Source organism: Streptosporangium sp. NPDC049078 (genome assembly GCF_040648855.1).
Classification (GTDB): Bacteria; Actinomycetota; Actinomycetes; order Streptosporangiales; family Streptosporangiaceae; genus Streptosporangium.
In genome coordinates this window covers 628,185-676,364 of the sequence record NZ_JBEZEL010000001.1, presented here as the reverse complement: position 1 = coordinate 676,364, position 48,180 = coordinate 628,185, and the positions used below count along the sequence as shown (strand labels likewise).

47 protein-coding genes and 1 tRNA gene are annotated in these 48,180 nt (G+C 69.6%); 37 read left to right on the top strand and 11 right to left on the bottom strand.

Annotation, left to right across the window (positions count from 1 at the left end; genetic code table 11):
• The first annotated feature begins 180 nt into the window (after positions 1-180).
• Both AB0B90_RS02885 and AB0B90_RS02880 read left to right on the top strand, forming a co-directional pair.
• On the top strand, positions 181-555 hold the full coding sequence (locus tag AB0B90_RS02885) for a pyrophosphatase (protein ID WP_362920387.1): 375 nt from the start codon (positions 181-183) through the stop codon (positions 553-555).
• A gap of 216 nt (positions 556-771) precedes the next feature.
• Positions 772-1,251: a tyrosine-type recombinase/integrase gene (locus tag AB0B90_RS02880; protein ID WP_362920385.1), complete on the top strand. Its 480-nt coding sequence runs from the start codon at positions 772-774 to the stop codon at positions 1,249-1,251.
• Between the two features lie 80 nt (positions 1,252-1,331).
• Here the strand turns inward: AB0B90_RS02880 and AB0B90_RS02875 are convergent.
• Positions 1,332-1,405: transfer RNA gene (locus AB0B90_RS02875), tRNA-Gly, on the bottom strand.
• A 130-nt stretch (positions 1,406-1,535) separates the two neighbouring features.
• Here AB0B90_RS02875 and dcd point away from each other — a divergent pair.
• The 3 genes from dcd (at position 1,536) to AB0B90_RS02860 (ending at position 4,276) form a co-directional block, all read left to right on the top strand.
• Positions 1,536-2,111 carry a dCTP deaminase gene (gene dcd / locus AB0B90_RS02870; RefSeq protein WP_350943058.1) on the top strand — a complete coding sequence of 192 codons (576 nt, stop codon included), beginning with the start codon at positions 1,536-1,538 and terminating at the stop codon, positions 2,109-2,111.
• 542 nt (positions 2,112-2,653) lie between these two features.
• Entirely contained in the window at positions 2,654-3,271 is a 618-nt protein-coding gene (locus AB0B90_RS02865; protein ID WP_030924556.1) for a DUF47 family protein, read from the top strand.
• Positions 3,272-4,276, top strand: coding sequence for an inorganic phosphate transporter (locus AB0B90_RS02860; RefSeq protein WP_350943060.1), 1,005 nt, complete (start codon positions 3,272-3,274; stop codon positions 4,274-4,276).
• 198 nt (positions 4,277-4,474) lie between these two features.
• Here the strand turns inward: AB0B90_RS02860 and mshD are convergent, their stop codons facing one another.
• On the bottom strand, positions 4,475-5,392 hold the full coding sequence (gene mshD, locus AB0B90_RS02855; protein ID WP_362920383.1) for a mycothiol synthase: 918 nt from the start codon (positions 5,390-5,392) through the stop codon (positions 4,475-4,477).
• A 131-nt stretch (positions 5,393-5,523) separates the two neighbouring features.
• Here mshD and AB0B90_RS02850 point away from each other — a divergent pair, with 131 nt between their 5' ends.
• From AB0B90_RS02850 to AB0B90_RS02840, 3 genes are all read left to right on the top strand, one after another.
• The gene (locus AB0B90_RS02850; protein ID WP_362920381.1) at positions 5,524-7,329 is read left to right on the top strand and encodes a bifunctional metallophosphatase/5'-nucleotidase; all 1,806 of its coding nucleotides are present in this window, start codon (positions 5,524-5,526) and stop codon (positions 7,327-7,329) included.
• 405 nt (positions 7,330-7,734) lie between these two features.
• The gene (locus tag AB0B90_RS02845) at positions 7,735-8,868 is read left to right on the top strand and encodes a sensor histidine kinase (protein WP_350943066.1); all 1,134 of its coding nucleotides are present in this window, start codon (positions 7,735-7,737) and stop codon (positions 8,866-8,868) included.
• Positions 8,865-9,551: a response regulator transcription factor gene (locus AB0B90_RS02840; protein ID WP_350943067.1), complete on the top strand. Its 687-nt coding sequence runs from the start codon at positions 8,865-8,867 to the stop codon at positions 9,549-9,551. Before AB0B90_RS02845 ends, AB0B90_RS02840 begins: the two co-directional genes overlap by 4 nt.
• A gap of 99 nt (positions 9,552-9,650) precedes the next feature.
• Here the strand turns inward: AB0B90_RS02840 and AB0B90_RS02835 are convergent, their stop codons facing one another.
• Positions 9,651-10,364, bottom strand: coding sequence for a response regulator transcription factor (locus tag AB0B90_RS02835; RefSeq protein ID WP_350943069.1), 714 nt, complete (start codon positions 10,362-10,364; stop codon positions 9,651-9,653).
• 206 nt (positions 10,365-10,570) lie between these two features.
• Here AB0B90_RS02835 and AB0B90_RS02830 point away from each other — a divergent pair, with 206 nt between their 5' ends.
• From AB0B90_RS02830 to AB0B90_RS02790, 9 genes are all read left to right on the top strand, one after another.
• A complete protein-coding gene (locus AB0B90_RS02830) occupies positions 10,571-10,822 on the top strand; it encodes a MoaD/ThiS family protein (RefSeq protein WP_350943071.1) in 252 nt (83 codons plus the stop codon).
• A gap of 100 nt (positions 10,823-10,922) precedes the next feature.
• A complete protein-coding gene (locus tag AB0B90_RS02825) occupies positions 10,923-11,603 on the top strand; it encodes a DUF2993 domain-containing protein (protein WP_350943072.1) in 681 nt (226 codons plus the stop codon).
• A gap of 48 nt (positions 11,604-11,651) precedes the next feature.
• Positions 11,652-12,164, top strand: a complete 513-nt coding sequence (locus AB0B90_RS02820; RefSeq protein ID WP_350943074.1) for a sigma-70 family RNA polymerase sigma factor — start codon at positions 11,652-11,654, stop codon at positions 12,162-12,164.
• The gene (locus AB0B90_RS02815; protein ID WP_350943076.1) at positions 12,161-13,024 is read left to right on the top strand and encodes a zf-HC2 domain-containing protein; all 864 of its coding nucleotides are present in this window, start codon (positions 12,161-12,163) and stop codon (positions 13,022-13,024) included. Before AB0B90_RS02820 ends, AB0B90_RS02815 begins: the two co-directional genes overlap by 4 nt.
• Positions 13,025-13,290: 266 nt before the next feature.
• Positions 13,291-13,647: a thioredoxin family protein gene (locus AB0B90_RS02810; RefSeq protein ID WP_350943562.1), complete on the top strand. Its 357-nt coding sequence runs from the start codon at positions 13,291-13,293 to the stop codon at positions 13,645-13,647.
• A gap of 61 nt (positions 13,648-13,708) precedes the next feature.
• Positions 13,709-13,822, top strand: coding sequence for a putative leader peptide (locus tag AB0B90_RS02805; RefSeq protein ID WP_362503376.1), 114 nt, complete (start codon positions 13,709-13,711; stop codon positions 13,820-13,822).
• 62 nt (positions 13,823-13,884) lie between these two features.
• Positions 13,885-14,283 (top strand): DUF4395 domain-containing protein, encoded by a 399-nt coding sequence (locus tag AB0B90_RS02800; RefSeq protein ID WP_350943077.1) that lies wholly within the window; start codon positions 13,885-13,887, stop codon positions 14,281-14,283.
• A 15-nt stretch (positions 14,284-14,298) separates the two neighbouring features.
• The gene (locus AB0B90_RS02795; protein WP_350943079.1) at positions 14,299-15,138 is read left to right on the top strand and encodes a sulfurtransferase; all 840 of its coding nucleotides are present in this window, start codon (positions 14,299-14,301) and stop codon (positions 15,136-15,138) included.
• A complete protein-coding gene (locus AB0B90_RS02790; protein WP_350943081.1) occupies positions 15,138-15,434 on the top strand; it encodes a DUF1416 domain-containing protein in 297 nt (98 codons plus the stop codon). Before AB0B90_RS02795 ends, AB0B90_RS02790 begins: the two co-directional genes overlap by 1 nt.
• A gap of 341 nt (positions 15,435-15,775) precedes the next feature.
• On the opposite strand, the gene AB0B90_RS02785 is transcribed toward AB0B90_RS02790, so the two are convergent.
• Entirely contained in the window at positions 15,776-16,831 is a 1,056-nt protein-coding gene (locus AB0B90_RS02785) for a DsbA family protein (RefSeq protein WP_362920377.1), read from the bottom strand.
• 106 nt (positions 16,832-16,937) lie between these two features.
• Between AB0B90_RS02785 and AB0B90_RS02780 the strand changes: the two genes are divergently transcribed.
• Positions 16,938-18,245, top strand: coding sequence for a hypothetical protein (locus AB0B90_RS02780; RefSeq protein ID WP_362920375.1), 1,308 nt, complete (start codon positions 16,938-16,940; stop codon positions 18,243-18,245).
• Here AB0B90_RS02780 and AB0B90_RS02775 read toward each other — a convergent pair.
• The 3 genes from AB0B90_RS02775 to AB0B90_RS02765 all read right to left on the bottom strand — a co-directional run bounded on the left by AB0B90_RS02775 (position 18,235) and on the right by AB0B90_RS02765 (position 20,809).
• Positions 18,235-18,846 carry a hypothetical protein gene (locus AB0B90_RS02775; RefSeq protein WP_362920371.1) on the bottom strand — a complete coding sequence of 204 codons (612 nt, stop codon included), beginning with the start codon at positions 18,844-18,846 and terminating at the stop codon, positions 18,235-18,237. The genes AB0B90_RS02780 and AB0B90_RS02775 overlap by 11 nt on opposite strands.
• A gap of 599 nt (positions 18,847-19,445) precedes the next feature.
• Positions 19,446-20,156, bottom strand: coding sequence for a hypothetical protein (locus tag AB0B90_RS02770; protein ID WP_362920369.1), 711 nt, complete (start codon positions 20,154-20,156; stop codon positions 19,446-19,448).
• Entirely contained in the window at positions 20,153-20,809 is a 657-nt protein-coding gene (locus tag AB0B90_RS02765) for a hypothetical protein (protein ID WP_350943090.1), read from the bottom strand. Before AB0B90_RS02765 ends, AB0B90_RS02770 begins: the two co-directional genes overlap by 4 nt.
• A 176-nt stretch (positions 20,810-20,985) precedes the next feature.
• Between AB0B90_RS02765 and AB0B90_RS02760 the strand changes: the two genes are divergently transcribed.
• The 4 genes from AB0B90_RS02760 to AB0B90_RS02745 all read left to right on the top strand — a co-directional run bounded on the left by AB0B90_RS02760 (position 20,986) and on the right by AB0B90_RS02745 (position 28,383).
• Positions 20,986-22,923 carry a hypothetical protein gene (locus AB0B90_RS02760; protein ID WP_362920367.1) on the top strand — a complete coding sequence of 646 codons (1,938 nt, stop codon included), beginning with the start codon at positions 20,986-20,988 and terminating at the stop codon, positions 22,921-22,923.
• Between the two features lie 273 nt (positions 22,924-23,196).
• The gene (locus AB0B90_RS02755; RefSeq protein WP_350943093.1) at positions 23,197-26,169 is read left to right on the top strand and encodes an ATP-binding protein; all 2,973 of its coding nucleotides are present in this window, start codon (positions 23,197-23,199) and stop codon (positions 26,167-26,169) included.
• A gap of 221 nt (positions 26,170-26,390) precedes the next feature.
• A complete protein-coding gene (locus tag AB0B90_RS02750; protein ID WP_350943094.1) occupies positions 26,391-27,677 on the top strand; it encodes a MurT ligase domain-containing protein in 1,287 nt (428 codons plus the stop codon).
• Positions 27,667-28,383 carry a glutamine amidotransferase gene (locus AB0B90_RS02745; protein WP_350943096.1) on the top strand — a complete coding sequence of 239 codons (717 nt, stop codon included), beginning with the start codon at positions 27,667-27,669 and terminating at the stop codon, positions 28,381-28,383. Before AB0B90_RS02750 ends, AB0B90_RS02745 begins: the two co-directional genes overlap by 11 nt.
• Positions 28,384-28,440: 57 nt before the next feature.
• Here AB0B90_RS02745 and AB0B90_RS02740 read toward each other — a convergent pair whose 3' ends face one another.
• The gene (locus AB0B90_RS02740) at positions 28,441-28,803 is read right to left on the bottom strand and encodes a DsrE family protein (RefSeq protein ID WP_350943097.1); all 363 of its coding nucleotides are present in this window, start codon (positions 28,801-28,803) and stop codon (positions 28,441-28,443) included.
• Positions 28,804-28,870: 67 nt separating this feature from the next.
• Here AB0B90_RS02740 and AB0B90_RS02735 point away from each other — a divergent pair, with 67 nt between their 5' ends.
• The 4 genes from AB0B90_RS02735 to AB0B90_RS02720 all read left to right on the top strand — a co-directional run bounded on the left by AB0B90_RS02735 (position 28,871) and on the right by AB0B90_RS02720 (position 31,980).
• Positions 28,871-29,380, top strand: coding sequence for an FABP family protein (locus tag AB0B90_RS02735; protein ID WP_350943099.1), 510 nt, complete (start codon positions 28,871-28,873; stop codon positions 29,378-29,380).
• Between the two features lie 146 nt (positions 29,381-29,526).
• The gene (locus tag AB0B90_RS02730) at positions 29,527-29,832 is read left to right on the top strand and encodes a DUF2470 domain-containing protein (RefSeq protein ID WP_350943100.1); all 306 of its coding nucleotides are present in this window, start codon (positions 29,527-29,529) and stop codon (positions 29,830-29,832) included.
• Positions 29,833-30,427: 595 nt separating this feature from the next.
• Complete coding sequence (locus AB0B90_RS02725; protein WP_362920365.1) at positions 30,428-30,694, top strand: hypothetical protein; 267 nt, start codon at positions 30,428-30,430, stop codon at positions 30,692-30,694.
• Between the two features lie 263 nt (positions 30,695-30,957).
• A complete protein-coding gene (locus AB0B90_RS02720; protein WP_350943104.1) occupies positions 30,958-31,980 on the top strand; it encodes a LacI family DNA-binding transcriptional regulator in 1,023 nt (340 codons plus the stop codon).
• A 130-nt stretch (positions 31,981-32,110) separates the two neighbouring features.
• Here AB0B90_RS02720 and AB0B90_RS02715 read toward each other — a convergent pair whose 3' ends face one another.
• Entirely contained in the window at positions 32,111-35,143 is a 3,033-nt protein-coding gene (locus AB0B90_RS02715) for a family 16 glycoside hydrolase (protein WP_362920362.1), read from the bottom strand.
• Positions 35,144-35,527: 384 nt separating this feature from the next.
• Here AB0B90_RS02715 and AB0B90_RS02710 point away from each other — a divergent pair, with 384 nt between their 5' ends.
• The 7 genes from AB0B90_RS02710 to AB0B90_RS02680 all read left to right on the top strand — a co-directional run bounded on the left by AB0B90_RS02710 (position 35,528) and on the right by AB0B90_RS02680 (position 42,072).
• On the top strand, positions 35,528-36,475 hold the full coding sequence (locus tag AB0B90_RS02710; RefSeq protein WP_362920360.1) for an ABC transporter permease: 948 nt from the start codon (positions 35,528-35,530) through the stop codon (positions 36,473-36,475).
• A 53-nt stretch (positions 36,476-36,528) separates the two neighbouring features.
• On the top strand, positions 36,529-37,536 hold the full coding sequence (locus AB0B90_RS02705) for an ABC transporter substrate-binding protein (protein WP_350943110.1): 1,008 nt from the start codon (positions 36,529-36,531) through the stop codon (positions 37,534-37,536).
• Positions 37,537-37,543: 7 nt separating this feature from the next.
• The gene (locus AB0B90_RS02700) at positions 37,544-38,338 is read left to right on the top strand and encodes an ABC transporter ATP-binding protein (protein WP_350943112.1); all 795 of its coding nucleotides are present in this window, start codon (positions 37,544-37,546) and stop codon (positions 38,336-38,338) included.
• Between the two features lie 116 nt (positions 38,339-38,454).
• On the top strand, positions 38,455-39,525 hold the full coding sequence (locus tag AB0B90_RS02695; RefSeq protein WP_350943114.1) for a hypothetical protein: 1,071 nt from the start codon (positions 38,455-38,457) through the stop codon (positions 39,523-39,525).
• A 160-nt stretch (positions 39,526-39,685) separates the two neighbouring features.
• Complete coding sequence (locus AB0B90_RS02690) at positions 39,686-40,420, top strand: cupin domain-containing protein (RefSeq protein WP_350943116.1); 735 nt, start codon at positions 39,686-39,688, stop codon at positions 40,418-40,420.
• A gap of 85 nt (positions 40,421-40,505) precedes the next feature.
• Entirely contained in the window at positions 40,506-40,919 is a 414-nt protein-coding gene (locus tag AB0B90_RS02685) for a Fur family transcriptional regulator (RefSeq protein ID WP_350943118.1), read from the top strand.
• 169 nt (positions 40,920-41,088) lie between these two features.
• The gene (locus AB0B90_RS02680; RefSeq protein ID WP_350943119.1) at positions 41,089-42,072 is read left to right on the top strand and encodes a glycine cleavage T C-terminal barrel domain-containing protein; all 984 of its coding nucleotides are present in this window, start codon (positions 41,089-41,091) and stop codon (positions 42,070-42,072) included.
• A 56-nt stretch (positions 42,073-42,128) separates the two neighbouring features.
• Here AB0B90_RS02680 and dtd read toward each other — a convergent pair whose 3' ends face one another.
• Entirely contained in the window at positions 42,129-42,554 is a 426-nt protein-coding gene (dtd, locus tag AB0B90_RS02675) for a D-aminoacyl-tRNA deacylase (RefSeq protein WP_350943120.1), read from the bottom strand.
• 57 nt (positions 42,555-42,611) lie between these two features.
• Between dtd and AB0B90_RS02670 the strand changes: the two genes are divergently transcribed.
• Positions 42,612-43,553 (top strand): asparaginase, encoded by a 942-nt coding sequence (locus AB0B90_RS02670; RefSeq protein ID WP_362920357.1) that lies wholly within the window; start codon positions 42,612-42,614, stop codon positions 43,551-43,553.
• A 39-nt stretch (positions 43,554-43,592) separates the two neighbouring features.
• Here AB0B90_RS02670 and AB0B90_RS02665 read toward each other — a convergent pair whose 3' ends face one another.
• Positions 43,593-45,395, bottom strand: coding sequence for a DUF2207 domain-containing protein (locus AB0B90_RS02665; protein ID WP_350943122.1), 1,803 nt, complete (start codon positions 45,393-45,395; stop codon positions 43,593-43,595).
• A 134-nt stretch (positions 45,396-45,529) separates the two neighbouring features.
• Between AB0B90_RS02665 and AB0B90_RS02660 the strand changes: the two genes are divergently transcribed.
• The 3 genes from AB0B90_RS02660 to AB0B90_RS02650 all read left to right on the top strand — a co-directional run bounded on the left by AB0B90_RS02660 (position 45,530) and on the right by AB0B90_RS02650 (position 47,981).
• A complete protein-coding gene (locus AB0B90_RS02660) occupies positions 45,530-46,573 on the top strand; it encodes a neutral zinc metallopeptidase (protein WP_362920355.1) in 1,044 nt (347 codons plus the stop codon).
• Between the two features lie 170 nt (positions 46,574-46,743).
• Positions 46,744-47,370: an SGNH/GDSL hydrolase family protein gene (locus AB0B90_RS02655; RefSeq protein ID WP_350943126.1), complete on the top strand. Its 627-nt coding sequence runs from the start codon at positions 46,744-46,746 to the stop codon at positions 47,368-47,370.
• Between the two features lie 287 nt (positions 47,371-47,657).
• On the top strand, positions 47,658-47,981 hold the full coding sequence (locus tag AB0B90_RS02650; RefSeq protein ID WP_350943128.1) for a hypothetical protein: 324 nt from the start codon (positions 47,658-47,660) through the stop codon (positions 47,979-47,981).
• The last annotated feature ends 199 nt before the right edge of the window (positions 47,982-48,180 follow it).

Genomic DNA, 48,180 nt, shown 5'->3' with positions numbered 1-48,180 from the left:
TCATCCGCAAGATCGGCCACGGCATCTACACCGCGACCACGGCTTCGCCCGGCCCCTTGCCAGCAGGCCAGAAACCCTAACTACCCGGCCTTGGGGGAGCGCCCGGTGGTACCGGCCCTTTTCGTTGGCTGCCCAGCTGGGACGCCTCCGGCTTTCGCCCTTGCCTCTTACACTTCCGGCATGGATCTGCGGCAGCTCACAGACAAGGTCGAAGCGGTATCGAGCGCCTATGCCCGCAAGCATGGGATAACCCGGGATGACACCTGGTTCCTGCTGAAGCTTCAGGAAGAAGTCGGTGAGCTGACGCAGGCGTTCCTCATGCGCTCTGGACAGGCCAGAGATAAGGGATGCTCTCCAGATGAGCTGGAATTGGGCTTCCGAGCCGAGCTGGCGGATGTTTTGTCTCAGGTCCTGCTGATGGCAGGACATCACGGAGTCGATCTGGAGGCGGAAGTCGAGCGGAAGTGGATGCCGTGGCACCCTGATCGGCTTTCTACGCGGGATGAGAGCGGGACGGCTGGTGCTGATCTGAACGGCGCCGTAGACCCCGTGTAGCGCTTGGGGCTGGTGGCCGGAACGACTATGAGCGGCGGTGCGCCGTTGGAGTCGGCGCGTGGGTTGGGTACGGCGGGTGCGTGGTGCGGCTACGGCCGGGGCGCCGCCGGCCGGGGTCGGCCCCCAGGCCGCACGCCCGGGCGGCGTGCGGCAGAGGGCCGGGTACGGCGGCGCGGCGCGGCGCCGCTTGAACTGGACGCCCGGACGGTCCGGGTCGTGGCCTCCACCACCGAACTCAAGGACGGATCGGTGACCGTCGGCCTACCCAAGTCCGTGGCCGGTACGCGGACGGTCGCTCTTCCCGAGGTGGTGGTCTCCGAGCTGCGTGCGCACCTCGCCATGTACACCGAGGAGCATGACGAGGCGTTCGTCTTCCTCGGTGCGAAGGGTGCGAAGGGTGCGAAGGGTGCGATGCTGCGGCGGTTGGCCTTCAGCCGGATCTGGGCCAAGGCTCTGAAGGAGGCGAACCTTTCCGGTGTCCACTTCCACGATCTTCGCCATACGGGCAACACGTTCGCCTCGCAGTCGGGTGCGACGCTGCGGGAGCTGATGAACCGGATGGGGCACTCGACCACGCGGGCCGCGCTGATCTATCTGCACACCGAGAACGGGCGGGATCAGATGATCGCCGACGGCATGGGAAAGCTCGCCGAAGCGGCTCTCAAGAAAGAGGCTCCACCGAGATCGGGCACGTGACGGGCACGGAAGATCGAAGAGGCTCCGGAAACAACTAAGGCCCCGGTCCGGATTCGCATCCTGACCTGGGCCTTCGAGCGTGGAGCGGGTGACGGGAATCGAACCCGCGCTGTCAGCTTGGGAAGCTGATGTTCTGCCATTGAACTACACCCGCGTGCGGCGTACCGCGCGTCACCACTCTAGCGGAAAGTTGGGCGGCTCTCGCCCCTGAAGGGGAGCAAGATTCGTAGGACGGGCTTCACGGCTCCGGCGTCGGTGGGTTCCGAGTTGGTAGGTTCCAACACGTGCTGCTTTCCGATCGTGACATCACCGCTGAGATCAAGGCCGGGAGGGTGAGGATCGATCCCTTCCAGCCTGAGATGATCCAGCCGTCCAGCGTCGACGTGCGCCTGGACCGCTACTTCCGGGTCTTCGAGAACCATCGATATCCGCACATCGATCCGGCGGTCGAGCAGCCCGATCTGACGCGGATGGTCGAGCCGGACAAGGACGAGCCGTTCATCCTGCATCCGGGGGAGTTCGTGCTGGCGAGCACGTACGAGGTCGTCACGCTGCCGGACGACATCGCCTCGCGGCTGGAGGGCAAGAGCTCGCTGGGCAGGCTCGGGCTGCTGACGCACTCGACGGCCGGATTCATCGACCCGGGGTTCAGCGGGCACGTCACGCTGGAGCTCTCCAATGTCGCGACACTGCCGATCAAGCTCTGGCCCGGTATGAAGATCGGTCAGCTCTGCATGTTCAGGCTCAGTTCTCCGGCCGAGTATCCCTACGGGTCGGAGAAGTACGGATCCCGCTACCAGGGTCAGCGGGGCCCGACCCCGAGCCGTTCCTACCTCAACTTCCATCGGACACCGATCTGAGGCCTCGGGGCAGACTCCCGACAAAGATGAACTAACAGTGAATTCAAAATGAACTTTCCTGTCGGTCCGGGCTGCCCTGACGGGGTGAACCTGTCGGGAGGTGGACGGCCCCGGGGCTCGCGACGGCGGGAGGCCGAGGGGGCGGACACGCGAGCGAGGTTGCCGTGACCAGCGACGACGCGGTTCGGCGGGGGGCCGTGACGGAAATCACTCCGGGGTTTCTCGACGGGGCGACGGCCTCTGGTGATCTCGGTGAACCGCCCGGGAAGTACGTCAGAAGCGGAGGTTTCCGACGTGAACCTGGGGAAGATGCCAGATGGCGTTCAGAGGCGGAGAAGTCCCATACTTGGCCTGTCTTCGTCATACTGTGGCCGAAAACCAGTAAAAACGGTCATCGGAAAGATGCCCTCAAGGCTGCCTCAAGCCGCGTGTCACTGGGTAGCGACATCGGGAAGAGTGCATGTCTAGCGGGTGAAGTTCGTATTTCCGCTGGTAACCCTTACCCTTCTCTGCGGACCATCCCCGCACATCTGGAGAACGACGTGCGTCTGCGTCTCACACCTAGTGAGGACAGCTACTACGACTTGTTCGCCGACTCGGCGAACAACCTCGTCACAGCGTCCCGCCTGCTGGTAGAGATCATCAGTGACGGATCGGACAGGGAAGCCCTGGCTGAGAAGATGCGCGCATGTGAGCACGCCGGCGACGAGCGTACTCACGCGATCATGAATCGACTCAACGAGAGCTTCATCACCCCCTTCGACCGCGAGGACATCTATCGCCTCGCCTCGAACCTCGACGACGTCATGGACTACATGGAGGCGGCCGCCGACCTCATCGTCCTGTACCAGATCGACCACCTCCCCAAGGAGGTCGTCCGGCAGGTCGAGGTGCTGGAGCGCGCCGCGGAGCTCACCGCCGAGGCGATGCCGCGGCTGCGTTCGATGAAGAACCTCAACGAGTACTGGATCGAGATCAACCGGCTGGAGAACCAGGCCGACCAGGTCTACCGCCGTCTTCTCGCCAAGCTCTTCGGCGGGGAGTACGACGCGTTGACCGTCCTCAAGATGAAGGAGGTCATCGATCAGCTCGAGATGGCCGCCGACGCCTTCGAGCACGTGGCCAACACGATCGAGTCGATCGCGGTCAAGGAAAGCTAAGTGGATCTCACGCTCGCACTCGTCATCAGCGTGGTGGTCGTGGCGTTGGTGTTCGACTACACCAACGGCTTTCACGACGCCGCGAACGCGATCGCGACCTCCGTCTCGACGCGTGCGCTGACGCCGAGGGCCGCGCTGTTCATGGCCGCGGCGATGAACTTCCTGGGTGCGCATCTCGGTACGCAGGTGGCCGCGACCGTCGGCAAGGGCATCATCGACGCCCCGCAGGGGAGCCACGGTCTCGTCATCGTCGGTTCCGGTCTGATCGGCGCGATCACCTGGAACATGGTCACGTGGTACTTCGGCCTTCCCTCCTCGAGCAGTCACGCGCTGATCGGCGGCCTCGTCGGTGCCGCGCTCGCCTCGGCGAGCGTCGTCCACTGGGACGGGGTGGTGGAGAAGGTCGTCATTCCGATGATCCTGTCTCCGCTGGTCGGCTTCAGCCTCGCCGGGCTGATCATGATCGGGATTCTGTGGGGGTTCCGGCGTGCCCAGCCCACGAAGGCGAACCGGGGCTTCCGGCACGCGCAGACCGTGTCCGCGGCGGCGATGGCGCTGGGCCACGGCCTCCAGGACGCACAGAAGACCATGGGGGTCATCTTCCTCGCCCTCGTGGTCGGCGGCTACCAGAACGACGGTGACCCGATCCCCCAGTGGGTCATCCTCGCCGCCGCCACGGCCATCTCGCTCGGCACGTACGCGGGCGGCTGGCGGATCATGCGGACGCTGGGGCGCCGGATCATCGCGCTCGACCCGCCGCAGGGGTTCGCCGCGGAGGCGGCCGCCGCGACCGTGCTCTACACGGCGGCGATCGGCTTCGGGGCTCCGATCTCGACCACCCACACGATCACCAGCGCGATCATGGGCGTCGGCGCCACCAAGCGCCTGTCGGCCGTGCGCTGGGGCGTCGCCGGCAACATCGTGACCGCCTGGGTCCTCACGATCCCGGCCGCCGCGTTCGTCGCCGCGCTGTCCTACTTCGTGCTCCACTGGATGATCGAGTAGTTCTCGGGCGACCGCGCCGGACCGGGGTGCCCCCGGTCCGGCGCGTCCTGCTTCCGGGGGCACCCCTCAGCCTCAGGCCTCCGGGGGCACCTCTGAGCCTCAGGCCTCCGGGGGCACCCCTCAGCCCCAGGGCCTCCGGGGTCACCATCAGGTACCCGGGGGACGTCTCCTTCCCCCGGGGTCACGCGAGGGATGTCCCTACTTCCGGTACATCACGTCGACGTCCCAGCGGGTGAAGCCCAGCCTCTCGTACAGGCGGATCGCCGCGGGGTTGCTCTCGTCCACGTACAGCATCACCTGGCTCAGGCCCCGCGACCGCAGGTAGGCCAGGCCCGCGAGGGTGAGCGATCTGCCCAGGCCGCCTCCCCGCTCCGCGGGGTCGACGCCGACGACGTACACCTCGCCGAGCGGGTCGTGCGCGTGGTCGCCGTCGCCGTGGACCTTGGTCCAGTGAAAGCCCACCAGCCGGTCGCCGTCGCCGGCCGGACGTACGGCGAGGAAGAATCCGGCCGGGTCGAACCAGGGTTCCCGCTCGCGCCGCTCCAGATCCTCGATCGTCCACGCCCCCTGCTCGGGGTGCTGGGCGAACGCCCTGGCGTTGAGCGCCACCCACGCCTCCCGGTCGGAGGCGCCGGGCTCGAACGTGCGCAGCCGCACCCCCTCGGGAAGCTCGAAGCCGGGGATGTCGGAGGACAGGGAGCGGCGCATCCGCCACAGGGACCTGATCCTGTCGAAACCCGCCGACCGGGCGAGGGCCTCGGCGGCCGGATGCCCGCCGTGCGCCCACAGACGCAGGTGCCCGCCGGTGTGGTCGAGCACGGACTCCAGCAGTCGGCGCCCGTATCCCCTCCCGCGGAACGCCGGGTGGACGACCAGCTCCCCGCTGGGTCCCTCCACGGGGTCGGTCGGGTCGACGTGGGCGTAGCCCGCGAGGTCGTCCCCGACGTACAGCAGCACGGCTCCGGCCCGCTCGTCGCCGCCGTAGCGCAGGTGCAGCATGACATGTTCGTTGAGCGGTCTGACCTTGTCGGCCTCGGTGGCCGCCTCCACCACCGCGAGAACGTCGGACACCTCCTGGTCGCCGAGCGCTCCCCGGTACTCCACACGCACGTTCATGCTGTGGACTCTAAGCGGGCAGGTCCCTCCCGAGCTCACCGGGGACTGGCAAAAGGCGCCATGCGCTCGCCGGGTGAATCGTTACCTCTAGGCCATTCCTTGCACAGATAGTCCCTTTAGTGTCGTGGTCCATGACGTCTCGTTCCTTCCAGCGGTTGGTCATGGCGGGTGTGCTCGCCGGGACCAGTCTCGTGCTCGCGATTGGACCGGCAGAGGCGGGCAACAAGCCCGCCAAGCCCGCCAAGACGGTGCCGGTCCGCCTGCTCTCCCTCAACGACTTCCACGGCAACCTTGAGCCACCGACCGGTTCGTCCGGCCGCATGGTCGACGAGACCGGTGCGACGGTCGACGCGGGTGGTGCCGCGTACGTCGCCACCCACCTCAAGCAGCTCTCCGACAAGAACACGCTGAAGGTCGCCCAGGGCGACCTGATCGGCGCCACCCCCCTGATCTCCGCGGCCTATCACGACGAGCCTTCCGTGGAGTTCCTCGGCAAGGTCGGCGTCACCGCCTCCGCGGTGGGCAACCACGAGTTCGACGAGGGGTACGCCGAGCTCAAGCGCATCATGAACGGTGGCTGCCACCCGGTGGACGGCTGTTCGCCCGCCGGTAGGTGGAAGGGCGCGAAGTACAGCTACATCGGTGCGAACGTCATCTTCAAGCGGCCGGAGAAGGGCGCGGAGAAGCAGGCGCTGGAGGCGCTCGGCGGGACGAACAGCGCCTCGCTGCGCAACCTCCTCAAGGACTACGGCATCCCCGCGCTGCCCCCGGTCGCGATCCGCTGGATGAACGGCGTGCCGATCGGCTTCATCGGCCTCGTCACCAAGACCACCCCGGACATCGTCACCTCCGAGGGCATCAAGGATCTTGAGTTCATCGACGAGGTGAAGGCCGCGAACGTCGCGTCCAAGCTTCTCCAGATCGTCGGCATCAAGGCCCAGGTCGTGCTCGTGCACGAGGGCGACCAGGTCACCGCGGGCCAGTCGCCCGACGCGTGCAGCGCCCAGCCCGGCGCGGGCAACCGGATCGCCACGCAGGTCGACGCCGAGATCGACATGATCCTCAGCGGTCACTCCCACCAGGCGTACCTGTGCAATGTGACCGACCCCAAGGGCGGCACCCGTCTCTACAGCCAGGGCGGCTCCTTCGGCCGGGTCATCACCAAGGTCGACTTCCAGGTGGACGTCAAGACCCGCGACGTCGTGCGCTCCACGGTCGTGGCCGACAACCAGGTCGTGACCAGGACGGTCACCCCCGACCCGGAGATCGCCACGTTCGTCCAGACGTGGAAGGACCGCGTCGCGACGGTGGCGAACAGGCCGATCGGCAGGATCACCGCGGACATCACCAACACCGCCGTGGCGTCGGGGGAGTCCTCCCTCGGCAACCTCATCGCGGACGCCCAGCTCGTCTCGACCAGGACCGGCGGCAACGCCGAGATCGCGCTGATGAACCCGGGCGGCGTGCGGGCCAGCCTCAACTACGCGGGCTCGCCCGCGGGTGAGGGAGACGGCGTGGTGACGTACGGCGAGGCGTTCACCGTCCAGCCGTTCAACAACCTCATGCAGGTGGTCACGCTCACCGGCGCGCAGCTCAAGACCGTTCTGGAGCAGCAGTTCGTCGGCGGTCCCAACGCCCAGGCGTTCACCAAGATCCTGCAGCCGTCGTCGAACTTCACCTACACCTACAGCGCGAGCGCGCCGTGGGGTTCGAAGGTCTCCGACATGAAGATCGACGGTGTCGCGGTGACGGACACCCAGACGATCAGGGTCGCGGCCAACAACTTCCTCGTCGGCGGCGGTGACGCGTTCCTCGCCTTCAGGGACGGCACCGACCTGTGGAGCGGCCCGCTGGACATCGACGCCTTCGCCGCCTACTTCGCGGCGAACCCGTCGATCACGCCCCCGGTGCCCAACCACATCACGGTCGTTCCCTGACGCGGGTGCGAACCGTAACGCGGGCGAAAGGCGCGCCGCGCCGCGGAGGTCGCGGTACGTCGTGACGCGTGACGCGTCCGCGAGGGTGTGACACGCGGGAGAGGCCCGCCGGACGCGTCCGGTGGGCCTCTCGTTCGAGGTGCACGACTCGTTCGGGGCTACCCGCGACGTCCCGGGTACCCGACTCGTCCGGGGTGCCCGACGGCCTCCGCGTGCCCGGTCCGTTCGAGATGCCCGACCGTGCCCCGCCTCATGTCACGCCGCCTCGGCGGTGTCGCCGTACACCTGCCTCCGCAGGAGCGGTGTCCGCGCTCGTGCGTCAGGCCGGCGTACGTCAGGGGATGTACGGGGGACCTCCTCCTCGCGGGGGTCGGCGAGGCGGATGCGGTGACCTACCGTGTCAGGGTGAGGAGCAGGAGGACCGACGCGCTGACGGCGGCCGGGGTGCTGGCCGGGATCGTCGGGGGCACCTACGGCGGGCTGTCCAGTTCGGGGTCCCCCGAGCGCCCGCTGGACACGTTCGGCCTGGCGTTGATCACGGTGGCGTCGCTGGCGCTCGCGTTCCGGCGGAGCGCGCCGACGCAGGCGGGAGCGATCACGGTGGCCTGCGTCGTGGCCTACTACGCCGGGCGGTATCCGGGGATCTTCGCCGCGGCGCCCGCCCTGATGTCGATCTACACGGCGGCGTCGCTCGGACGGCGTCGCCTCGCGATCTGGCTCGCCGTCGCGATGGGCGTGGGGGTCTACGGCCTCATCGCGCTGTCCGACGTCGACCCCGCCCCCGACGGCGGTTTCACCCTGCTCAGCGGCTGGCTGGTCGCGACGGTCATCCTGGGCGAGACGACCAGGAGTCGCCGCGCGTACCTCGACGAGGTCGAGAGGCGGGCGGCCGAGGCCGAGCGCACCCGCGAGGAGGCGGCGCTGCGCCGGGCCGACGAGGAGCGGCTGTGGATCGCCCAGGAACTGCACGACACCCTCACCCACAACATCTCGGTCATCAACGTCCAGGCGTCCGTCGCGATGCACCTGCTCGACCGGGACCCCGGGCTGTCCCGTGAGGCACTGGCCGTGATCAAGGAGTCGGGACGCGAGGCGATGCGGGAACTGCGCGCCTCGCTGGGCGTGCTGAGGCAGTCCGATCCCGACGGCCCGGAGGCGGGGCTGGACCGGCTGCCCCGGCTGGTCGCGAGGGCGGAGGCGGTGGGGCTGCCGGTGAAGGTCCTCGTCGTCGGAGAGCGCGGGGAACTCGCTCCGGACGTCGACCGGGCGGTCTACCGCATCGCGCAGGAGGCGTTCACCAACGTGCTCCGTCACGCCGGGCCCGCGTCGATCACGCTGACGACCGAGTACCGGCCTGAGACGATCGTGTTGCGCGTCGAGGACGACGGGGAGTCGTCCGCCGAGGTCACGAGGTACGGAATGGGACTGATCGGGATGCGTGAGCGCGCGGTCGCCGCGGGAGGATCGCTCATCGCGGGACCGCGCCCGCAGGGCGGGTTCGCCGTACGGGCCGAGCTGCCCCTGGCGGGGCGGCCGTGATCAGGGTGCTGCTCGCCGACGACCAGGCGTTGATCCGCGCGGGCTTCCGCGCCCTGCTCGACCTGGCCGGCGACATCACCGTCGTCGGTGAGGCGGGCAACGGCGTCGAGGCCGTCGAGATGTCCCGTGCGCTGCGGCCCGACGTGGCACTGCTGGACGTGAGGATGCCGCTGCTCGACGGGATCCAGGCCACCAGGAGGATCGGCGCCGACCCCGAGCTCGACGCGGTGCGCGTGGTGATCCTGACCAACTACGCCCTCGACGAGTACGTCTTCGCCGCGCTGCGCGCCGGGGCCGGGGGATTCCTGCTCAAGGACATCGAACCGGCCGAGCTGCTGAGGTCGGTGCGGGTGGCCGCCGCCGGTGACGCGCTGCTCTCACCCTCGGTGACCCGGCGGCTGATCGAGGAGTACGTGTCCACCCCGCCCAGGCCCGTGGCGGGACCGGGCCTGGAACGCCTCACCGGCCGTGAGCTGGAGATCCTCGCCCTCGTCGCCACCGGTATGTCCAACGCGGAGATGGCCGATCACCTGGCCATCAGCCACGCCACCGTGAAGACACACGTCAGCCGGTCGATGACCAAGCTCGGGGCGCGTGACCGCGCGCAGCTCGTCGTCTTCGCCTACGAGTCCGGACTCGTCACACCGGGCAAGGCCGGGACAGCCGGGCGGGGGGACACCTGAATCCCGCCCTCGCGAGAGCCGTCGCGGGGGCGGGAACGTGCCAGGGCCGTTCCCGGTGACTCCTGGAAGTCCTGGGAGCTCCAGGGGAGAACGGGATCCCTAGTGGCGGACGGGCTCGCGCTCCTCGACGGCCTCGTTGCCGCGCTCGGGGACGAACCGGTAGCCGACGTTGCGTACCGTGCCGATCAGCGCCTCGTACTCGGCGCCGAGCTTGGCGCGGAGCCGCCGGACGTGGACGTCCACGGTGCGGGTGCCGCCGAAGTAGTCGTATCCCCAGACCTCCTGGAGGAGCTGGGCGCGGGTGAACACCCTGCCGGGGTGCTGCGCCAGATACTTCAGGAGCTCGAACTCCTTGAAGGTCAGATCCAGCGCGCGGCCGCGGAGCCTCGCGGTGTAGGTGGCCTCGTCGATCGACAGGTCACCGTTACGGATCTCGTCCGGCACCTCCTCGGCGGCGGACAGGTTGAGCTTGCCCACGGCCATCCTGAGCCGCGCCTCGACCTCGGCGGGTCCGGCGGTGTCGAGGATGACGTCGTCGGCGCCCCACTCCGCGGTCAGCCCGGCGAGACCGCCCTCTGTGACGATCACCACCAGGGGGCAGGCGACGCCCGTGGTGCGCAGCAGCCGGCACAGGCTTTTGGCCTGGACGAGCTCGCGGCGCGCGTCCACCAGAATCGCGTCGGCGGGCGGGGCGTCGAGCAGGGCGGATGCCTCCGCGGGCGCGACCCGTACCGAGTGCAGCAGTAGCCCCAGCGCCGGAAGCACCTCAGTCGAGGGCTCAAGGGCGTTGGTGAGCAGCAGGAGATTGCTCACGATGCCTCCTTCCCGCGTCATGTCGGCGATAGCCGTACAAACACGTAAGGACCCGGGGGCTACGTTGCCCAGGTCCCGTAGTAGGTGAGGATAACCCACAAGGCCGTAGCGTCCAGCGAACGTCCACCTGGTGAACACCCGTTCTCCAGGTGAATTCGCCGTAATGGTGCGGTAACCCTACGTGTGTTTGGGGAGTTGATTCACGGATGGCGTCGGTCGTTGTCAGATATTGGGCTGCGGCAAAGGAAGCGGCGGGGGTCGCCGAGGAGCGTTCCGAGGCCGCGAACCTTGCCGAGTTGATGACGAAAATCACATCTGACCGTGACAGGCTGGCTCGCGTGCTGACCTTGTCGTCGTTCCTGGTGAACGGGGATCCGGTGGGCAGGAGAGCCCACGAGACGATCATCCTGACGGACGGGGCGACGGTCGAGGTGCTCCCCCCGTTCGCGGGCGGCTGAGGGAGGTGGAAGCTATCGCCGGGGCGGCGTTTCGGACAGGATTGCCGGGGGAGGTCACGCCGATGGCACCTCCTGGTCCGGAGAACGAAAAGGGAGTCGAATGCGGAAGCTGATCGGTTTTCTCCTCGTACTTCTCGTTCTCGTGGTGATCCTCGACAGGGTCGCCGTCGCGGGTGTCCAGCGCGAGATCGCCACGCAGGCGACGGCCAAGTACGACCTCTCGGCCCCGCCCGAGGTCACGATCGAGGGCATCCCCTTTCTCACCCAGGCGATCGCCGGGCGCTACGAGGAGGTGAACGTCGCCGCGGGCGCGATGACCGTCTCGGGTATCCGCCTGTCGAGCGTCGACTTCACCCTGCACGGCGTCACGGCCCCGCTGGAGGACCTGGTGCTCCGTCCACGGCAGGTGGACATGCGCGCCGAGCGCGTGGAGGGGGTGGTCGTCGTCCCGGTGGAGACGATCAACCAGAGGGCACCCCGCGGGATCAAGGCCGAGGTCGCGGGTGACGCGCTCAACATCAGCGGGGAGATCACCGTACTGGGGCAGAAGGTGCCGGTGAAGGCGGATCTCAAGGTCGAGATCGCCGAGGGCGGCCTGCAACTCACCCCGGGGAAGGTGACCCTGGGTGGCGGTATCCCCGTCCCCAACCCCGAGCGGTTCATCAACTACCGCATCCCGATCGGGAAGCTGCCGTACAACCTCAAGCTGACCGAGGTGAAGGTCGTTCCGGAAGGGCTGCGCATCTCGGGCGAGGCCTCCGACGTACCCCTTCGAGGCTGAACGTGGCCCGTGCCTGAACCAGATCGTCCCGCCGTACGTCGTGAGGATGTGAGCCAAGCCGGAACCGCCGACGAGCAACTCGTGAGGGCGCTCTTCGACGAGCACGGCGGGCCACTGTACGGCTACGTGTTGCGGCTGACGGGCGACTCGGGGAGAGCGGAGGATGTCGTGCAGGAAACGCTGTTGCGGGCCTGGCGCCATCCCGACGCGTTCGCCGGCCGCTCCATCCGCGCGTGGCTGTTCACGGTGGCACGCAACCTCGTCGTCGACCAGCACCGCGCGCGCAAGGCGCGCCCCCCGGAGACGGGTGACGAGGCGCTCGCCGTGGTGCCCGCCGACGACGAGCTGGAGCGGGCCGTCGAGTCGTGGGCGATCGCCGAGGCGCTGGCCGCGCTGAGGCCCGAGCACCGCGAGGTGCTGGCCGAGGTCTACTACCAGGGGAAATCCGTGAAGGAGGCCGCAGAGTCGCTCGGCATTCCCGCCGGGACGGTTAAATCGCGCACGTATTACGCGCTTCGGGCGCTCAAGCTGGCGCTGGAGGAGCGGGGGCTCGCGCCATGATGACCTGTGAAGAAGTACGGATATCGCTCGGCGTCTACGCGCTCGGTGCCCTGGAGCCGGACGAGCGGGTGCTCGTCGAGGCCCATCTCGCCGAGTGCGCCGAGTGCCGGGCCGAGCTGGAGGAGCTGGCCGGGGTGGCGACGTTCCTCGGCAGGGTGTCCGAGGGCGACGTGGCGCAGGTGGCGAGCCCGCCCACGGTGGTGCTCGACCGGCTGCTCAGCGCGAAGGTCAGACGGCACCGTACGAACCGCCTGATGCTCTCGCTCGCCGCCTCGGTCCTGGTGGTCGGGCTCGGCGGCGGGACCCTGTGGGCCGTCACCCAGTCACCTCCGGAGGCCACCACCGCGTCGGCGCCCCAGTCGTCGTCGGCCAGGGACGCGGGAGACGCCGGTGGCGCCGGGAATGCCGAGGACAGGGGGCCGGCCGACGCCGCCGGCAGCCAGGAGAGCGCCCAATCCTTCTCGGACTCGGCCGCGCCCGACGGCAACGCCAGGGCGAAGGCCTCCCGTTCCCCGGTGTCCAGCCCCGCGCCGGAGATCCTGCTCGCCCCGAGCGAGCTGCGGTTCGAGGGGACGGACGACACGGGGACGGTCCGGGCGGTGGTGACCGCGTCCGCGGGCGAGGGGGCGACCACGATCAAGGTCGTGCTCACCGGGGTGGCCAAGGGGACGCGCTGCCGGCTGGAGGTGATCGGGGAAGGCGGACTGAGGGAGACGGCGGGCAACTGGGTCGTCAACCGGGCCGCCTATGACAGGTCGGGCTCTTTCTCGGCCACCACCACGATCCCGCCGGAACGGATCACGGCGTTCGAGATCACCACCGCCGGCGGACGGGTGCTGCTCACGATCCCCACCCGCTGAACGTGCCGGGGGCGCGTTCGGGATCTCCACCCGCCGAGCCTGCCGGGGGTCGCGCTCGCGATCCCCGTCGCCGTCGAGCCCGTTGGCGTGCCGCTCACGGTTTTCGCCCGCCGAGCCTGCCGGGGCGGCGCTCACGGCCCCCCACCGGCCGAAACCGTTGGGGCGGCGAGGGAATGGCCTGGGACGTGCGGCTGTTGTCGTGTTCCGTGACAGGTTTGACGGTGGTGGTCGTCACCCTCGCCCTCGGCACGCTCACGGGCGTGGCGATGCGGCGGCGAGACGGCGTGGCGCGAGAGGTGAAGGGCGAGGTGGAGCGGCTCACGTCCGGCGACATCCACGCGGAGCTGGGGGAGCGGGCCACGCTCGTGCAGTTCTCCACCTCCTTCTGCCAGCCGTGCCGGGCGACGCGGCGGATCCTCGGCGAGGTGGCCGAGATGGTGCCCGGCGTCGCGCACGTGGAGATCGACGCGGAGTCCCGCCTCGACCTGGTCCGATCACTGAACATCCTGCGCACCCCCACCGTCCTCGTCCTCGACGCGTCCGGTCAGGTCGTCAAGCGTGCCTCGGGCCAGCCCAGGAAAGCCGACGTCATCGGCGCCCTCGGTCTGGCGGTGGGCGAATGAGCGGGGCACCCTATCGGCCATTGAACGATCATGTCTCAGAAATTGGACAGGGATGTGACAGATGGCGGGACGCCGGGGTAATGTCATGGACATGAACTCCACGACAGAGCTGCTCACGAAGCGGCGCGCGGTTGATTTCTGCCGCGTGACCACCGCGCTCTGTCGCATTTCCTAAGGGCGATCTCAAGCGGCCGTCGAGCCGCACCGATCTGCACAACCCTTCAGGAGCATCAAGCGATGCAGGTTGATTCCCGAGCTCTCCGTTTCTCCGCGGCTGTGACCACCGTTGTGCTCGCACTCGTCCTCGTGACGGGGAACGCATGGCTGCTGGTCGCGCAGGCCGTCGTGTTCGCGCAGGGCGTTCTCGGCACCTCGCCGTACGGGATGATTTTCAAAGGGATAGTGAAGAGTCCGCCGAAGGAACTCGAGGACGCAGCCCCACCGCGCTTCGCGCAGGGGATCGGTCTCGCTTTCGCACTGGTGGGCTTGGTCGGATACGTCGCACAGATAACGCCGCTGGCCCTCGGCGCCGTCGCAGTGGCACTTTTCGCCGCTTTTCTCAATGCCGGTTTTGGTTTCTGTCTCGGCTGCGAGATGTTTTTGATCATTCGCCGTTTACTACCCGCCGCACGATGATCCTGGAGGATCACCATGAGCCGCTCCGCCGTCCTGGTCGACGCCGACTGGGTCGAGGCCAACCTCGACACCCCCGGTGTCGTTCTCGTTGAAGTGGACGAGGACGCCAGCGCATATGACAAGGGCCACATCCGTGGCGCCGTGAAGGTCGACTGGAAGCAGGACCTGCAGGACCCGGTCCGCCGTGACTTCGTCGACCGCGAGGGCTTCGAGGCGCTGCTGTCCGCCCGGGGCATCGCGAACGACGACACCGTGGTTCTCTACGGTGGCAACAACAACTGGTTCGCCGCCTACGCGTACTGGTACTTCAAGCTGTACGGCCACGAGAACATCAGGCTTCTCGACGGTGGCCGCAAGAAGTGGGAGCTTGAGTCCCGCGAGCTGGTCAAGGAGGTGCCCAGCCGCCCCGCCACGACCTACAAGGCCAAGGAGCAGGACCGGTCCCTGCGTGCCTCCCGCGACGAGGTCGTCGCCGCGATCGGCAAGCTCAGCCTGGTCGACGTGCGCTCGCCCGACGAGTTCACCGGCAAGCTGCTCGCCCCCGCGCACCTTCCGCAGGAGCAGGCGCAGCGTGTCGGCCACGTGCCCACCGCCCGCAACATCCCGTGGTCCAAGGCTGCCAACGACGACGGCACCTTCAAGTCCGACGAGGAGCTCAAGTCCCTCTACGAGGGCGCGGGCGTCGACTTCAGCAAGGACATCATCGCCTACTGCCGCATCGGGGAGCGCTCGGCTCACACGTGGTTCGTGCTGCACGAGCTCCTCGACCAGGCCGGTGTCAAGAACTACGACGGTTCATGGGTTGAGTACGGCTCGCTGGTCGGCGTGCCGATCGAACTGGGAGAGGCCCGATAATGACTCAGGGATGCGCTGCTCCGGAACAGACGGTTGCCCTTCCGGCCGGGATCGATCTTGCGAACCAGGCCGTCATCCAGGGTGTGGTCACGGGCGCGGGCACGGCCTACGCCCGTCTGCTCGACAACGCCGGTGAGTTCACCGGTGAGGTCGTGGTGTCCGAGGAGGGAGTCTTCCGCTTCTTCGCCGCCCCCGGTGACTGGACCGTCCGCATCATCGCGGGCGGCGGGGTCACCAAGGACATCCCGGCCCAGGCCCGCCTGGGTGAGGTCACCCAGCTCGCCGTGGCCGTCTGACCCCTCGGGTCCGGCCTCGCCACAGCGAGAACCAGTACGGTGCTCCACCGGCGAGAACAGTAAGAACCAGCACGTCGAAAGGACCGGCGTTCCCTCGGGAGGGCCGGTCCTTTTCGCTGCGCCGGACGAGCGGAAGGCCCGCCGTCCCCGGCGGTCCGCGGGTTCCGCGGACCGGCTGTTCCGGAGGGTCGCCCGTTCCGGGGCCGATGTTCCCGGAGATTCGTCCCCCGGGGATCGTGTCAGGTGGTTGTTCCTGGAGGTTCGTCCCCCGGGGATCGTGTCGGGCGGTTGTTCCCGGAGGTTCACCCTCGGGGAAGAGAGCGAACCTCCGCTTTTTCGCGTCAGACGGTGAGGCGGCTCTCGACGCGGTCGACGGCGTCGACGTAGTCGGGATCCGGGGACATGGCCGCGGCCAGACGCAGGTGCGGCAGGGCCTCGGGGTGCCGGTTGGCGCGTTCGAGGGTCCTGCCGAGCAGGAACCGGGCGTAGTGGTCACCGGGGGTGCGCTCCAGCAGCGCCTCCAGCGTCTCCCTCGCCCTGCCCAACTGGGCGGAGCCGAAGTAGGCGCGGGCCGCCAGCAGCCGGACGGCGGGGTCGTCGCCGTGATCGGCCAGCAGCGGACGCAGGGTTCGCAGGGCGCCGAGGGGGTCCCGCGCATCCAGCAGGGTCTCGGCCTGGCGCAGCCACCTGACCTCGTCGGGGAGTTCCCGCCGGGGAGCGGCGTGCCGTACCAGATCGGCGAGGACCTCCGGCGGCTGCGCGCCCGTGACCGCCGTGTCGCCGACCACGAAGGTCGGCGAGGTGGTGACGCCCTCGGCCTTGCCGCGCAGCAGCCAGGAACGAACCTCGTCCGCGCCGTCGCCGCGGTCGAGGGCCTCGGCCATACCGTCCAGACCGGCCTCGGCGGCGAGCGCCGCCAGGGTGGCGCGGTCCCCGATGTCGGAACCCTCGACGAAGTGGGCGCGCAGGATCCGCTCCACGACCGTGTCCTGGAGTGCGGCGCCGCCCCGCCCGTAGGCGAGGGCGACCACCCGGTGGGCGTCGAACGTGTTCGCCCGCCACACGGCGCCCCGTCGCCCGCCGTCACCGGGCCGGTTCCCTGCCAGGACCGGAGTCGGTGTCGCGGTCGGGGCGGAAGCCGGAGCCGGGGTGGAAGCCGAGGTCAGGGGCGAGAGCGAGGGCGGGGTCGGGTTCGAGGGCGGGGTGAGGGCCCGCAGGGCGCCCTCGGCGACCTGGTCGCGAAGCTCCTCCTCCAGCGGCTCCGACGGCACCGGGGCCATCGGATCGATGACGTACGGGCGCCAGACGATCTCCACGTCCTCGCCGAGTCGCGCCTGCTCCAGGCGTCGCTTGCCGATGTAGGCCCACGCGCAGGCCATGTCGGCCCAGACTTCCATGCGCTTCATTGCCGCTGCAACAAACGGGGGCGGTCGTTTATTCGACCGGCCTCTCGGCCTCGCCGGCCGGGCTGCGTTCCGACAGGGGAGTCGTTAGCATGCCTCGGTGCCTGAAACGCCTGTCATGCCCACACAGTCGCCGGCAGTCGACCGGAGGCCCGCCTCGCTCTCCGCGGCCTCGCTGCCCCTGCACACACTCAAGATCTTCGGCGCCTGTGCCCTCACGTTGATCCTCTGGTTCTCGGTGGGCAGGGTGGTCAGGGAACTGCTGATGGTGGCCGCCAGCGAGGTCTCCCACGGGGACCACCGGCAGGTGCGGCTCGTCGTCACGATGTTCGTCTTCACGTTGATCGTGCTGACCGAACTCGTGGTGATGGTCGGCATGCTGCACTCGGTGCGCGGCGCGCTCCGGGAGATCCGGGCGCGGCGGGAGGCGGGCGAGGCGGACGAGAGCATGTTCGGCGCGCTGAACCGCGCCACCCTGGTCTTCGCCACCATCTACCTCGCCTGGGGTTTCCACACCGCGGACGCCAGGGAGTTCATCGCCGTCGACACCGCGAGGCGGGTCGACCAGGACTTCGCGTCGAGCCTCGCGGGGAACGAGATAGAGGGCGGCACCGGGCTCTCCACGCTGGACGTCCGGGTCTCCATCGGGGTCGCCGTGGTCGCGTACCTGCTCAGGATGCTGTTCGCCCGGTGGCACCTCAACGGCAGGGGCAGGGGCAGCGGCGTGCTCGCGACCTTCTTCGAGCTGGCCTTCGCCTTCTACAGCATCAACGCCCTCCTCGCCTTCGCGGAGGCGCGGGCGGACTGGCTGGACCAGCGGGTCGTCGTGGTGACGTTCAAGGAATGGGCCGAGGCGGCGGGTGAGGCCCTGCCGTGGTGGAAGCCCTTCTGGAACACCGTTGGGGACGCGGTCGGGGACACCTGGCCCCACGTGGTCGACGGGCTGATCGTCCCGCTCACCTGGCTCACGGTCGCCTCGCTCGTCTACGGCGCGTTCGCCGAGGACACCCGGGCCGTCGTACGGGGAACCAGGCTCGACGGCGTGGCCACCAGGGTGGAGCGGGCCCACGATCTCACCCGGAGCACGATGACCCACGCCACGGCCGGATTCCAGGAGCGCTGGGTTCCCCCGGCGAACGCCTTCCGGCTCGCGGCGAAGGGCGGTCCCGTGCTGTTCGGCGCCCTGTGCCTCTGCTACGTCGCGATCCGCGTGGTGACCGACTACGCGGACCGGGGGGTGCGGATGCTGATCGGCAACGAGGACCCGTTCGTCTGGGTGGCGCTGGCCGGGCCGGTCGAGTTCGTCAGGGAGCTGGTGGTGCTGACGCTGACCGTCTGCCTGCTGGCGGCCACGTTCGACATCGCGGCCACGCGCGGCCGTGAGGCGGGGAGGACGCTCACCGCCTGAAGCGCAGCACCTGGTCCCGGACGGGGTCCTTCTGTGCCGCCGCCTTCCTGAGGATGTCCTCCACGGGCTGGTTATCCACCACGTGGAACGTGGCGGGACGGACGTGCACCTCGACCTGCCCGGCCAGATGCCGGGGCACCACGCTGATCATGTCGTAGGAGTAGGCGGTGCCGACCCGGTGGTCCTTGACCTCGTCGGGGATGTCGTCGCTCTCGGGGAGGACCTTCCACACGCGACCGTCGGAATGCCGCACCTCGACCTCGGGATCACCCCGCAGGCTGACGCCCTCGGCGTCCAGCGCGGTCCTCGTCACCTTGATCTTCAGCCACTGGCGGTCGGGCGGGAGGGGCTTCTGGCCGGGCAGGTCGTCCACCTGCTCGATCGAGGCCTTCCACGACACGTGCATCAGCGTCATGGCACCCCCGGCGGCGACGGTGTGGATCCTGTCGGCGGGGTTGCCGGTCCGGTACACGGTGTAACCGCTCCACGTGGAGGCCGCGATGCCGAGCCCGACGGCCACGATCGCCCCACCGACCCGCAGCGCCGTACGGCGGCCCCGCCTCGGCGGGGTCTTCGGTGCGGACGGTTCTTGGGCGGGCACGTCGTCGGCCGGTACGGCGACGGCTGCAGCCTTTCCCGTTCCCGTTCCCGTTCCCGTTCCCGTGACGGAGGGGCGGGGGAGCGGAAGAGCGGAGATGGAGGGGAACGGCTGGGTCGAGACCTCCGCGGGCTCTTCCTCGGGTGGGTTGGGAGGCCAGACCTGTTCGTCAGGAAATATCCGCAGGGGAGCGGGAGTCCACTGGCCGTCGCCCGGAGGTTGCCGACGCTGAGGTGGGGTGGGACGGCTCCGGGCGGGGGCCGGGGGCGTGGCCGGAGGTTCCTGGGGCTGTCCGGTACGCGCTTGCCGGCCGGCGGGGGACACCGGCCAGGTGCCGAGGGCGGTGGGCCAGGGGGTGCCTCGGTAGGGATCGTGAGACGGTGCGGAAGGGCGACCTTCCTGGGCGGGCCGCTCCTGTCGTACGGGCCGGTTCTCCCGTGCGGGCCGGTTGTCCGTCATGGGCGGGTTTCCCGTCGCGGGGTTCTCCCGCGCGTGCCGATCTTCTCGCGCGTGCCGTTTCTCGTGCGCGGGCCGCTCCTGTTGTGAGGCGGACCAGGCGCGGTCCCGGTCGTCCTCGGGGCCTCCCCGGTGTGGCGTCCTCATCAGGTCCTGCTCGCCAACTCGTAGACGTCCTTCGCGGTGGAGGTGAGTTGCCGCGCGGCCGTCTCGTCCAGGCCCAGGTCTATCTCGATCTGAGGGCCGTTCGGCTCGACGACGAAACCCGATGAGGGGGCGAGCAGGATCCGGGAGTCAGGGAGTTCCCCGGGCGGGATCTCGAAGACCGTCACGCCCTCGGTCCACCAGCCCGGCTGGAGGTAGGGGTGGGTGACGGTCAGCGTCTGGTCCACCCTGTCGGAGGCCACGTAACGGCGCCCGCGGGCCGTGAGCAGCCGGGGAGGCCCGAACCGCTGCGGCTCCCAGGTCGCGGTGGCGCCCACCTCGACGATGACGAAGATCCCCTTGGCGGTCACGCGTTCCTGCTCGCCGCTCGCCTTCCTGGTCGCGATGGCCTTGGCCGCGTAGACCGCCTTGACCCGCGCGGAGATCCGGGAGCCGGTGACCTCCTCGTTGAAGGCGCCGGTCGAGGTGAGGGGCGCGTCGTGGTCGGCGGCCTCCGAGCCGAAGGCCTGCAGTCCCACGGCGGAGGCCGCGAGCGTGATCCCGGCCAGTACGGCACCGGCGGTGCGCCACCGGCTCGGCCGCGCGGTGGCCCGGTGGGGGGTGGGCGCCCCGGGCGGGGAGTGTGTTTCCGACCGCGGAGGGGTCTCGGGTCGCGGAGAGGTCTCGGGCCGGTGCTGGAAGGAGACGTTCACGAGCGCGTTCCCCCGGGCATGACGGGCAGCGTGACCTGGGCCGTCACCACGGGCTTCTCCCCGCCCTCGTCACCCTCGCCGTCCTTCGTGACCAGGAACCAGCCCGGCGCGAGGGTGATCCCTTCGCGCCACTCGTACGTGCCGACGTCGATCGTGAGCTGCCTGGGAGGCCGCTGTCCGTCCTCCAGTTCGTACCGGACCACGACGCTGGTCGGCAAGGCCGGGTGCAGTTGACTGCTTTCGCCCCCTCCCGTGGGGGTGAACACCGACGCGCCGTACTTGCCCTTTATCTCCGGGCTGACCTTGAGCAGGGACGTCCCGAAGGACCCACCACCATGACCTTCCTGGTAGGGCACCCCCGTACCGGCGGTCTCCTCGCCCTTGTTGACGACGAGGAGCTCGATCTCCAGGAGGCGCTTGGCCGGGCCGCCGAACAGGCCGGGCTCGCTCACGGTGCGGGAGCCGACGAACGTGGTCGTGAACTGTTCCTGGTCCACGGTCGAGCCCTGGCCCAGCCGCTTGGGAGGCTTCTCCGGGGCGGTGGCGAAGCCGCCGAGGACGGTGGTGACTGCCAGACCGGTGACCGTCACCAGAGCGGCGAGCGGGACCGCGATGGGGCGCCGTCCGGTGGGACCCTCGGGAGGGGCAGTCATGAGAAACGATGTTAAACGCTGATGTCCGCCCCATCTGCCCCATCTGTCCCTTAAGTACAGGTAAACCTGGGGAAAATGGAGCGGATTGACGGGAACGCTGCCCGAATACGATGGCGAACTCTTACGCTGTCTCCGAGGCTTTCGATGAGCCCGATGGCGGAGGTTCCGTGGCGGACGTGCATCCCGAGCATGCGCAGCTCCAGGCGGACCGGATCTACCTGGGCTGGCAGTACGCCTTGTTGCACCCTGATCCGGGTCCGGCTCCTAAGCGACCCTCGCCCGTCGAGAATCCTCCCGAGCCGCTCGACCCCGAGTGGGTGCGCAGGGAACGCCTCAACGAGGACCTGCTGAACCGGCCGGTCAAGATCGTCCGTGGGTTCATGGCCGCGCTCGCCACCCTGATCCTCGTCCTCGGACTCACCGAGATGCTCAGCTGGTCGTTCGCCGCCGTCGGGGTGATCGCCGCCGGTGGCATCGCGGCGTTCTGCAGCTACGCCGTCTACCAGGGCGACCGGGCGGTACGCCAGCGCATCAAGGAGCGCGAGGCGGCGGGTGACCGGCTGCGGGAGGAACGTGAGCGGGAGCTCTTCCTCGCCCAGGAGGAGCACGCCGCCCGATACCGGGAGTGGGCGGAGAAGAAGGAGCGCCACGATCGCCAGCTGACCTGGTACGCCGTGGCCGTGCCCGACGAGATCGACCGGATCGACGTGGCCGGAGGCACCCTGCCCGGCTGGTCGGCGTTGATCACCCTGCTCGGCGCGACCCGTCTCTACAGCGGCGGCCACCTGACCGTGCTCGACCTGTCCGAGGGCGCGATCGCCAAGGACCTGATCGAACTCGCGCGCAGGGGTGGCGACGACCCGCTGGTCTGGGTGCTGCCGGTCGACCTGCCCCGGCTCGACCTGGGCGCCACGCTCGCCCCGGAGGCCTTCGCCGACGTTCTCGCCCACGTCGTGAGCGTGAGCGAGGAGCACCGTACGACGAGGGATCTGTCGTTCGACAACGCCATCCTGGAGCGGGTCCTGGAGGTCCTCGGCGAGAGCGCCACGATCAACCAGGTCACCGCCGCCCTGCGTGCCCTCGCCCAGGTCGGCGACCCCCGTGAGGACCTGCGGTTCGGCCTGATCACCGCCACCCAGCTGGAGCGGATCGGCACGCTGTTCGGCCGGGGCGTGAGCGACCGGGTGGTGATCGAGCGGGCGTGGGCGCTGGAGTCGCAGCTGCGCAAGCTGGAGACCCTCGGCTCCGAGGCGGTGCGCCTGCCGCCCGCCCGCCTGCGGGTCGTGTCGATGGACCGGCAGGCGGGCGTGTTCGGCAACCGTGTCCTCGGCACGTACGTCGCGACCGCGCTCACCCACATCCTGCGTCAGTCGCCCGCCTCCGAGCGGCCGTGGTACCACACGATCATCGTCGCCGGCGCGGACAAACTCCGTGGCGACGTGCTCGACCGGCTGATGGACGCCTGCGAGACCTCAAGAACCGGTCTCGTGCTCACCTACCGCGCGCTCACCCCGACCGTACGGGAGCGGCTCGGGCGCGGGCACGCGGCGGTGACGTTCATGCGGCTCGGCAACGCCGAGGACGCCCGGATCGCCAGCGAGCACGTCGGCACCGAGCACCGCCTGGAGCTCGCCCAGCTCACCGAGACGATCAGTGCCGCGGGGGCGGGGATGGACGGCGGTTACGTCTCCACGGTCGGCCAGGCGGACGAGGGCGACGAGGAGCGCGACGTGAACCACACGGACCTCAAGGAGGACATCACCTCCTCCACCGAGTGGGGCCGCCGTGCGACCAAGGCGATGGGGGAGACCGAGCGGGTGTTGCACCGCTCCAGGGAGTTCCTCGTCGAGCCCCATCAGCTCCAGCAGCTCCCCACCACCTCGGTGATCGTCACCGACGCCACCGCCGAGGGCCGCAGGGTCCGCCTCGCCGACGCCAACCCGGCCATACTGACCTTCCCCAAGACGACGCTGGGCGAGTTCGACGAGATCAAGGAGGCCGCGCTGGAACAGGGGCAGGAGAAGAAGCCGGAGCCGCGCGCGTCGAGCGCGTTCGAGGACGCGCCGCCCAACCTCGGCCCGCCTCCGGCGCGGCTCGACTGGCGCCGTCGCTGATGAGATTCCGGTCCACGCCGAGGGGCCCGCTCAGGGGGTGGGAACTCGGGTGAGGATCGTTCGGGCGGCGATGTTTTCGCCGGGTGCGTCAACGAGGCGTCCGTATGTCGTAATGGGATGGTCAATGCCAGGGTGCGAGCCCCGAGTCAGGTTCGACCGTGGTCGCGGGGGTGACCTACCCTCGATCTCGATCATGCGTCGGCCGGTACAACGGAGCGATCCGTGAAGCGTCAACCCTCCGGCCTGGAGCCGGGTCCCCCGGGTGGAGACCAAATGCAGCCAAGTGTGTCCCGTCCGCCCAACGCCCTGACAGGGCCCTGGTACAGAATCCAGGCGATCACGGCGCCCTCGCGCAGTTCCTCCGCGGAGTGGGACTTCGTCACCGTCCTGCCCGCGGTGCTCTCCACGGCCCAGCGCAACCGTCCCTTCGTGGTCGGCTGGCTCTCGCGAGGGTCGGGCGCCCCGCTGGAGCTGATCACCAACGCGGGGCCGCTCACCCCGCCGCGCCCGCCCCGCAGGGCCGCCACCGAGGCCGAGCAGGTCCCGGGCGGTCCGGAACCGCTGCTCTTCCCCAGCGGTGCCCGTGGCGTCCGGATCGGCGACGAGTGGCTCCGCGACCTGTCCGACCTCGCCTGGACCGTCTGCCCGGGACGTCAGGCACCTCCGCTCGGCGGACGCAGAGAGCCGGACGCCGACGAGATCAGGCGGCCCACGCTTTTCGAGTCGACGCTGGTCACGCTCATGTCCCGGCCGTTCGCCTGGCTGGTGGTGGCCGAGCAGACCGACCTGCTCGACGCCGAGGTCGCGCACCTGCGCACCCAGCTCAACGTGCTGCGGCAGTACGGTGACGCCTCCGAGCGTTCCCGCTACGACGCGGAACGGGCCGAGCGGCGCATGCAGGAGCTGGACGCCTTTCGCGAGGCCGGGCTCTGGAACGTCCGGGTGCTCGCCGGGGCCGCGGGTCCCGAGGAACTGCGCCAGATCGCCCCGGTGCTCGTCGGCTCCGCCGAGATGAGCCACCACCCCTACCGCCTGCGCAGCGCGCTGTCCGGTCCCGTCTACGGTTTCGCCGAGGCGCTCGCGACCACCCTGCAGGACCCGGCGGACGGCGCGGCCTCCCCGTTCGCGGCCACCGCCGGGGCGCTCGCCGCTCTCGCCGGGCTGCCGCACCGGGAGGTGCCGGGGGTACGGGTCCTCGACGCGGGCTTCTTCGACGTGACCAGCGAGGCGGACACCGTGCCCGGCGAGCTCACCGTCGAGCTCGGGTCCATCCTCGACGGCCAGGACAGGCCGGTCGGCTCGTTCAAGGTCCCGCTGGCCACCCTCAACCGGCACGCGTTCATCACCGGCGCCACCGGCTCCGGCAAGTCGCAGACCGTCAGGCATCTGCTGGAACAGCTCACCGGCGCGGGCATCCCGTGGCTCGCGATCGAGCCCGCCAAGTCCGAGTACGCCTCGATGGGCGGCAGGATCGAACACCTCGCCCCGGTGACCGTGATCAACCCGTCGGCACCGGAGAGCGTGCCGTTCAGCGTCAACCCGCTCGCCCCCGAGCCCGGATACCCGGTCCAGGCGCACATCGACATGGTCCGAGCCCTGTTCATGGCGGCCTTCGACGCCGAGGAGCCGTTCCCGCAGATCATGTCGCTCGCCCTGCAGCGGGTGTACGAGGCCAACGGCTGGGACGTGGTCACCGGCTGGGCCGCCCCCGGCGCCGCCGTCCGGCCCGCCGTGCCGACCCTCGAACAGCTCCAGCAGCACGCGATGGACGTGATCAAGGAGATCGGCTACGGCAAGGAGGTCCAGGCCGACGTGGAGGGCTTCATCTCGCTGCGGCTGCGGTCGCTGCGGGTGGGCTCCGCGGGCCGGTTCTTCGAGGGCGGGCACCCCGCCGACATCGGCGACCTGCTCCAGCGCAACGTGGTGCTCGCGATCGAGGACGTCGCGAACGACGAGGACAAGGCGTTCCTGATGGGCACCTTGATCATCCGGATCGTGGAGCATCTGCGGATGCGGGCCAGGAAGGAGCGCAGCAGCGGGCTCAAGCACGTCATCGTGATCGAGGAGGCACACCGGCTGCTGCGCGACCGGGGCGCGGGGCGGGCCAGCACGCACGCCGTCGAACTCCTGGCGGGCATGCTCGCCGAGATCCGCGCGTACGGCGAGGGCATCGTGGTCGCCGAGCAGATCCCCACGAAGCTCGTCTCCGACGTGGTGAAGAACACCGCGCTGAAGGTGATCCACCGGCTCCCCGCCGAGGACGACCGCCAGCTGGTCGGCGCGGCGACGAACCTGAGCGAGGAGCAGTCCCGGCAGGTCGTCTCGCTCCCTCCCGGTGTCGCCGCGGTCTTCGCCGACGGCATGGACCGGCCGTTGCGCGTCCAGGTGCCGCTGGGCGAGGACCGCGAGCGTCCGGTTCCCGGCCAGATGCCGCCCATCTGTGGCCGTCGCTCGGCGGCCTGCGGGCAGGAGTGCCGCACCGGCCGGGCGTGCACGCTGGTCGAGCTGCGCGAGGCGGACCTGCTCGCCGCGGCCTCCGACTGGGCGTGGCTGCGGATCTGGGCCGACACGCTGGTGCTGGCGTTCTGCACCAACCGGCCGCTGCCGGGAGTGCCCAGGGCGCTCGCCGGCCTCTGGGCGGATCTCCCGCCGCGACGGCGCGAGTGCCTGCTGGCCACGGCGGTGGAACGCTGCGTGGGCCGTCGCGCGTGGTCGCTGCGGACCGTGAACGACCCGACCACGCTGACCGAGCAGGTCGCCGTGGTCGCGACCAGGCTGCTCGGCCCCGACCGCGACCCCGGCGAGCGGCCGGGACCCGCCTGGGTGATCCCGCAGGTGCGGTGGCTGCATGAGGTGGACAGGCTCTTCCCGCACGGCCAGCCCGCGCCCAACCCGCGCGGCTCCGCGCCGGTCATGGAGTACGCGCTGTTCAACCGTCCGGCCGGGGGCACCGAGCTGCTCGGCCACCGGGCCAAGGCGCTGCGCCACCACCCGCTGTCCATGGAGGTGGAGAGGAACCGGGAGCTGGCCTGGCGGGTGATCCTCGGTGACGACGACCGCGAGAGCGTGGAGCGTGACATCCTCACGGTCACCATCGGCCTCGACCCGGCGGAGCGGCTCCGGCACGTGTCCCAGGCCATGGGGGCCGGCTGGCTGGAGAGTGTGCTGTCGTGGCCGGGCCGGTTCGTGCAGCCCTTCGACGAGGATTCGCCGGAGTCGGCGGAACTCGTCTTCACCGAGGGGTGAGGACGATGTTGTTTGTCGGCTTTTTTCGGTGCTTTCTCACCGGGTGCGAAGGCTTCCCCATCTCACCGTCACCGAGGGGTGCGTGTGACGTGCCTCCGGGGGTGACGGTGCCGAAGCAGGGCTAAGATCTGCGGCATGAACGATTCGGTGATTCCGGTCCCGCGGCCGGGCCGGTCGGCCGCCGGGTCGTCCCGTGACGGGTCGCCAAGCGAGGAGACGGTATGACTCAGCTTCCGCTGCGGGCGCAGCTCGCCACCGCTCTCGGCCGGACGGCCGCGACCCTGTCCCGGGTCACCGGGCGTGGGGACGGATCGGTGATCGGGGGCAGGGTCAGCCTGGTCCTGGAGCCCGATCTTCTGCGCAAGCTCGCGCACGACCGCAAGCTCGCGCTGGTGAGCGCGACCAACGGCAAGACGACGACGACCCGCCTGATCACCTCCGCGCTGTCGGAGCTCGGCGACGTCGCCACCAACGCCTTCGGCGCCAACATGCCCGCCGGGCACGTCTCGGCGCTGTCGTCGGCCAAGCACGCCCCGTACGGCGTGCTGGAGGTCGACGAGAAATACCTGCCCGAGGTGATCGACACCACCGGGGCCGGGGTCGTCTGCCTGATGAACCTCAGCCGCGACCAGATGGACCGGGCGGGCGAGATCTGGCTGCTCGCCCAGAAGTGGCGGCGTGCGCTCGCCGGCAAGAACACCCACGTGATCGCCAACGCGGACGACCCGCTGGTGACCTGGGGCGCCTCCACCGCGGCCTCGGTCACCTGGGTGTCGGCGGGACAGCCGTGGAAGGAGGACTCCTGGTGCTGCCCCGAGTGCGGCGGCCCCCTCGACCGCAAGGGCATGGAGTACGTCCCGCCCGGCAGTATCGGCGCCGGTGCCACCTCGACGGCGGGGGAGAACGACTGGGCCTGCCGCGAGTGCACCTTCCGGCGGCCCGAGCCGTCCTGGGTCCTTGACGACGACGCGGTGATCGACCCGCGCGGGCAGCGCTGGGTGCTCGACATCCAGCTTCCCGGGCGCGCCAACCGGGCCAACGCGGCGATCGCGCTCGCCACCGCGGAGGTGTTCGGCCTGCCGGTCGAGCGGGCGCTGCCCCGGCTGCGCGAGGTGAAGTCGGTCGCCGGCCGATACACCACGGTGGAACGCGACGGCCGGCACGCCCGGCTGCTGCTCGCCAAGAACCCGGCGGGATGGCTGGAGGCCTTCGACGTGCTCGACGCCTCGCTTCCGGTGATCCTCTCGGTGAACGCCCAGGGGCCCGACGGTCGCGACACCTCATGGCTGTGGGACGTCGACTACCGCGTGCTGCGCGGCAGGCCGGTCTTCGTGACCGGCGAACGGCGGCTCGACCTCGCGCTCCGGCTGGACGTGGCCGACGTGCCGTTCCAACTGGCGAACTCGTTCGAGCAGGCGCTCGCCGCGCAACCGTCGGGCAAGGTCGACGTGATCGCCAACTACACCGCCTTCCAGCAGATCCGATCGGAGTTCGGTCGTGCAGTCTGACAGCGCCCTGCGCCTTGTCTGGATTTATCCGGACCTACTGAGCACGTACGGCGACCAGGGCAACGTCCTGGTCCTGGAGCAGCGCGCCAAGCGCCGGGGCATCCCGGTCGAGACCGTGCACGTACGCTCGGCCGACCCGGTTCCCGAGAGCGGCGACATCTACCTCATCGGCGGCGGTGAGGACCGGCCGCAGATCCTCGCCTCCGAGCGGCTCCAGCGCGACGGCGGCCTGCACCGGGCCATCCAGCGGGGCGCTGCCCTGCTCGCCGTGTGCGCGGGCTACCAGATCATCGGCACCACGTTCGGTGGTGAGGAGGGCCAGCCGGTCGACGGCATCGGCCTGATCGACATCTCCAGCGGGCGCGGTCAGGGCCGGGCCGTCGGGGAGCTGGCGGGGGAGGCGGACCCGGCACTGGGCATCTCCACGCTCACCGGCTTCGAGAACCACATGGGCGTCACCAGGCTCGGGGCCGGGATCCGGCCGCTGGCACGGACGGCGGTCGGTACGGGCAACGGCGACGGCACCGAGGGCTGTTACACCGGCAAGATCGTCGGCACCTATCTGCACGGTCCCGCGCTCGCCCGCAACCCCGGCCTCGCCGACCTGCTGCTCACCTGGGCGGTGGGCGCCCAGCTGCCGCCGATCGACGACTCCTGGTTCGACAGGCTCCGCGAGGAGCGCCTCACCGCGGTGCTGCCCCGCTGATCAGGCGTCGCTCCTGCCGGCGGGGCGTCTCCGCCGGCAGCGGGTGCTCCGGTGCTCTCAGTAGACGAGGGCCTGGACGCCCTCCTCCAGGACCTCCTCCACGAAGGTGGAGGCGCCCGCGATGCGTATGCCCTCGATCACGTCGTCGACCGTGATGTCCCGTCGGGTCGCGCACTGCGTGCACAGGGTCACCCTGCCGCCCGCGAGCACCGCGTCGAGCAGGTCGCCGAGCTGGGCCGCGTGCGGGAGGGTGAACTCCTTCGCCCGTCCGGGGAGGGCGAACCAGGCGGACTCGCCCGTCAGCCAGAGCGAGACGGGAACGCCGCTCGCCAACGCCGCCGCGGCCACGGTGAAGGCCTGATTGCAGCGCTCAGGCGAGTCTTCGCCCGCGGTAACCTTGATCACCAGTGATCGTGCCATGTTCGCAGCCTATGCGGCCCGGCATCACCGGCGCGAACCATATCGCAGCGGCTCTAGGCTCGTTTCCATGGACGTTCCCGAACTGCATCCCGATCTTGAGCCGATCTCCTTCCTCGTGGGTCGATGGGAAGGCGCCGGGGTCGGTGGATATCCGACGATCGAGAGTTTCAACTTCGGCCAGGAGATCGTCTTCGGTCACAACGGCAAGCCGTTCCTGACCTACAGCAGTCGCACCTGGCTGCTCGACGAGGAGGGCGGCAAGGTCCGCCCGCTGGGCACCGAGACCGGTTTCTGGCGCCAGCTTCCCGGCCGTCAGCTTGAGGTGTGCCTGTCACACCCCACGGGCATCGTGGAGATCTACGTCGGCGAGGTGGTCTTCAACAAGATCGAGCTCCAGACCGACGTGGTGGCCCGCACCGCGACCGCGAAGGAGTACACCGCGGGCCACCGCCTCTACGGCCTGGTCAACGGCAACCTGATGTGGGCGTACGACATGGCCTCCATGGGGCAGCCGCTCCAGTCCCACATCTCGGCCGAGCTCAAGAGGGTCGGCGACTTCGTGCCCGACGAGGTGTGAGGCCGGCCCGATGGGGTCCGCTCGGTGGGGCCACCCGGTGGGGTTCGTCCCGACGGCGCGTGAGGCGGGGCGCCCGGCACCCGCGCTCGGGTGAGCGTCCGGCACCCGCGCTCGGGTGAGGCGGGGCGCTGGTTACGCTCTGGGACATGAGCACTCCCTTCACCCCCGACGTGGTCGAGGCGATCAAGCGCCACATGAACGACGACCACGCCGATGACGCGCTGCTGATCTGCAGGGGCCTCGGTGGGCAACCCGAGGCCACCGGCGCGACGACGACCGGTGTCGACGCCGAGGCGATCGAGTTCGCCGCCGTGGTCGACGGGCGGGACGTCACGGTCCGGGTTCCCTGGAGCACCACGCTGACCGAACGCGCCCAGGTCCGTACGGAGGTCGTCCGCCTCTACCGTGACGCCTGCACCGCCCTCGGCGTCCCCGCACGCGGCGAGCACTAAGGGAACGCGATGGGAACGCTGAGGCAGCACTGACCGGCGAATCCCCGTCGTACGAGGTGACGCCGCCGGGTGGACCTCGCCCACCGACTCCTCCTGAACGGGGAGAGGTGATCGAGAAGAAGGAGCCGGGAAAGGGAAGAACCCCGGGCCACTTCCCCCTGCTCGGCAGGGGGGCCGGTGGACTACAGGCGGGATCGCCCGCCTCCGGCGGCCCGGGGTTCCGGTGATTGTCGTGGATTCGCCGAACGTCGCCTGACGCCCGGACAGAGTCCGGTCGCGGCGTCCTAGCGGACAGCCACCTCGCTAGCCCAACTATGATCAACCATCGTTCGGACCACCTCCTTTCGGCGTGCCTGTACGTTATGAAACTCCGCGCCCTCGAGGCAAATGAATTTTCCAAACCCGCCTCTGCCCTCCAGCGCCCGCCCTCTGAGCAGCCCTGATGCGGCTCGGCGAGGGGGTTGGCGGGACGCCACGGCGGCCGGAGCCGATCGTTCGACCGCCGCCGACGCCCTGTGCGAATATCGCCACGATAGGTGTTCGAATGGTCGCCTAAAGTGAACTACTTGCTATAGGTGGACGGCGGTATTCATCTATGAGGGCGATGCCACCTCTACTGCTTCCTGAGCCGATCTCCGGCATCGACGAGGCGTACATCTACGGCTCCTGGGCTGCTCGATACGCGAATCAGGCCGGACCGCCGCCACGTGATATCGACGTCCTCGCCGTGGGATCCGCGGACGAGCTCCACGACGCGGCGCGAGCGGCCGAACGAATTCTCGGTCGCGAGGTGAACATCGGCCGCATCTCCTCGGCGACGTGGACCGACGACAGCTTGAACCCAAGCGGTTTTTCCCGGTAAATGTGAGTGGCGAAAAGCCGTTACCGCATTATTGTGCATTTGGGCTTAATGTAATATAAAGTAAAATTGCGAGTTTCCTGCGAGGAAGACCTGTGTGTCGCTGTGGGCTCATCTGATCGCGGCCGACCGGCACCCGTCTTGCTCCGCGGATGGCGAGCTGCAAGGTAAGCGTTTACTCGGTGCGCTGATCGCTCCCGACGCTGAGGCAAGGGCTTTCCTGAGCGGCTATTCTGGGTGAAACCGCCCGGGGAGGGATTGGATCTGTGGCGACACTGGCTGATGTCGCACGTCTGGCCGGCGTATCGTCGGCCACCGTGTCGCGGATCATCAACGGCAGCCCCAAGCCCGTGGCCGACGCTCTGCGTGAGCGGGTGCTGGCCGCCGTCGAGGAGTTGCAGTACGTGCCCAACGCGCACGCTCAGCTCCTCGCCCGCTCGCACCGCAGCACGATCGGCGTCATCGTGCACGACGTCTCAGACCCGTACTTCGCCGAGATCATCCGTGGACTGCAACGTGTCGCTACCGAAAACGGGCGACTCGTCATCACCTGCAACAGCTACCGCAACCCGGACAGAGAACTCGAATACGTCGAGCTGCTGCGTGCCCATCAGGTCGCGGCGATCATTCTCGCCGGCTCCGGTTACCACGACGACGCCTTCACCGCCAAGATGAACAGCAAGCTGCGCGTCTACCAGGCCACCGGCGGCCGGACCGTGGTCATCGGCCGCCATGACCACGTCGGCGACGCCGTCCTGCCCGACAACGAGAAGGGCGGCTACCTGCTGGCCGCTGAGCTGTACACCCTGGGCCACCGGCGGTTCGGGGTCATCGCCGGTCCTGAGCAGATGACCACCACCACGGACCGGCTCGCCGGACTGCGCCGCGCTGCGCGGGAGCATGGCCGGAGGTTGCCGGCCCGGCGTATCGTATACGGCGACTTCGACCGCACCAGCGGAATGGCCGCCGCCGCGGCGCTGCTCGACGCTGAGCCGAAGCTGACCGCCATGGCCGCGCTCAACGACTCGATGGCCATCGGCGCCCTCGCGCTGCTGCGTTCGCGTGGCATCGCCGTTCCCGACGAGGTCAGCGTGATCGGCTTTGACGACATGCCCATCGCGTCGGATGTCACCCCCGCGCTCACCACCATCCGTCTCCCGCTCGCCGACATGGGCGCCCGCGCCGTGATCCTCGCCCTGCAGCCGGCCGAAGGCGATGACGTGCTGCGTATCGTGCGGGTGGGAGCGGAGCTCATCCGCCGGGAGAGCGCCGGCCCGGCGCGGCGGTAGCACCTCTTCCCCGTGCCGGGCGCCTTGTTCGGTGGGAGGCGGATCTCCCCGTCGGTGGTGCGTGAAGGGTGACCCTCGCGACGCCGGGCGTCGCGAGGGTCACCTTCGCGGGGTCAGCGGCTCGGTGGTGTCAGAGCCGTTCGATCCAGACGTTGCGGAATCGTGGGTTGTCGCCGGGGTCGCCGTGGTCCTGTAGCTTGATCTTGCCCGGGGCCGGGTCCTCCGCTCTGCCCGCGCCGGTCGGGCCGTCGATGGCCACGTTGTCGTGCACCAGTTTTCCGTTCCACTTCACGGTTATCCGCGCGTCCTCCACCTTCTTGGCCGCGTTGTCGAAGCGCGCCGCGCGGAACTCGATGTCGTACGTCTGCCACTCGCCGGTCGGCCGCGCCGCGTTCACGTCCGGCGCCTTCTTCAGATAGAGGGAGCCGGCGCCGTTGAGCTCCGGGGGTCGCCCGTAGGACTCCAGCACCTGCAGTTCGTAGCTCTCGAAGATGTACACGCCGCTGTTGCCGCGGGCCTGGCCGGTGACCTCCGGCGGGTAGTGCGGCTGGTACCACTCGATGTGCATGCGGAAGTCGCCGAACCGTTCCTTCGTGCGGATGTCACCGCCGAGCGACTCCATCGTCCCGTCCGCCACGGGCCACGTCGCCGGGGCGCCGGACGTCGTCTCCCACGCGTCGAGGTCGGTGCCGTCGAACAGCGTGATCCGCTTCTTCGACGGCGTCACCGTGATCTTGTCCAGGTTGACGCGTCCGACGTCGGTCGCCTCAAAGACGTAGGCGATGGTGTTCGCGCCGGGGCGCAGCGTCACCGTCTCCGTCTGGGTCGCCCAGTTGGCCCAGGCCCCGGTGGGGGCGAGCCAGATCTGCTTCTCCTTCTTGCCGTTGACGTACAGGCTCATCGACTTCGAGGGCGGGTTGGTGGGGATCGAGTTGGGGCCGTTCGCGTACCGCAGCTCGATGTCGTGGCGGCCGGCCTTGTCGGCGCGGACGGCGAACGTGGTGCTGGCGCCCACTTCCCAGTTGCGGTCGACGAAACCGGCGCCCGAGTAGCCGGCGTGGTTGGTGTTCCAGCCGGTCCCACCGGCCAGCTTGGCGGACTCCGCCTCGTACTCGGCCGGTGCCTTCGTGCCGTCGGCCAGCCGGTTGAGCGTGTACCACGCCTCGGTGCTCCACAGCTCCTGACCGGACGCCGAGTCGAACGGGCGCGGGGAGTGCACGTGCACCACGTGGCCCGGCTTCAGGCCCGTGATCTTCAGCGTCACCTTCTTGCGGTCCTTCGACAGGGTCGCCGAGGTGACCTCAAGGGTCTGCTCACCGATCTTCGGGCCGCCGTACTGGGGCGTCGCCACGTACCGCCACTGCTTGACCTTGTACTTGGCGGCGAGGTTCTGCGCGGTCTCGTCGGACAGCGGCTGCGTGTACTCGAGTTCGAAGCCGCCCTTGACGGCCCGCATCTTGCGGATGTCGAACGCCTCGGAGCCGTTGAGGCTGAGCTTCTGCAGGCCGTAGCTGAGCTTGCCCGCCTGGCCCCAGTTGCCCGCCCAGCCGATGCCGCCGGTGTAGATCGCGTTGTCCGGGCCGAGGCCGATCCGGCTCACCCCGGACTCGAGCCCCTGGGTCATGCGGAACACGGCGCCCTGGTACTCGCCCGCGACCTTCTCCAGGTACGCGCGCTGCAGACCGCCGTAGGTCACGTCGCCGAACACCATCTGGCCCTTGAACACGCCGTCGGGCAGCACGATCGGGTTGCTCGGCGAGTTGGAGATCTCGTTGTGCGGCAACCAGAGCACGGGTTCGGTCACCGGCTGGTCGTCGTACGTGCCACTCGGGTTGACGTAGTGGTTGTAGAAGGCGCCCTCCTTGATCCGCACCAGCTTCGACGCCGGCACCCACATGCCCTGGTTGTCGGTGACGAAGATGTCGTTCCCCGGCCCCCAGCCGATGCCGTTGGGTGTGCGCAGCCCACTGGCGATATAGGTCACTTCGCCCGTCTTCTTGTTGATCTTGAGGGTGCTGCCGCGGTGGGGAACGGGCTGCGGGTTGGCGGTCGCGCCGCCGGGGACCATCGAGATGCCCGTGGTGACGTAGAAGTATCCGCCCTTGTACAGCAGGCCGAACGCGAACTCGTGGTAGTTGCCGCTGAACGGCCAGGTCGCGATCCTGCGGTACTCGTCGGTGACCTCGTCGCCTGTCTTGTCCACGAGCGCGGTCAGCTGGTGCTTCTCCGACACGTAGATGGTGCCGTCGACGTACTTGAGGCCCATCGGTTCCTGCAGGCCTTGGGCGATCTTCTTGGTGGTCACCTTGCTCGGGTCGGTGTTGCCGGTGACGCCGTCGAGCAGGTACACCTCGCCGAGCACGGTCTCCCGGTCACCGCCCCAGGTGGAGATGGCCAGCCGGCCGTCCGGCAGCCAGTCCATGCCGGTGACCTGCGGCTGGAAGCCGTCCGGGCGCAGGTTCGTCAGCGTGTAGGCCGGGTGCACACCGGTCAGCGGCAGCCCGTCGCCGGGGGCGTCGGTGACGCCCTCACACTGCTTGCGGCCGGGTGAGGTGACCCGTACGACCTCGGAGTCGGTGCTCAGCACCGAGGTCGGCACGAGGGTGTGGCCGGTCGCGCCCGGTGGCCGCCACTCGAGCCGTAGCCGCTTGGTGGACTGGGCGTCGAAGTGCTCGATGCGCAGCGCGTGGTAGCCCGCGGTCAGGTCGATCGAGCCGTCCTTCGGGGTGGCGCCGTGGCGGCCGGGGTGGTCGATCACCTGGGTGCCGTCGAGGAAGAACCGTGCGCCGTCGTCGCTGATGAGCCGGAAGTCGTAGGTCCCGGCGGTGGTGATGTTGAGGTTGCCGCTCACTTCGGTGACGAACTGGTTCGCGAACCCGAAGTCCGCGGTGGTCGTCCAGTCGATCGTCGGCATCACCTTGTCGATGTTGGGTGTCTGGCCTGGTTTGAGCACGCAGTAGTCGAACAGGGCGACCTGCACGTCGTACACGCGCATCGTCACGCCCGGTTCCTGGGGCGGGATGTCGGCCTGGGCGGCGGCCTGGACGGGGAGTGGCGTCGACAGGAACGGCAGGAGCAACGCAGCGGCGGCTGTGGCGGCCGCGCCGAACCACCGTCGCCTGCGTCCGGGCCGGCTGGTGGTCGGGGGCGTGCTGTGATCCATCTTCCCTCACAGTGGCTGGGGGGTGGACGTGCGGTCAGGATCAGCGGACAGGTAAGCGTTTTCCTAGGAAAGCGCTTTCGACCGTAAACAGAAGACAGGGCGGCGGTCAAGAGGTCCTTCGAAGGGTGGTTCGCGAGTGAATGTCCCTTTTGTCGTCCAGGGTTGGCGGAGGCGGGCCGGGCAAGGGATTGGATGCTCGCATCCAGCGCATTTCGGAAACTGTGCCCCTTTTCGGGCGAGTCGAGTGAAAAGAACCGTTGACGGGTACGTGTCCGGCTGGTTACGGTCGTGGCAATCGGACTAGGAAAGCCCTTTCCTGGCTCTGCGAGGCGGTCGCGCCCAGCTTCCGCCCTCACGGTGATCCGACCCGGAGAAGGAGTGCCTGTGCAGAACCAAGCGGCTGACCACGGCATTGACCTGGAGGCGAAGAACCGGTCCGCGTCGACGACGACTCCGACAGGGGCACGGGCCGGGACGTCCACCGAGGTAACCGCTCCGGCGAATCGCCCACCCGCCCCGACAGGGCGAGCCGACCATCCTGGCATTCGCCTGCTGCGCTTCGCCGGGGCGCTCTGGCGACCCGCGCTTCTGCTCGCCGTCGTCTTCGCCGTCTGGTGGCTCGTCGCCGAGCTCGGATTGATGCCGAACTACCTGCTGCCCACCCCGGGCCAGGTCTGGGAGACCATGATCGAAGACTGGGCGTTTCTGATGCGGAACACGTATGTGACGCTGTATGAGACGGTCATCGGCTTCATCCTGGCCGCCCTGCTGGGTCTGGGTACCGCTGTTTTGATCGCCTACTCGCCCACGATGGAGAAGGCCATCTACCCCATCGTGCTCTTCGCCCAGGTGATTCCGAAGATCGCGATCGCCCCGCTGCTCGTGGTCTGGTTCGGCGTCGGGCTCACGCCGAAGATCGTCTTGGCCGTTCTCATCGCGTTCTTCCCGGTTGTCATCTCCGGGGTGGCCGGTCTGCGATCGACGGATCCGGAGCTGATCGACCTGTCCGCGACCATGGGCGCCGGCCGGTGGAAGACGTTCCGCAAGATCCGATTCCCGAACGCGCTCCCGCATCTGATGGCCGGGTTGAAGGTCGCCGTGACCCTGGCGGTGGTCGGCGCCGTCGTCGGCGAGTTCGTCGGTGCCGACGAGGGTCTCGGCTACGTACTGCTGGTGGCCAACGGCAATCTGGACGCCCCGTTGCTCTTCGCCGACCTGTTCCTGATGTCGTTGATCGGCATCGTCCTCTTCGTCATCGTCGAGGTGGCGGAGGCCCTGCTCATCCCGTGGCACGCCAGCCGTCGTACCGGCGTACCGCTGACCACGTCCTGAATCGCTCCACACACCCCCACCCCCCCCGCCGGATGCTTCGGGAGGCATCGCCAATGAGAAGTCTTGGGTATACCGCCGCCGTGCTCCTGCTGGTGGGAACGGTGGCCGCCTGCGGCGGCGGCGACGCCGAACAGCCAGGCGCCGCCGACGGCGCCAGAACGGTGAACCTGACCCTGAACTGGGTTCCCTACGGCGAGCACGCTCCGTTCTACTACGGGGTCAAGAAGGGCTTCTACGATGCCGAGGGCATCAAGCTGACGATCAAACCCGGCGGAGGGTCCGGGAAGACCATCCAGGCGGTGGCCCAGGAGCAGACCGACTTCGGCTGGGCGGACACTCCGCCACTGCTCAAGGGCATCACCTCGGGCATGAAGGTCAAGAGCGTGGGGGTGTTCCTCCAGAAGGGCCCGGCTTCCATCGAATCCCTCGCCGAGACCGGAATCAAGGCACCCGCCGATCTCAAGGGAAAGACCGTGGGCGGCACCCCGGGCGATGCCATCTACGCCACCTTCCCCGCCTGGCTCAAGGCCAATGGGCTCTCCGAGCAGGACGTCAAGGTGGTCAACCTCGACGCGGCCGGGAAGATCGCCGCTCTCGCCGAGGGCCAGGTCGACGCCATCCAGGGCTTCTTCCACGACCAGGCGCCGACCATCGAGGCCAAAACCGGCAAGGACGTCGACTACCTGCTCTACGCCGACTGGGGGATGAACATGTTGGGCACCGGCCTGGTGGTCAACGAGAACACGCTGAGCAAGGACCCGGACATGGTGAAGGCGTTCGTCCGGGCCACCCAGAGGTCCTGGAGCGAGGCGGCCAAGGACATCCCCGGCGCCGTCGACGCGATGGCCGAACTGGCCGAGAACGAGCCTGAGAAGGACGTGCTGCTCAAGCAGCTGACGCTGGCCGTGCCGCTGCTCGACGTCGCCGCCGACGGCACGCCCGGGGTCAACGCCGAGGCGAAGTGGACCGAAACCATCAATCTGATGACCCAGTACGCCGAGCTGGGAGACCCCGGCGCCCCGTCGAAGTACTGGGACGGCTCCTACGGCAGCAACGGGTGAGGCGGCGATGACCACAGCCGCAGCGACGCTGACCGACACCGCGATCGACATCACCGACCTGACCGTCCAGTTCCAGTCGAAACGATCCCAGACCCTGGCGGTCGACAACGTCACCCTACGGGTTGACGCGGGCGAGTTCATCACGATCGTGGGACCGTCCGGGTGCGGGAAATCCACCGTGCTCAAAATCATCGCCGGCCTGGTCAAGCCCACCAGCGGTACGGTCGCCCTCCTCGGCCGACCGGTCACCCAGCCGCAGAAGGACATCGGCTTCGTCTTCCAGCGGGCGGCCCTGCTTGAGTGGCGAGGTGTGCGGAAGAACATCCTGCTGCAGGCCGAGATGCGTGGGTTGGACCGGGCGTGGGCTGCCCGCCGGGCCGACGAACTGATCGAGCTCACCGGCCTGACCGGCTTCGAGAACGCGCTCCCGCACGAGTTGTCGGGCGGCATGCAGCAGCGGGTGGCCCTCTGCCGGGCGCTGCTGCACCAACCGCCGGTGCTCCTCATGGACGAGCCGTTCGGAGCGCTCGACGCGTTGACCCGCGAGCAGCTCAACACCGAGTTGAACCGGATCTGGCAGGAGACCGGGACCACCATCGTCCTGGTCACCCACTCCATCGCCGAGGCGGTGTTCCTCGGCACCCGGGTCGAGGTGATGAGCCCGCGTCCGGGCCGCATCGTGCGCACTCTCCCCGTCGACCTGCCCCTCGACCGGGAGTACGCGCAGGTGATGTCCGACGAACGGTTCGACCGGTTGGCCACGCAGATCCGCGAACTCCTCGGCTCGGGAGCCAACCACTGACCGACAGCCACGCGCCGAGGCGGTGGACCGACGCCGCCGGGGCGTGGCTCGGACTCGGTGCGGCGCCCGCCGCGCTGATCCTGGGCGCCGGGATCGCGCACCGGCACGGCGGCGCCGTGCCGGTGCTCGGCCTGGCCGGGGGCGCCGCGCTGATGGCGCTGTTGCTCTTCGGTCAGGGTGCCCTGGGGGTACGGCCGCCGTACGGGGAAGGCGGGACGCTGACCGAGGTCGCGCCCCGGTATCTGCCGGCGGCAGGGCGGCTCCTGCTCGGCTGGGTGCTCGGCGCCGCGATGATCGGGTGGAATGGTTTCAACGTCGGGCTGGGCGGCGCCTCCCTGGCCGCGGTGTTCGGCATTCCCGGACCGATGGGCGCGCTACTGCTCGCGGCAGCCGTCCTGGCCGTGTCCTACGCCTCGCCCGCGGCCGGCAACCGGATCGCCGTGCTCACCACGCTGGCGGCACTCGCCCTGGTCACCGTATGCGTGGCGCTGCTGCGGCCGGCGACGCCGCCGGTGACCCTGTCGATGGGCGGTCCAGGTGGGCTGGGCGGCCTGGGTGTGGCTGCCGACATCGCCGTCATCGGCGGCTACGTGTCGGTCTTCGCGCTGCGCGCACCCGACTTCAGCCGTGGTCTCTCCACCCGCCGGGACCTCGTCCGGTGCGTCCTGTTGCTGGTCGCCCCGGCGGTCGTGGTCATCGCGGCGGGCGCCGGGGTCTGGTTGCACACCGGCTCCACCGACGTGGTCTCGGCGCTGGCGGACGCCGACGGTCTTTCGTCGTACGCCAATCTGTTCGTCACGGCCGGGGTCTTCGCGCCCGCGCTGACCACCACCTACTCGGGCGCCCTGGCGCTGCGCGCGGTCCGTCCGACGATGTCGAACTCGGCCGCCATGCTGATGGTGACCGTACCCGGTGCGCTGTTGGCCACGGTCCGCTTCGACCTCCTGCTGCTGCCCTGGTTGTCGGTGCTCGGGGCGATCCTGCCGCCACTGATCATCCCGATGGCGACGGAGGCGTGGCGGCGTCGGCGCGGCCGGTCGCCCCGGCCGGTCGCGACCTGGACCTGGCTGCCGGCCGGCCTGGTCGCGACCGCGTTGACCGTGGCGGGGTCCCCGGTCGCGGGGGTGGCCGGCCTGGCGCTGGCGTCGTTGGCCACCGTGTCGCACCTCTGGCGTGGCCGCCGGTGACCGATGGCCGGGCAGCGACCTTGACCGGCTCGATGAGCGACCCGGTGCGGCCCGGGGGAGTGGGCGGCCGGTGTTGACGGTGCCGGTGCGTGGTATTAGCGTCGAGCCATAACTGGAAAGCCCTTTCCTGAGATATTTCTCCCCGAGAAAGGTGATGCCGATGAGCATGTCGACGGAGCGAGTCACACCGCTGCCGGGCGGGGTCGGAGTCTCCCGGCTCTGCGTTTACGATTCGATCGCTCCGGACGGCGAGATCGGCGGTACCCCTCACCTGCACCTGGCCTGCGCCGAGGCGTACGTGGTGATATCCGGATCGGGGCTCGTGCAGACGCTCACGCTTTCCGGATACCGGGAGACCCGGTTGCGTCCGGGGGCCGTTGTCTGGTTCGCTCCGGGCACGATTCACCGGCTGGTCAACAACGGCGGCCTGGAGATCGTCGTCCTCATGCAGAACAGCGGTCTTCCCGAGGCAGGCGACGCCGTGCTGACCCTTCCGCCGGACCTGCTCGCCGACCCCGCGACGTACGCGGCCGCCGTGGCGCTGCCCGGCGGCGGCGCGCCAGGCGCGGACGTGACCGCCGCCTATGCTCGGCGTGACCTCGCCGTACGCGGGTTCGAGCGGCTGCGGGCCGCCGCGCTGGCCGACGATCTCACCCCGTTGCGCGAGTTCCATGCCGCGGCGATCCGCCTCGTCCGGCCGTACGTGGACGACTGGCGGCGGAGATGGCGCGACGGCGCGTTGCGGGCGGCCGACGAGACCGGACATCAGCTCGACGCGCTCGCTCGCGGCGAAGCGCCACACCTGGCCGAGGCGCAGGTCCACCAGATGGCGGAGCCACGCGACCGTGGCCGACTGGGCATGTGCGGCCTGCTCGACACCTATCCGGTGAGTTGACCGCCTCCACGCCGGCGAATCCACTGCTGCAGGCGGTCGGGCCGTGGGAGGACGAGGGGAGCCTCGGTGCTCATAGACTCTGTATATGACCGAGACGTCGTGGCATGAGGAACTCCGGGCGCGCGGTTACCGGGTCACTCCGCAGCGCCAGCTGGTGCTTGAGGCGGTCAAGGCCTGTGAGCACGCCACTCCGGAGGAGATCTGCAACCGGGTGCGGGAGACCGCTCGCGGGGTGAACATATCCACCGTCTACCGGACCCTTGAGCTCCTTGAGGAGCTCGGCATGGTCACCCACTCCCATCTCGGGCACGGCGCCCCCACCTACCACCTGACGTCCGAGGCCGATCATGTTCATCTGGTCTGCCGCGGTTGCGGGGAGATCAGTGAAGTGAGCCCCGACCTGGTGGAGGACTTCGTCGCCAACCTCGACCAGAAGCTCGGGTTCCTCACCGATGTGCACCATCTGACGGTCTTCGGCCGCTGCCGCAAGTGCCGCTGAGCCGCCGGGGAGATCGTCGCCGGACCGGCGGGACCCCGGGGCCGGGACTCGTCGCGCTTCGGCCGCCGAGCCACTGAGCCGAGCCGCCGGGGTGTGTCGCGCAGGCCGGGACCCTTCTGTGGGAAGAGTCGCCGCCGTGCTCTTCGGCGGAGCCTCGTAGGCTGTGTTCATGCGAAGCCCTCTGCTGGACACTCCCGGCGCGGTCGCGGCCGAGAGCCCCGACGCCGACGTCGCCGGACACTACGGCGACCCGTTCGCCGAGCAGCGCGCGCTGCTCGCCGGGGAGGCGATGGTCGACCGGAGCAACCGCGAGGTCGTCCGGATCTCCGGACCCGATCGTCTGAGCTGGCTCAACAGCCTCAGCTCGCAGAAACTCGACGACCTGAAACCGGGGCGGCCCACCGAGACGCTGCTGCTGGACGCCCAGGGCAGGGTGGAGCACCACCTCGTCCTCGTCGACGACGGCGAGGCGGTGTGGGCGCACGTCGAGCCGGGCACCGGCGCGGAGGTGGCCGCGTTCCTCGACAAGATGCGGTTCATGCTCAGGGTCGAGGTCGCCGACGTGACGGATCGCTACGCCGTGGTCTCCGTGGCCGGGGAGGCGCGCCCCGACCTGCCCGAGGGCGCCGTCGCCGTGGGGCAGGACATCCTGCTCCCGCGCGACCTGCTCGCCGGGCGGCTCGGGCTGGGCCTCGCCGGGCTCTGGGCGTACGAGGCGCTGCGGATCGAGGGGCACCGTCCCCGCCTGGGCTTCGAGACCGACCACAAGACGATCCCGCACGAGGTGGGCTGGATCGGCTCGGCCCTGCACCTCAACAAGGGCTGTTACAAGGGCCAGGAGACCGTGGCCCGCGTCCACAACCTGGGCCACCCGCCCCGCCGCCTGGTCTTCCTGCACCTGGACGGCAGCGTCGACACCCTGCCCAAGCACGGTGCGCCGGTGACCCTGGACGGGGCGGAGGTCGGTTTCGTGGGGAGTTCGGCGCGCCATCACGAGCTGGGGCCGGTCGCGCTCGCCGTGGTCAAGAGGACCGTGCCGGTGGACGCCACGCTGGAGGCCGCGGGGGTGGCCGCGTCCCAGGAGGTCATCGTGCCGCCGGACGCCGGACGCAACGTCCAGATCGACCCGAGCCTGCGCCGCCGCATCCGCTGACCCCGAGGGCGCCCGACGGCGCCGCGCCCCGGTCGTGGTCACCGGGGCGCGCGGGGTCAGATGTCCAGAATCAGGGTGATCGGGCCGTCGTTGGTGAGCCCGACCTTCATGTCGGCCCCGAACACCCCGGTCTCCACGCGGGCGCCCAGCGCGCGCAGTTCGGCGCAGACCGCCTCCACCAGCGGCTCGGCGACCGGTCCAGGGGCGGCGGCCTGCCAGGTGGGACGGCGGCCCTTGCGGGCGTCGCCGTACAGGGTGAACTGGCTGACCACCAGCAGTGGCGCGCCGATGTCGGAGCAGGACTTCTCGCCGGAGAGGATCCGCAGGCCCCAGAGCTTGGCGGCGAGCCTGGCCGCCTCGGCGCGCGTGTCGGTATGGGTCACGCCGACCAGGACGAGCAGCCCCGGCTCGTCGATCGCCCCGACCGTCGCGCCGTCCACCACCACCGACGCGGAACTCACCCGCTGTACGACCGCACGCATACCCCCATCATCCCGTGTCCCCGGGCGTCCCTAGACTTCGGGCGAAAGGAGACAAAGGTGTCTGCTGAGTCGTTGTTCGTCGAGGTTGTCCGCTCGGGGTTCGTGGAGTCCACCCATCGGGCGCGGATGCTCGCGGTGGCCGCCGACGGGTCGCCGGTGAGGGTTCACGGGGCGGTGGACGCCCTGGTGTCGCCACGTTCGTCCATGAAGCCCCTGCAGGCGCTCGGGATGGTCCGCGCCGGGCTCCCCCTGGAGGGGGAGTTGCTCGCGCTGGCGTGCGCGAGTCACGTGGGGGAGCCGTTCCACGTGGACGGGGTACGGAGGATCCTGGCCGGGGCGGGGCTGGAGGAGAGCGCGCTCGGCTGTCCCGCGGACCTGCCTGAGGACGTCGCCTCCCGCGAGGAGGTGCTGCGTTCAGGAGGGGGCCGGGCCAGGGTCTACATGAACTGCTCGGGCAAGCACGCGGCGATGCTGGCCACCTGCGTGGCCAACGGCTGGCCCCCGGAGACCTACCTCGACCCGGCGCATCCGCTGCAGCGGGCCGTGCGCGCCACGATCGAGGAACTGACCGGCGAGCGCGTCGCCGCGAGCGGGGTGGACGGTTGCGGCGCACCGCTGTTCTTCGTCTCGATGCTGGGGGTGACCCGGGCGTTCCGCGCCCTCGTCCTCGCCGATCCCGACTCCCCGGAGCGTCGCGTCGCCGACGCGTTCCGCGCCCACCCCGAGTGGACGTCGGGGACCACCCGCCCCGAGGCCCGGCTGATGCGGGCGGTTCCCGGGCTGCTGGTCAAGGCCGGCGCGGAGGCCTTCGACGCGTTCGTCTTCACCGACGGGCGCTCGGGAACCGTCAAGATCGAGGACGGTGGCCAGCGCGCCCGCGTCCCGGTCACCGTCGCGGCCCTGACCGCCCTCGGCTTCGAGGCCCCGGGACTCGACGAACTCGCCACCGGGGTCGTGCTCGGCGGAGGGCGTCCGGTGGGCGAGATCCGCGTGCGGTAGCCGCCCGGGGCTCGCGTACGGGCTCGTGTAAGGAAGCTCTCACAGGGAGCGGAACTGGCGGGTGGTGGAGATCGCCCCCGAGGTGGTCATGGTGAAGGTCCGCATCGAGTCGGCGAACCTGGACAGGTCCCACTCGGCCGGGCCGTGATACCAGTACAGGTTGTCGGCCTGCTGTCCGTTGCCGGTGACCGAGGAGACCACGCGGGCCCAGCGGTCGACGTTGTCGAAGATGACGGCGTAGGGCAGGTAGCGGGAGAACAGCTCCACCCGCTGGGCCTCGGGGACGTCCCCGCCGAGGTCGGCGCTGGACAGATACTCCCTGAAACCGATGGTGTGGGCGAGGGCGCCCGCGCCCTTCGCGGTCTTGGCGGGCATGTACTGGCCGCCCACCGCGAGGGCGGCACCGGCGATGATCAGGGCCAGGCCGAGCACCCCGTACGTGGTGAGCCAGGCGAGCCCGACGGTGGCGAGGACGCCGAGCCCGGTGAGGACCACCCCGAGGGTCGTCCAGCGGGTGCGGACGGTGTCGGGGCGGCGGGCGAACCAGCCCTGCGTGACCACGTCGCGGTAGAGCGCCTCGCGGACCCTGCCCAGCTTGGCGCCGAACGATCCCTGGAGCTCCGAGAGCAGCACCGCGTCACGGCCGTCGAAGATGGCGTCGTAGAGCTCCCGCTCGTAGGGCAGCAGCGAGGCGACCTGGGCGGCGGGCATCCGCACGAGCCTCCAGTCGGGGGTCTCGTACGTCTGCCGGGGCTGTTCGTCGATCCTGAGGTAGCCCCGCACGGCCAGGTCGACGATCGTGGCGGTCACGTCGATCACGTCGGCCTGCTCGTCCATGAGGGTGCCGATCTGGCCGGGGCGGACACCGTCCGGCGGGGCGAAGTGACCGTTCTCGACGCCGCTGAGCGAGCCCGACTCGTGGCCGACCACGCGGGCGTCGCGGCCCCTGGTCCAGTAGAGGAGGCCGAGGCCGCCGAGCAGCAGCAGGAGCAGGCCGGCCAGCGCGCCGCCGGTGACGGCGTTCAGGGTGAAGGCGTTGGACAGCTCGAAGCGGCGCTCCAGGACCGGTGCCCCCTTGGTGGCGCCGGCGGGGTAACCGACGACCACGGTGAGCACCTCACCGGCGCCGAGGTCCTGCTGCCCGAACTCGGCGGCGACGCCCGTGTGGTCCATGGACGCCTCGGTGCAGGCGATCGCCGAGGTGAGGGGGCCGGCGAAGCACGACAGGTTCTGCGTCGTGGCCGGCCCGCTCACGCTGACCCTGGCCTGCTCCACGGGAACGGACCAGGCGCCCACCGCGTACCAGCGCAGTTCCTGGGCGTCGGCGAGCGGTGTGACGGCGCCCAGGACGTCGTACTCCAGGGTGGCGCTTCCCGATCCTTTCAGGGTGATGGTCTCGCCGGTCAGCGTGGCGTCGCCCTTGAGGCCGGTGACCTGGTAGAGGCGGTCGCTGCGATCGTCGTAGCGGGTCCGGGCGACGAGGTCGCGCGACGGTGCGTCACCCTCGAAGACGACCTCCTCCCTGACGTGGAGCACGCCGTCCTGCCGGAGCTCCAGCTGGACGGTCGTGCTGGTCACCTTGCCGTCCTGCGTGGAGCGGACGGCCTGCGCGGAGCGTGCGGCACGGATGCTCCGTCCGGTCCGAGAGGAGTGGGGCTCCGCCTCGGTCCGCCAGACCTTGGGGGGTGCCGCCTCGGTCCGCACGGTCCGGGAGGACTCCGCTCCGGTCGGGCCGCTCGCCAGGGCGGGGGACGCGAGGGCGAGGGACGTGCCGAGCGTGAGCGCGAGGATCGCCGTCGCGGCCAGGGTTCCGGCTGCTCGGTGCGAGAAAGATGCCGCCATGTGCCGGGAGCTTAGCGAGATCCACCGGCCTGTGACGGACCACCCCGTATCCATTTTTTCCCGCTTATAAACCTATATGTGGTTACATCCGCTAGATTGCCGCCCGTAGATCAACTCTTTGGAGGGGCGGTCGCATGCGCTCACGGGGGGCGAACCCGCTGGCCTTCGGCGTGCTCGGTGTGCTCGCCACGGCGTTCACCGCGGTCGTGGTGATCGCGAGTCTGGCCGGTGAGAAGGATGTCGAGCTTCCCGCCGGGCCGGGGACCGCCCCGGTGGCGACGAGGAGCGCCGCCCCCCAGCAGACGGGTGACAGCGAGGTCACCACGCCGGACTTCACCCCGCCGGAGAAGCTGAACCTCGGCTCGCTGGGCGACGCCGAGATCACGCCGGTCGCCGCGAAACGGAACGCCGCGGGAAGGAGCACCGCCGTCGACCTCCGCCAGATGCGGCGCTCGGACACCGGGGCCCGGCTCAAGCGCAACCCGCTGTACGGCACGGGCCTGATGCGTCCCACCTCGTGCCGTGCCCCCCGGCCCTCGACCCGGCCCCGCGAGATGCTCTCCTATCTCAACGCCGTCACCGACTGCCTGGACCGGGCGTGGTCGGCGAAGTTCTCCCAGGCCGGCGCGCTCTTCCTCCCGGCCCGCAGGGTCTACTGGTCCCGTCAGGGGCGAGGGCCCTGCGGGACGTACCCCGACGCCAACGCCTCCGCCTACTACTGCCCGTCCAACCGGGGCATGTACATCGGCCTGAGCCATGTGATCGAGCAGAGTGGCGACCTCGACCCCGCCGCCAACCACGTGCCCTACATGACCGTGCTCGCCCACGAGTACGCGCACCACGTGCAGAGCATGGCGGGCATCGGCGGAGCCTGGTGGTGGGAGGTCTCCGACAGGTCCCGTGCCGCCCAGGACTCCCACTCCCGCCGCAGCGAACTCCAGGCGCAGTGCCTCGCCGGAGCCTTCGCCCGCACCGTACGGGTCCCGCTGGGAGTCACCAACGCCCGCTGGCAGGAGGTCCTGCGCACCGAGTACGGGCGCGGTGACGACCAGAACGGAGGTGCCCGGCGCGACCACGGCAGCGGCGAGCGCTACGCCGCCTGGCTCGACCACGGCTGGAAGTACGCCAGGATCGCCTACTGCAACACTTGGTCCGTCGGCCCTTCCGATGTCAGCTGACCCCTCCCACCACCGGTGGACATCTGCAATCATGTCGGGAGCCTGACGTTTCCTGAGGTGGTATGCGCGCGCCCGTACGTAGCCGACCGTGGGCGTTCGCGGCCGCATTCCTTGTAGCGATTTCTTCCCTTATTTCGGGATGTAGCGTTGGAAGCGGTCTGGCCACGCCGATGACCGCCGGTACGAAATCACCGCCCGCCTGGCCGTCCCGGGCTCCGCTCGTCATGATCGTCGGTGACAGCTTCACGGTCGGGTCGGGTCCGGTACGAGGGTGGGACGGCTACGCGGCCCGGGTCGCGCGGGAGCTGGGCTGGCAACTGATCACCGCGGGCGCCGCGGGGACGGGCTTCGTCAACCCCGGCAGGGTGGGCCGGACCTTCCAGGACTCCTTCGTCAAGGAGCTCTCCTGGCGTCCCGAGCCCGACATGCTCATCATCTCCGGCGGGCGCAACGACCGCCGGGTCGAGGCCGCGAGGATCGAGAACGCGGCCGTCCGGCTGGTGGAGCTGGCCAGGCGGAGGTGGCCGCACACCAGGATCGTGCTGGTCGGTCCGATCTGGATGACGAAGGCACCCCGGTGGGCCTACGGCGTGCGGGAGGCCGTCGCGCTCGCCGCCGACCGGCAGGAGGTGTCCTTCCTCGACCCGTTCGAGGCCCTCGGCCCGCACGGCCGGGGCTGGGGGCGCGGGGCGGTGCTGCCCGACGGCGTCCACCCCACCCTCGTCGGCCACGTACGCCTCTCGCGCTGGATGGTCTCCGCGCTGCACGCCTACGGCATCGACGCGCGCCCTTCCTGAGAGAGGAGGGGGTCCGGCCGACCGTGAGCCGGGAGGCCCGGCAGCGGAGGGGCGTTGAACCCCTCGTGGAACATAAAGGACATTTCGCCATAAAACAATCCGCCAGAGTTTAATGACCGCCATAAACGGACAATCGATGCGTAAAAGGATTGAATTACCGTTTATGGGCAGACATGGCAGGAAAGTATGACAAGCGGGATGGCTTACATGTTTCCATCTCTAGTGATTTCCGACTGATCAAGAAATGTCGGTAATCGGGGTAATTGAACCTTTCGAGGGGAAAAGCAATGCCCAAGTTCAAGAGTGTCATCACCGGGATCGCCTTCAGCGTGGCGCTGACCGGAGGGGTCGTCGGCGCAGGGGCGGCGACCACCGCCGCGAGCGCCTCCGCGTCGACCGCCGCGGTCACCGCGGCGGCCTTCCCGACCTGGGGCGGCGGTGGCTGTGGCCGCCGCTGCGGCTGCGGCGGCGGTGGTTGCGGCGGCTGGGGAGGTTGGGGCCACCGCGGCGGCCACCAGCGCTTCAAGCTACGGATCAACAACCACAACAACAACAACAACTTCCTGTCGAACAGGAACACCAACGGCCGCTTCGTGTTCGACGACGACTGATCGGATTCCCGATCGCCGGACCCGCGCCCGCGACCTCGTCTCGGGCGCGGCACGGGAAACCCCGTGGCCGGTGTGAACCGGCCACGGGGCCGCGGGGGGGGGGGCGGCGGGGGGGGGGGGGGCGGCGGGGGCGGGGGCGGCGGGGGCGGCGGCCGGGGGGGGGGGGCGGGGGGGGGCGGGGGGGGTGGGGGTGGGGGTT

Excerpts from the sequence above, each read along its gene's own strand:
- AB0B90_RS02885 (WP_362920387.1), top strand. The coding sequence starts at position 181 with ATGGATCTGCGGCAGCTCACAGACAAGGTCGAAGCGGTATCGAGCGCC.
- AB0B90_RS02795 (WP_350943079.1), top strand. The coding sequence starts at position 14,299 with ATGAGCCGCTCCGCCGTCCTGGTCGACGCCGACTGGGTCGAGGCCAAC.
- AB0B90_RS02785 (WP_362920377.1), bottom strand. The coding sequence starts at position 16,831 with ATGGAAGTCTGGGCCGACATGGCCTGCGCGTGGGCCTACATCGGCAAG.
- AB0B90_RS02790 (WP_350943081.1), top strand. The coding sequence starts at position 15,138 with ATGACTCAGGGATGCGCTGCTCCGGAACAGACGGTTGCCCTTCCGGCC.
- AB0B90_RS02850 (WP_362920381.1), top strand. The coding sequence starts at position 5,524 with ATGACGTCTCGTTCCTTCCAGCGGTTGGTCATGGCGGGTGTGCTCGCC.
- AB0B90_RS02740 (WP_350943097.1), bottom strand. The coding sequence starts at position 28,803 with ATGGCACGATCACTGGTGATCAAGGTTACCGCGGGCGAAGACTCGCCT.
- AB0B90_RS02815 (WP_350943076.1), top strand. The coding sequence starts at position 12,161 with ATGATGACCTGTGAAGAAGTACGGATATCGCTCGGCGTCTACGCGCTC.
- AB0B90_RS02700 (WP_350943112.1), top strand. The coding sequence starts at position 37,544 with ATGACCACAGCCGCAGCGACGCTGACCGACACCGCGATCGACATCACC.
- mshD (WP_362920383.1), bottom strand. The coding sequence starts at position 5,392 with ATGAACGTGCGTGTGGAGTACCGGGGAGCGCTCGGCGACCAGGAGGTG.
- AB0B90_RS02810 (WP_350943562.1), top strand. The coding sequence starts at position 13,291 with ATGCGGCGGCGAGACGGCGTGGCGCGAGAGGTGAAGGGCGAGGTGGAG.
- AB0B90_RS02735 (WP_350943099.1), top strand. The coding sequence starts at position 28,871 with ATGGACGTTCCCGAACTGCATCCCGATCTTGAGCCGATCTCCTTCCTC.
- AB0B90_RS02725 (WP_362920365.1), top strand. The coding sequence starts at position 30,428 with ATGAGGGCGATGCCACCTCTACTGCTTCCTGAGCCGATCTCCGGCATC.
- AB0B90_RS02680 (WP_350943119.1), top strand. The coding sequence starts at position 41,089 with ATGCGAAGCCCTCTGCTGGACACTCCCGGCGCGGTCGCGGCCGAGAGC.
- AB0B90_RS02750 (WP_350943094.1), top strand. The coding sequence starts at position 26,391 with ATGACTCAGCTTCCGCTGCGGGCGCAGCTCGCCACCGCTCTCGGCCGG.
- AB0B90_RS02765 (WP_350943090.1), bottom strand. The coding sequence starts at position 20,809 with ATGACTGCCCCTCCCGAGGGTCCCACCGGACGGCGCCCCATCGCGGTC.
- AB0B90_RS02830 (WP_350943071.1), top strand. The coding sequence starts at position 10,571 with ATGGCGTCGGTCGTTGTCAGATATTGGGCTGCGGCAAAGGAAGCGGCG.
- AB0B90_RS02690 (WP_350943116.1), top strand. The coding sequence starts at position 39,686 with ATGAGCATGTCGACGGAGCGAGTCACACCGCTGCCGGGCGGGGTCGGA.
- AB0B90_RS02755 (WP_350943093.1), top strand. The coding sequence starts at position 23,197 with ATGCAGCCAAGTGTGTCCCGTCCGCCCAACGCCCTGACAGGGCCCTGG.
- AB0B90_RS02660 (WP_362920355.1), top strand. The coding sequence starts at position 45,530 with ATGCGCTCACGGGGGGCGAACCCGCTGGCCTTCGGCGTGCTCGGTGTG.
- AB0B90_RS02685 (WP_350943118.1), top strand. The coding sequence starts at position 40,506 with ATGACCGAGACGTCGTGGCATGAGGAACTCCGGGCGCGCGGTTACCGG.
- dtd (WP_350943120.1), bottom strand. The coding sequence starts at position 42,554 with ATGCGTGCGGTCGTACAGCGGGTGAGTTCCGCGTCGGTGGTGGTGGAC.
- AB0B90_RS02800 (WP_350943077.1), top strand. The coding sequence starts at position 13,885 with ATGCAGGTTGATTCCCGAGCTCTCCGTTTCTCCGCGGCTGTGACCACC.
- AB0B90_RS02665 (WP_350943122.1), bottom strand. The coding sequence starts at position 45,395 with ATGGCGGCATCTTTCTCGCACCGAGCAGCCGGAACCCTGGCCGCGACG.
- AB0B90_RS02650 (WP_350943128.1), top strand. The coding sequence starts at position 47,658 with ATGCCCAAGTTCAAGAGTGTCATCACCGGGATCGCCTTCAGCGTGGCG.
- AB0B90_RS02805 (WP_362503376.1), top strand. The coding sequence starts at position 13,709 with ATGGCGGGACGCCGGGGTAATGTCATGGACATGAACTCCACGACAGAG.
- AB0B90_RS02730 (WP_350943100.1), top strand. The coding sequence starts at position 29,527 with ATGAGCACTCCCTTCACCCCCGACGTGGTCGAGGCGATCAAGCGCCAC.
- AB0B90_RS02705 (WP_350943110.1), top strand. The coding sequence starts at position 36,529 with ATGAGAAGTCTTGGGTATACCGCCGCCGTGCTCCTGCTGGTGGGAACG.
- AB0B90_RS02655 (WP_350943126.1), top strand. The coding sequence starts at position 46,744 with ATGACCGCCGGTACGAAATCACCGCCCGCCTGGCCGTCCCGGGCTCCG.
- AB0B90_RS02825 (WP_350943072.1), top strand. The coding sequence starts at position 10,923 with ATGCGGAAGCTGATCGGTTTTCTCCTCGTACTTCTCGTTCTCGTGGTG.
- AB0B90_RS02715 (WP_362920362.1), bottom strand. The coding sequence starts at position 35,143 with ATGGATCACAGCACGCCCCCGACCACCAGCCGGCCCGGACGCAGGCGA.